Annotated in this window: 50 protein-coding genes and 1 pseudogene (1 of these 51 only partly in view); 33 read left to right on the top strand and 18 right to left on the bottom strand. The window is 72.1% G+C overall.

Annotated features, from left to right (window positions below; genetic code table 11):
* Nucleotides 1-605 carry the 5' portion of an SAM-dependent methyltransferase gene (locus HCK04_RS02730; RefSeq protein WP_142645290.1) on the bottom strand. It extends 211 nt beyond the left edge of the window, so the window shows 605 of its 816 coding nt (coding positions 1-605); the start codon lies at nt 603-605; its stop codon lies off the left edge, out of view.
* 235 nt (nt 606-840) lie between these two features.
* Here HCK04_RS02730 and HCK04_RS02725 point away from each other — a divergent pair, with 235 nt between their 5' ends.
* A complete protein-coding gene (locus HCK04_RS02725) occupies nt 841-1,746 on the top strand; it encodes a helix-turn-helix transcriptional regulator (RefSeq protein WP_142645289.1) in 906 nt (301 codons plus the stop codon).
* Between the two features lie 68 nt (nt 1,747-1,814).
* Here HCK04_RS02725 and polX read toward each other — a convergent pair whose 3' ends face one another.
* From polX to HCK04_RS02710, 3 genes are read right to left on the bottom strand one after another with little or no spacing between them, the layout of a single operon-like run.
* Entirely contained in the window at nt 1,815-3,500 is a 1,686-nt protein-coding gene (polX, locus tag HCK04_RS02720) for a DNA polymerase/3'-5' exonuclease PolX (protein WP_142645288.1), read from the bottom strand.
* A 5-nt stretch (nt 3,501-3,505) separates the two neighbouring features.
* Nucleotides 3,506-4,459 carry an alpha/beta hydrolase family protein gene (locus HCK04_RS02715; RefSeq protein WP_168065589.1) on the bottom strand — a complete coding sequence of 318 codons (954 nt, stop codon included), beginning with the start codon at nt 4,457-4,459 and terminating at the stop codon, nt 3,506-3,508.
* A 22-nt stretch (nt 4,460-4,481) separates the two neighbouring features.
* Entirely contained in the window at nt 4,482-5,054 is a 573-nt protein-coding gene (locus tag HCK04_RS02710; RefSeq protein ID WP_142645286.1) for an N-acetyltransferase, read from the bottom strand.
* A 439-nt stretch (nt 5,055-5,493) separates the two neighbouring features.
* Between HCK04_RS02710 and HCK04_RS02705 the strand changes: the two genes are divergently transcribed.
* On the top strand, nt 5,494-6,327 hold the full coding sequence (locus tag HCK04_RS02705; RefSeq protein ID WP_142645285.1) for an SAM-dependent methyltransferase: 834 nt from the start codon (nt 5,494-5,496) through the stop codon (nt 6,325-6,327).
* Between the two features lie 292 nt (nt 6,328-6,619).
* Here HCK04_RS02705 and HCK04_RS02700 read toward each other — a convergent pair whose 3' ends face one another.
* Nucleotides 6,620-8,125: an endo-1,4-beta-xylanase gene (locus tag HCK04_RS02700; protein ID WP_142645284.1), complete on the bottom strand. Its 1,506-nt coding sequence runs from the start codon at nt 8,123-8,125 to the stop codon at nt 6,620-6,622.
* A gap of 644 nt (nt 8,126-8,769) precedes the next feature.
* Here HCK04_RS02700 and HCK04_RS02695 point away from each other — a divergent pair.
* A complete protein-coding gene (locus HCK04_RS02695) occupies nt 8,770-10,068 on the top strand; it encodes a TIGR04013 family B12-binding domain/radical SAM domain-containing protein (protein ID WP_260617052.1) in 1,299 nt (432 codons plus the stop codon).
* Between the two features lie 76 nt (nt 10,069-10,144).
* Here HCK04_RS02695 and HCK04_RS02690 read toward each other — a convergent pair whose 3' ends face one another.
* A complete protein-coding gene (locus HCK04_RS02690) occupies nt 10,145-11,119 on the bottom strand; it encodes an aldo/keto reductase (protein ID WP_142645282.1) in 975 nt (324 codons plus the stop codon).
* Nucleotides 11,120-11,300: 181 nt separating this feature from the next.
* On the opposite strand from HCK04_RS02690, the gene HCK04_RS02685 reads away from it, so the two are divergent.
* From HCK04_RS02685 to HCK04_RS02675, 3 genes are read left to right on the top strand one after another with little or no spacing between them, the layout of a single operon-like run.
* Nucleotides 11,301-11,477 carry a HEAT repeat domain-containing protein gene (locus HCK04_RS02685; RefSeq protein ID WP_168065587.1) on the top strand — a complete coding sequence of 59 codons (177 nt, stop codon included), beginning with the start codon at nt 11,301-11,303 and terminating at the stop codon, nt 11,475-11,477.
* A gap of 27 nt (nt 11,478-11,504) precedes the next feature.
* Nucleotides 11,505-11,879 carry a signal peptidase I gene (locus HCK04_RS02680; RefSeq protein WP_205829802.1) on the top strand — a complete coding sequence of 125 codons (375 nt, stop codon included), beginning with the start codon at nt 11,505-11,507 and terminating at the stop codon, nt 11,877-11,879.
* 52 nt (nt 11,880-11,931) lie between these two features.
* A complete protein-coding gene (locus tag HCK04_RS02675) occupies nt 11,932-12,705 on the top strand; it encodes a thioesterase family protein (protein WP_168065585.1) in 774 nt (257 codons plus the stop codon).
* A gap of 12 nt (nt 12,706-12,717) precedes the next feature.
* On the opposite strand, the gene HCK04_RS02670 is transcribed toward HCK04_RS02675, so the two are convergent.
* Nucleotides 12,718-14,187, bottom strand: coding sequence for a PQQ-dependent sugar dehydrogenase (locus HCK04_RS02670; RefSeq protein ID WP_142645279.1), 1,470 nt, complete (start codon nt 14,185-14,187; stop codon nt 12,718-12,720).
* Nucleotides 14,188-14,512: 325 nt separating this feature from the next.
* On the bottom strand, nt 14,513-16,369 hold the full coding sequence (locus HCK04_RS40890) for a PQQ-dependent sugar dehydrogenase (RefSeq protein ID WP_205829770.1): 1,857 nt from the start codon (nt 16,367-16,369) through the stop codon (nt 14,513-14,515).
* Between the two features lie 241 nt (nt 16,370-16,610).
* Between HCK04_RS40890 and HCK04_RS02660 the strand changes: the two genes are divergently transcribed.
* Nucleotides 16,611-17,543, top strand: coding sequence for a GNAT family N-acetyltransferase (locus HCK04_RS02660; protein ID WP_260617051.1), 933 nt, complete (start codon nt 16,611-16,613; stop codon nt 17,541-17,543).
* A 69-nt stretch (nt 17,544-17,612) separates the two neighbouring features.
* Nucleotides 17,613-18,956 carry an NADP-specific glutamate dehydrogenase gene (gene gdhA / locus HCK04_RS02655; RefSeq protein WP_142645277.1) on the top strand — a complete coding sequence of 448 codons (1,344 nt, stop codon included), beginning with the start codon at nt 17,613-17,615 and terminating at the stop codon, nt 18,954-18,956.
* Between the two features lie 30 nt (nt 18,957-18,986).
* Here gdhA and HCK04_RS02650 read toward each other — a convergent pair whose 3' ends face one another.
* Nucleotides 18,987-20,294, bottom strand: coding sequence for an MFS transporter (locus HCK04_RS02650; protein WP_205829769.1), 1,308 nt, complete (start codon nt 20,292-20,294; stop codon nt 18,987-18,989).
* A 188-nt stretch (nt 20,295-20,482) separates the two neighbouring features.
* Between HCK04_RS02650 and HCK04_RS02645 the strand changes: the two genes are divergently transcribed.
* From HCK04_RS02645 to HCK04_RS02630, 4 genes are all read left to right on the top strand, one after another.
* Nucleotides 20,483-21,370 (top strand): helix-turn-helix transcriptional regulator, encoded by an 888-nt coding sequence (locus tag HCK04_RS02645; protein WP_260617050.1) that lies wholly within the window; start codon nt 20,483-20,485, stop codon nt 21,368-21,370.
* Between the two features lie 49 nt (nt 21,371-21,419).
* On the top strand, nt 21,420-21,782 hold the full coding sequence (locus HCK04_RS02640; RefSeq protein ID WP_142645276.1) for a DUF2203 domain-containing protein: 363 nt from the start codon (nt 21,420-21,422) through the stop codon (nt 21,780-21,782).
* A gap of 115 nt (nt 21,783-21,897) precedes the next feature.
* Nucleotides 21,898-22,287: a hypothetical protein gene (locus tag HCK04_RS02635; RefSeq protein WP_142645275.1), complete on the top strand. Its 390-nt coding sequence runs from the start codon at nt 21,898-21,900 to the stop codon at nt 22,285-22,287.
* Nucleotide 22,288: 1 nt separating this feature from the next.
* Entirely contained in the window at nt 22,289-22,900 is a 612-nt protein-coding gene (locus tag HCK04_RS02630) for a TetR family transcriptional regulator (RefSeq protein WP_142645274.1), read from the top strand.
* On the opposite strand, the gene HCK04_RS02625 is transcribed toward HCK04_RS02630, so the two are convergent.
* Nucleotides 22,897-23,772 (bottom strand): hypothetical protein, encoded by an 876-nt coding sequence (locus HCK04_RS02625; RefSeq protein ID WP_185948906.1) that lies wholly within the window; start codon nt 23,770-23,772, stop codon nt 22,897-22,899. The genes HCK04_RS02630 and HCK04_RS02625 overlap by 4 nt on opposite strands.
* A 211-nt stretch (nt 23,773-23,983) precedes the next feature.
* On the opposite strand from HCK04_RS02625, the gene HCK04_RS02620 reads away from it, so the two are divergent.
* Genes HCK04_RS02620 through HCK04_RS02570 form a run of 11 tightly spaced genes read left to right on the top strand, consistent with a single transcriptional unit; the run spans nt 23,984 to nt 35,522 of the window.
* Complete coding sequence (locus tag HCK04_RS02620; protein WP_142645273.1) at nt 23,984-25,027, top strand: LacI family DNA-binding transcriptional regulator; 1,044 nt, start codon at nt 23,984-23,986, stop codon at nt 25,025-25,027.
* Nucleotides 25,024-25,929, top strand: a complete 906-nt coding sequence (locus HCK04_RS02615; protein WP_142645272.1) for a sugar ABC transporter permease — start codon at nt 25,024-25,026, stop codon at nt 25,927-25,929. Before HCK04_RS02620 ends, HCK04_RS02615 begins: the two co-directional genes overlap by 4 nt.
* A 1-nt stretch (nt 25,930) precedes the next feature.
* A complete protein-coding gene (locus tag HCK04_RS02610) occupies nt 25,931-26,749 on the top strand; it encodes a carbohydrate ABC transporter permease (RefSeq protein WP_142645271.1) in 819 nt (272 codons plus the stop codon).
* 31 nt (nt 26,750-26,780) lie between these two features.
* Complete coding sequence (locus HCK04_RS02605; protein WP_142645270.1) at nt 26,781-28,094, top strand: sugar ABC transporter substrate-binding protein; 1,314 nt, start codon at nt 26,781-26,783, stop codon at nt 28,092-28,094.
* Nucleotides 28,091-29,053, top strand: a complete 963-nt coding sequence (locus HCK04_RS02600; RefSeq protein ID WP_142645269.1) for an ADP-ribosylglycohydrolase family protein — start codon at nt 28,091-28,093, stop codon at nt 29,051-29,053. The genes HCK04_RS02605 and HCK04_RS02600 overlap by 4 nt, the downstream gene beginning before the upstream one ends.
* Nucleotides 29,054-29,104: 51 nt before the next feature.
* Nucleotides 29,105-30,073: an ADP-ribosylglycohydrolase family protein gene (locus tag HCK04_RS02595; RefSeq protein WP_260617049.1), complete on the top strand. Its 969-nt coding sequence runs from the start codon at nt 29,105-29,107 to the stop codon at nt 30,071-30,073.
* Nucleotides 30,070-31,296 (top strand): ADP-ribosylglycohydrolase family protein, encoded by a 1,227-nt coding sequence (locus HCK04_RS02590; protein ID WP_240970896.1) that lies wholly within the window; start codon nt 30,070-30,072, stop codon nt 31,294-31,296. The genes HCK04_RS02595 and HCK04_RS02590 overlap by 4 nt, the downstream gene beginning before the upstream one ends.
* Nucleotides 31,293-32,657 carry an ADP-ribosylglycohydrolase family protein gene (locus HCK04_RS02585; RefSeq protein WP_142645267.1) on the top strand — a complete coding sequence of 455 codons (1,365 nt, stop codon included), beginning with the start codon at nt 31,293-31,295 and terminating at the stop codon, nt 32,655-32,657. The genes HCK04_RS02590 and HCK04_RS02585 overlap by 4 nt, the downstream gene beginning before the upstream one ends.
* Complete coding sequence (locus tag HCK04_RS02580) at nt 32,654-33,538, top strand: ribokinase (protein WP_142645266.1); 885 nt, start codon at nt 32,654-32,656, stop codon at nt 33,536-33,538. Before HCK04_RS02585 ends, HCK04_RS02580 begins: the two co-directional genes overlap by 4 nt.
* A complete protein-coding gene (locus HCK04_RS02575; RefSeq protein ID WP_142645265.1) occupies nt 33,535-34,698 on the top strand; it encodes a CoA transferase in 1,164 nt (387 codons plus the stop codon). The genes HCK04_RS02580 and HCK04_RS02575 overlap by 4 nt, the downstream gene beginning before the upstream one ends.
* The gene (locus HCK04_RS02570; protein ID WP_142645264.1) at nt 34,698-35,522 is read left to right on the top strand and encodes a CoA ester lyase; all 825 of its coding nucleotides are present in this window, start codon (nt 34,698-34,700) and stop codon (nt 35,520-35,522) included. Before HCK04_RS02575 ends, HCK04_RS02570 begins: the two co-directional genes overlap by 1 nt.
* Before the next feature lie 73 nt (nt 35,523-35,595).
* Here the strand turns inward: HCK04_RS02570 and HCK04_RS02565 are convergent, their stop codons facing one another.
* Entirely contained in the window at nt 35,596-37,752 is a 2,157-nt protein-coding gene (locus HCK04_RS02565) for a VWA domain-containing protein (RefSeq protein WP_142645263.1), read from the bottom strand.
* A 491-nt stretch (nt 37,753-38,243) separates the two neighbouring features.
* Nucleotides 38,244-38,972, bottom strand: a complete 729-nt coding sequence (locus tag HCK04_RS02560) for a class I SAM-dependent methyltransferase (RefSeq protein WP_142645262.1) — start codon at nt 38,970-38,972, stop codon at nt 38,244-38,246.
* Nucleotides 38,973-39,449: 477 nt separating this feature from the next.
* Between HCK04_RS02560 and HCK04_RS02555 the strand changes: the two genes are divergently transcribed.
* From HCK04_RS02555 to HCK04_RS02540, 4 genes are all read left to right on the top strand, one after another.
* Nucleotides 39,450-40,208, top strand: coding sequence for an ABC transporter permease (locus tag HCK04_RS02555; protein ID WP_260617048.1), 759 nt, complete (start codon nt 39,450-39,452; stop codon nt 40,206-40,208).
* 96 nt (nt 40,209-40,304) lie between these two features.
* Nucleotides 40,305-41,366 (top strand): ABC transporter substrate-binding protein, encoded by a 1,062-nt coding sequence (locus tag HCK04_RS02550; RefSeq protein ID WP_142645260.1) that lies wholly within the window; start codon nt 40,305-40,307, stop codon nt 41,364-41,366.
* The gene (locus HCK04_RS02545; RefSeq protein WP_142645259.1) at nt 41,350-42,165 is read left to right on the top strand and encodes an ABC transporter ATP-binding protein; all 816 of its coding nucleotides are present in this window, start codon (nt 41,350-41,352) and stop codon (nt 42,163-42,165) included. The genes HCK04_RS02550 and HCK04_RS02545 overlap by 17 nt, the downstream gene beginning before the upstream one ends.
* Before the next feature lie 30 nt (nt 42,166-42,195).
* On the top strand, nt 42,196-43,068 hold the full coding sequence (locus tag HCK04_RS02540; RefSeq protein ID WP_142645258.1) for a TauD/TfdA family dioxygenase: 873 nt from the start codon (nt 42,196-42,198) through the stop codon (nt 43,066-43,068).
* A 30-nt stretch (nt 43,069-43,098) separates the two neighbouring features.
* On the opposite strand, the gene HCK04_RS02535 is transcribed toward HCK04_RS02540, so the two are convergent.
* On the bottom strand, nt 43,099-45,951 hold the full coding sequence (locus HCK04_RS02535; protein ID WP_168065581.1) for a LuxR family transcriptional regulator: 2,853 nt from the start codon (nt 45,949-45,951) through the stop codon (nt 43,099-43,101).
* Nucleotides 45,952-47,122: 1,171 nt separating this feature from the next.
* Here HCK04_RS02535 and HCK04_RS41905 point away from each other — a divergent pair.
* Genes HCK04_RS41905 through HCK04_RS02525 form a run of 3 tightly spaced genes read left to right on the top strand, consistent with a single transcriptional unit; the run spans nt 47,123 to nt 49,469 of the window.
* Entirely contained in the window at nt 47,123-48,088 is a 966-nt protein-coding gene (locus tag HCK04_RS41905; RefSeq protein ID WP_222709762.1) for a HAMP domain-containing sensor histidine kinase, read from the top strand.
* Between the two features lie 2 nt (nt 48,089-48,090).
* Nucleotides 48,091-48,756, top strand: a complete 666-nt coding sequence (locus tag HCK04_RS41900) for a hypothetical protein (protein ID WP_240970894.1) — start codon at nt 48,091-48,093, stop codon at nt 48,754-48,756.
* Nucleotides 48,753-49,469 (top strand): HAMP domain-containing histidine kinase, encoded by a 717-nt coding sequence (locus tag HCK04_RS02525; RefSeq protein ID WP_260617046.1) that lies wholly within the window; start codon nt 48,753-48,755, stop codon nt 49,467-49,469. The genes HCK04_RS41900 and HCK04_RS02525 overlap by 4 nt, the downstream gene beginning before the upstream one ends.
* A gap of 67 nt (nt 49,470-49,536) precedes the next feature.
* Here HCK04_RS02525 and HCK04_RS02520 read toward each other — a convergent pair whose 3' ends face one another.
* Complete coding sequence (locus HCK04_RS02520) at nt 49,537-50,235, bottom strand: TetR/AcrR family transcriptional regulator (RefSeq protein WP_142645254.1); 699 nt, start codon at nt 50,233-50,235, stop codon at nt 49,537-49,539.
* 113 nt (nt 50,236-50,348) lie between these two features.
* Between HCK04_RS02520 and HCK04_RS02515 the strand changes: the two genes are divergently transcribed.
* On the top strand, nt 50,349-51,581 hold the full coding sequence (locus tag HCK04_RS02515) for a saccharopine dehydrogenase C-terminal domain-containing protein (RefSeq protein ID WP_142645253.1): 1,233 nt from the start codon (nt 50,349-50,351) through the stop codon (nt 51,579-51,581).
* On the opposite strand, the gene HCK04_RS02510 is transcribed toward HCK04_RS02515, so the two are convergent.
* The 4 genes from HCK04_RS02510 to HCK04_RS02495 form a co-directional block, all read right to left on the bottom strand.
* Nucleotides 51,582-52,391 (bottom strand): alpha/beta fold hydrolase, encoded by an 810-nt coding sequence (locus tag HCK04_RS02510; RefSeq protein WP_142645252.1) that lies wholly within the window; start codon nt 52,389-52,391, stop codon nt 51,582-51,584.
* Nucleotides 52,392-52,484: 93 nt separating this feature from the next.
* Nucleotides 52,485-54,260 (bottom strand): FtsX-like permease family protein, encoded by a 1,776-nt coding sequence (locus HCK04_RS02505; RefSeq protein ID WP_142645251.1) that lies wholly within the window; start codon nt 54,258-54,260, stop codon nt 52,485-52,487.
* Nucleotides 54,261-54,262: 2 nt separating this feature from the next.
* A complete protein-coding gene (locus HCK04_RS02500) occupies nt 54,263-54,976 on the bottom strand; it encodes an ABC transporter ATP-binding protein (RefSeq protein ID WP_240970916.1) in 714 nt (237 codons plus the stop codon).
* Between the two features lie 152 nt (nt 54,977-55,128).
* On the bottom strand, nt 55,129-55,665 hold the full coding sequence (locus tag HCK04_RS02495) for a PadR family transcriptional regulator (protein ID WP_142645249.1): 537 nt from the start codon (nt 55,663-55,665) through the stop codon (nt 55,129-55,131).
* Between the two features lie 248 nt (nt 55,666-55,913).
* Here HCK04_RS02495 and HCK04_RS41895 point away from each other — a divergent pair.
* Together HCK04_RS41895 and HCK04_RS02485 are read left to right on the top strand one after the other, a co-directional pair.
* Nucleotides 55,914-56,081: pseudogene (locus HCK04_RS41895) on the top strand (helix-turn-helix transcriptional regulator); the annotation flags it as partial.
* A gap of 619 nt (nt 56,082-56,700) precedes the next feature.
* Nucleotides 56,701-57,003 (top strand): hypothetical protein (locus tag HCK04_RS02485; protein WP_205829767.1); only part of this gene is annotated, 303 nt, incomplete at its 3' end.

Genomic DNA, 57,003 nt, shown 5'->3' with positions numbered 1-57,003 from the left:
GGGTCGGTGTCGGAGCCGTCGTAGAGCGCGAGATAACTGCCGGAGGGCAGGGCGTCCAGCAGCCGGCGCACGATGTCGCGCGCCTCGTCGTAGTCGGCGACCAGGCCGAGGATGCCCATCAGCATGAGCGCGGTCGGCCGCGTGAAGTCGAGCGTCCCGGCCGCCTCCCGCAGGATGCGGCCGGGGTCGCGCACGTCGGCCTCGATGTAGTCGGTCGCCCCCTCGGGGGTGCTGGTCAGCAGCGCCTCGGCGTGCACCAGCACGAGGGGGTCGTTGTCGACGTAGACGATCCGGGACTCCGGGGCCAGCCGCTGGGCGACCTCGTGGGTGTTGTCGACGGTGGGCAGGCCCGTGCCGATGTCGAGGAACTGGCGGATTCCCGCCTCGCGGGCGAGATATCCGACGGTGCGCACGAGCATCTGCCGGGACTGGCGGGTGATGTCCACCATGCCGGGGAAGACGGCGCGGATGCGTTCGCCCGCCTCCCTGTCGACCGGGTAGTGGTCCTTGCCCCCGAGGAAGTAGTTCCAGACGCGGGCCGAGTGCGGCACGCTGCTGTCGATCCTGCGGACGCCGGGGTCGTCGGCGGGAGGAGTGTCGCTCATGGGGACCTCGGAATGGTCGGGACGGGGAGACGACCGCACCCGCGTCGGTGATCTCCGCAGGGTGCCGACAGACGTGCGCCCATCCTTTCCGATCAAGCTCCGGCACGCAACCGCCCGGGGCGCGCCGAAAGCGCCATGACGGCCGCGTTCGCCCCGATAGCATCCCGTCCGGCGGCGGCGTACGGCCGGCGCGGCGAGGGCCATATCGGCGAGGTCCACATCGGGGAGGACAGGGATGATCTCGGCTCGGCCGGAGGACGCGACCCGTCCGGAGGGACGGCCGGTTCAGCCGCGGGGCGGGCCGACGGTGGTGCGCATGATGCTCGGCGCCCAGTTGCGCCGGCTCCGCGAGGCCAGGAACATCAGCCGCGAGCAGGCCGGGCGCGCCATTCGCGCCTCCACGTCGAAGATCTGCCGGCTGGAGCTGGGCCGCACCCCCTTCAAACGGCGCGACGTGACCGACCTGCTCACGCTGTACGGCGTCGTCGACAGCGGGGAACGGGAGACGATGCTGGCGCTCGCCGAGCAGGCCGGCACCCCCGGCTGGTGGCACCAGTACAACGACCTGCTGCCCGGCCGGTTCGAGGTCTACGTCGGGCTGGAGGAGGCGGCGGCCACCATCCGCACGTACGAGGTCCAGTTCGTTCACGACCTGCTGCAGACCGAGGACTACGCGCGCGCGGCGATCCGGCTGCGGCATCGCGGGGCGCCCGAGCCGGACGTCGAGCGCCGCGTCGGCCTGCGCATGCGGCGTCAGCGGCTCCTCGACCAGGCCGGCGGGCCCCGGCTGTGGTCGGTGGTGGACGAGTCGGCGCTGCGCCGTCCCCTGGGCGGGCGGGCCGTGCAGCGCCGCCAGATCGAGCACCTGATCGAGGCCGCCGCGCGCCCGGGCGTCACCCTGCAGGTCCTGCCCTTCCGGGCCGGGGGCCACCCCGCCGTGGGCGGCCCGTTCACCATCCTGCGGTTCGCCGAGCCCGACCTGCCCGACGTCGTCTACCTCGAACAGCTCAGCAGCGCCCTGTACCTAGACAAGCAGGAGGACGTGGACGACTACACCGCCGTGATGAACGACCTCAGCGTGCAGGCCGAGTCGGCCCGCGACACCGTGACGATGCTGCGCGGAATCCTCGCGGATCTGTGAGGGCCGGTATTCGTAAGGGCGGTATTCGTAAGGGCGGTATTCGCAAGGGCGGTATTCGTAAGGGCCGGTCAGGCCCTGCCGAGGTGGGCCAGCAGGCGGTCGAGCGGCCAGGTGTTCACCACGTCGTCCGGGGTCAGCCAGGCCCGCTGCGCGATGCCCACGCCGAACCTCTGGTGGGCCAGGTGCGGCACGGCGTGGGAGTCGCTGTCGATGGAGAACTTCACGCCGTGGTGGCGCGCGAGCCGTACGAGGTCGGAGGGCAGGTCGGCCCGGTCGGGGTAGGAGTCGATCTCCATGATCGTGCCGGTCCTCGCGGCGGCGCGGAACACCGCGTCCCAGTCCGCGTCCACCGGCGGCCGCTTGCCGATCTTGCGCGTCGTGGGGTGGCCGATGACGTGGACGTGCGGGTTCTCGCACGCCGCGACGAACCGGCGAGTCATCTCCTCGCGCGACTGGGTGAAGTGCGAGTGCACCGACGCGACGCAGACGTCGAACCCGGCGAGCACCTCGGCCGGCCAGTCCACCGAGCCGTCCGGGGCGATGTTCAGCTCGCTGCCGTGCAGCAATCGCATGTCCGGATATCTCGCCTGCAACTCGGCGATGCGGGCGCGCTGGGCGAGCGCCTTGTCGAGGGTCATCCGCTGCATGACCAGGTCGGGCGCGTGGTCGGTCACCGCGTAGTAGGAGTAGCCGCGCATCGCGGCCGCGGCCACCATGTCCTCCAGCGAGGCGATGCCGTCGGTGAGGTCGGTGTGGGTGTGCAGGTCGCCCCGCAGGTCGTGCAGCTCGACCAGCCGCGGCAGCTCGCCCCGCAGCGCGGCCGCCACCTCGCCGCCGTCCTCGCGCAGCGCCGGGTGCACCCACGCCATGCCGAGCGCCTGGTAGATCTCCTCCTCGGTCTCCGACGCGATGAGGCGGTCGCCGTCGAACAGGCCGTACTCCGACAGCTTCCAGCCCTTCTTGACCGCCATCTCCCGGATGGCGACGTTGTGCTCCTTGCTACCGGTGAAGTAGATCATCGCCGCGCCCCATGACTCGGCGGGGACGAGCCGCAGGTCCACCTGCAGGCCGCGGTCGGTCCTGACCGAGGTCTTGCGCTCGCCCTTCGCGACGATCTCGGTGACGTACGGCTGCCGCGCGAACAGCTCCATCAGGCCGGGGTCGCCGACGGCGAGGATGTCGATGTCGCCGATCGTCTCGCTCATCCGGCGCAGCGACCCGGCGAAGGCGATCCGGTCGGCCGGCAGCGAGGCGATGACCCGCTCCGCGAGGTCGGCCGCGATGCCGAGGTGGACGCGGTCGCCCGACCGCTCCATGTGCTCGATGCCCCGGAGCAGGTTCTCCTCGGTCTTGGCGCCGAAGCCGCGCACGCCCTTCAGGCGGCCGTCCCGGATCGCGTCGGCCAGCGCGGCGGGGGAGTCGATGCCGAGCTCCTGGAACAGGAACAGCGCCTTCTTCGGGCCGAGCGACGGGACGCGGGTCAGCTTGCGGACCCCCTCGGGCACCTTGCCCCGCAGGTCGTCGAGCTGGCGGAAGCTGCCGCGTGCGAGGAACTCCTCGACCTTCTTGGCGATCGCCTCGCCCACGCCCGGGATCGACCGGACGTCGGTCTCCGCGAGGTCCCCGGGGAATCCCGCGATCGACTTGGCCGCCTTCTGGTAGCTGCGCACCCGGAAGGCGTCCCCGCCGTTCAGCGCGAAAAGCTCGGCGTACTCCTGCAGCGCCGCGGCTGCCTCGTCATTGGCCCGTCCCATGCGTCTCAGCGTAGGCCGTCTCGGGGCAGGAGAAGCGGGAGCGCACGTTCGAACGAACGGATCCAATATGGCCAGGTGTGGGTGCCGTTTCCGTAGAAGTCGGTCGTCACCTTCACCCCGGCCTTCTCCGCGGCCCTGGCGAAGTTCCGGTTCTGCCGCATGATCGCGGCCTCGGTGCCGTCGACCGGCCCGTCCCCGTGGTCGAGCGGGCCGGGCTCGCCGTCGCCGGAGGACGCGTAGAGGCGCACGCCCTTGAGCCGCCCGGCCAGGTCGGCGGGATTGTGCTCCGGCCATTCGCTCGGGTCGCCCCACAGGTCCTCGGTGTCCACGCCGTTGCCTGCCATGAACGACCGATATCCGGAAACGTCGGCACGCGTGTCGAGCACCCCCGAGAACGACGCCGCCGCCTCGAACATGCCCGGATGCCGGGCCGCGTAGACGAACGCGCCGAGGCCGCCCATGGAGAAACCGGCGACCGCACGGCGCGTGCCCACGCCGTATCGCGGCTCGACCAGGCGCGGCACCTCGGTCATGTGGAAGGTCTCCCAGCCGGGGCCGTCGCGCCAGTCGGCGTACCAGCCCATCGGGCCGCCCTCGGGGACGATGACGACGGCGTCGAGGCGAGCGGTCAGCCGGGCGACCTCGCCCGTCCTGAGCCAGTCGAAGGCGCCGCCGGCGCAGCAGCCGTGCAGCAGGTAGAGCGCGCGCCAGCCGGTGGAGCCCGGTTTCCAGGCCGCGGGCTTCACCACCCACACCGAGCGCTCCCCGCCCGCGGCCGGGGAGTCGATCACGAGCCGGTCCGTACGCTCGTCCACGGCCTCCAGCGAGACGACCGTGGCCGTGGCCGTGGCCGTTGCCGCTGCCGGAGGACGGGCGGGCGGTGGCGCCGCGGACTCGGTGGTGCTCTGGCAGCCGGTCACGATGACGACGAGGACGAGCCACGCCACGAATGTCTTCACGAACAGGTGAGTGCCACACCGATCACCCGCCGTCAATGGTGGAGAAGGGCTTGGCGTAGACGAAGGGCCCACGCGGCGGCGGGACCGGCCGCTCGAACACCCGCACCTGGAAGAACTCGCCCCACGCCGGGTCCGGCGCCGTCACGCCGTACGCCTCCGCGGGTTCGAAGCCGAAGCGCGAGTAGTACGCGGGACTGCCGACCAGCCCGACCAGCGGCGCGCCGAGCGCCTCGGCCGCCCCGAGCGCGGCGTGCACGAGAGCGGAGCCGACGCCCCGCCGCTGGTGATCGGGGTGCACGGACAGCGGACCGAGCCCGAGCACGGGCACCGAGCCCACATGGGCCCTCGTGCAGACGACATGACCCGCGATCCCACCGTGTGACGCCGTTGACATCGTCGGCGCTGTCGCCGGTGCGACGAGCGACAGCTCCGGCAGCCAGCCGGAGTCGGTGCGCAGCGCGTCGAGCAACGTCACCTCCATCGGCAGCCCGCCGGGGTGGCCGGAGTTGCGGGCCGCTTCGTAGGGCGCGAAGGCGGCGGCGACGACCGCGCGGACGGCCTCGGCGTCGCCGGGGTTCTCCCGTCGGATCAGCATCCGCTCAGCGTCCCGCCCGCCCGCGCGACTCCGCAACGTATTAACGGGCGGGTCCGGCAGCCGGGCGCGAACGGGCCGAGTGGTGATGCCGGCGGGAATGCCGGGCGGACAGCGCGGTTTCGTCCTGTCGGCGCGAATTGCCCGCAAAAGCGGGCATAGGCAATGCCGCCCGCACGCCACTCATATTTGTCCTATACGTGCAAATTGTCGCAAGTTTTGATCTGGCGAGGGCGTGGCCGGCTGTGGACCGTTGCGATTGCGCGGTGATCGGCTGTCCGGCTTGACCTGAATCGCGGTAGACGAATACCGTCTCTACGAAACTTGCATTAAATATTTGGAAAGTTTCGATGGCGGTTCGCGGGCAGTGACCACCGTCTCGTCGTGGCCGTCCGGCCGCCCATGGTCCTCCTGCCGTGAGAGAGCACAGAAAGGATCATAGATGCCACAGCCGACGGACCCCGAGCCGGTCGCCAGGCCCGTCCCGCGAATCAACACCAAGGTCCCGCATCCGGCCCGGATATACGACTATCTGCTGGGCGGCAAGGACAACTACGCGGCGGACCGCGAGGCGGCCGAACACCTTCTGAAGGTTTCCCCGGGCACTCGCGAGGGCGTCCGCGCCCACCGCGCCTTCCTCCGCCGGGGAGTGCGTCATCTCGCCGCCGAGGCCGGCATGACACAGTTCCTCGACATCGGCACGGGCATCCCCACGCAGGGCAACACCCACGAGATCGCGCAGCAGGCCAACCCCGAGGCCCGGGTGGCGTACGTGGACAACGACCCCATCGTCCTGGTGCACGGCCGCGCCCTGCTGACCGGAGGCCCCACGGGGAAGACGTCGGTGATCGAGGCCGACATGCGGCAGCCGGAGACGATCCTGTCCCACCCGGAGGTCCGGGCCGTGATCGACTTCGACCGTCCGGTGGCCGTCATCCTGGCGGGCGTCCTGCACTTCATCACCGACGAGGAGGACCCGTACGGCCTGGTCGAGGCGTTCAAGGCGGCCGTGCCGCCGGGCAGCCGCCTGCTGCTGTCGCACATCACGCTCGACTTCGCGCCGCAGGTGCGCGAGGAGGAGTTCACCAAGCCCTACGACAACAGCACCGCGCCCATGGTGCCGCGTACGCGTGACGAGGTGCTGCGGTTCTTCGAGGGCTGGAAGGTGGAGGATCCGGGCCTGGTCGAGGTGGTGCGCTGGCGGCCGGACGAGTCCCAGGAGCGGATCCCCGGTGGTCACGCCTGGGCCTACGGCGCCCTCGCGGTCAAGCCCTGATCACGGGCGGCCCTGATCCCGGGCGGCTCTGATCCCGGGTGACCTGATCCTGGGTGACCTGATCCTGGGTGAGAGGAAACGTTCGGGAACACACATGGCCTCCGGTGCGGCGCGCGCACCGGAGGCCATTCCCTGTGAGTGGGGTGCCAGGGGCCGACGGACTCGCGTCGGCGAGTCCGGGCCGGCGGGCCCGGTGCCGCGGCGGCCTGTCGTGGCCGCCGCGGCCGTGGTCCCGGCTCCGGTCATCGCGCCTGACACGGGCGATGAGCCGGCCTGGCCGGACCCGTCATGCCTACTGCGTGAAGGTCCACTTCTGGTTGTTGCCGCCCCAGCAGGAGTACAGCTGGATCTGGGTGCCGTTGCCGGTGCCCTGTCCGACGGCGTCCAGGCACAGCCCGGACTGGACGCCCTGGATGGAGCCGTCGGAGTTGAGGCGCCACTTCTGGTTGTCGCCGCCCCAGCAGGAGTAGATCTGGACCTTGACGCCGTTGCCGGTGCCCGCGGCGTCAAGACACTTGTTGCCGTAGACCCGGAGCTCCTGCGAGGAGGTGTAGGTCCACTGCTGGTTGCTGCCGCCGTGGCAGTCCCAGATCTGGAGCTGGACGCCATCGTTGGTGCTGGCGTTCGGCACGTCGAGGCAGCGGCCGGACGCGACGCCCCTGATCTGCCCGTTGCCGCCGCCACCAGGGGTCGGCGAGGTGCCCGGGCTGGGCGAGGTGCCGGGGCTCGGCGAGGTGCCGGGGCTGGGCGAGGTGGTCGGCGTGGCGGAGTTGAGAGCGTTCAGGACCGAGTTGTACGCGGCCTTCTTGTTGCCGTTGCTGTCGAACAGCAGCGGGCTGGTGTTCGCGCCGAGCCACGAGTCGCTGTCACGCACGCCCCACACCGTGATGCCGATGCAGCGGGGGACGGCCAGGCAGTCGTTGACGACGTTGGCGTAGGTCTGGGCCGAGCCGCCCTGGATGTCCAGCTCGGTGATGGCCACGTCCACGCCGAGGGCGGCGAACTGGGAGATGGTGGTGCGGTAGTTGCTGTTGTACGGGCTCTGGCCGTTGAAGTGCGACTGCAGGCCGACACAGTCGATGGGCACGCCACGCGACTTGAAGTCGCGGACCATGTTGTAGACGCCCTGCGTCTTGGCCCAGGTCCAGTTGTCGATGTTGTAGTCGTTGTAGCAGAGCTTGGCGGACGGGTCGGCCGCCCGGGCGGTGCGGAAGGCGACCTCGATCCAGTCGTTGCCGGTGCGCTGCAGGTTGGAGTCGCGGCGGCCGCCGTTGTTGTCGTCGTAGGCCTCGTTGACCACGTCCCAGTAGGGGATCTTGCCCTTGTAGTGGGCCATCACGCCGTTGATGTGGTTGATCATCGCCTGGCGCAGCGCGCTGCCGCTGAGGGACTGCATCCAGCCCGGCTGCTGGGAGTGCCAGGCCAGCGTGTGCCCGCGCACCTGCTTGCCGTTCTGCGTCGCCCAGTTGTAGATCCGGTCGGCGTTGGTGAAGTTGAACTGACCCTGGTTCGGCTCAGTCGCGTCGATCTTCATCTCGTTCTCGGCCGTGATCATGTTGAACTCGCGGTTCGCGATGTTCGTGTAGTTCCCGTCGCCGAGCTTGCCGCTGGCGATGGCGGTGCCGAAGTAGCGGCCGCTCTGCGCGGCCGCCGCGGCCAGCGTGCTCTCCGCCGCGCCGGCGGGAGCCGGCACCGACACCGCCACCGCGGCCGCGGCCGCGGTGAGTACGCCGACAGCGCCGGCGACCAGAGCCCGGCGCAGCCGGGTTCCGGGCGGCGGCACGATGTTTTCGCCCATGTCTGAGCCTCCATAGATCACCTGGGGGAACGCGAGGGGTTCCCGTGAGACCGACGCCGCGCCTCGTCGCTCGAGGGCGCACACCACCGGGGCGTCGTGATCGGCGGCCCCCTGCCGTGCACCACCACTTGGGGCCGGGGACCGCCTCGGAGGATCAGTGTGGAAACCTCGCCGAAACTTGTCAAGGCTTTACCAGAAACTTTCGGACGACCTGCTCATTCCTGGGGTGCGGAATCGGTTAAGCGGTCGGCATCTATGCTTTGAAAGTTTCGGCAGCCTGGTGTGCCGGCCGGGGAGGTTAGATGAAAGTTTCACGACCGGCCTTTCGCCGGTCTCCCGGGTCGCCGCGACAACGCCCAGTTGGGCCGCGCCCGGATCCCGGTGGTGACGCGGCCCGGTATCAAGACCCTTGACAAGGGTTCTCCGTCTCGTATTGGCTCCGCCCCACACCACCTCCACGCACCCTGATGGAGAGGAGAGCCGATCGGAAGAGTCATTGTGAGCGCCCATGGTCACCGGCGACGCGGCCTTCCGCCGCCGGCCCGGTCGTCCGCCGAAAGCCGGAGATGCTCGGCCGGCGCGCGAGTATCGCGCTCGGCGATCACCGGTGCGGGAGAACGGGACGATGGCACTACCCTGCCAGGGTGAGCGTGGAAGTGTCCGTGGTGGTCCGCTATCGCAAGGCCGTGACGTACGGCGTCAACGCGCTGCTCGGCGCGCTCGAAACGGCGAAGGCCGAGTGCGACCTGAGGCTCGGGACCACTCCCGAGGAGACCGCGGAGCACATCGCGGCCAGCCGCGCGGACCGCGTCCTGGTCCTGTGGTCGTTCTACTCGCCGGACGCCGAGGCGATGGCGGCCGAGCTGGCCACCATGCGGGCACTCGCCGACGACCCCCGCGTCCTGCACATCGCCGGAGGGGTGCACGCCACCGCCGAGCCGCAGCAGGTCATCGACGCCGGCTGGGACCTCGCCGCGATCGGCGAGGGGGAGCCGACGATCGTCGCGCTGGTCGAGGCGCTGCGCGCGGACCGGCCGCTCACCGGCGTGCCCGGGCTGGCGGTGCGCGACGGCGACGGTGTGGCGCTGCGCACGCCACCGGCCCCGCAGTTACCGCTGGACGCCTTCCCGTCCTTCCCCGACCGGCGCCGCCACTTCGGGCCCATCGAGATCACGAGGGGCTGCGCCTACACGTGCCGTTTCTGTCAGACGCCCTTCATGTTCGGCGGCAGGTTCCGGCACCGCAGCGTGGACAGCGTGCGCGAGCACGTCCGCCGGATGGCCGCCCACGGCCTGCGGGACGTCCGTTTCATCACCCCTACCTCACTCTCGTACGGCACGCAGGGGCCGGAGCCGGCGCTGGACGCCGTGGAGGAACTGCTGGCGGGCGTGAAAGAGGAGCTGCCGGCGAACGGGCGGGTGTTCTTCGGCAGTTTCCCCTCGGAGATCCGTCCCGAGCACGTGACGCCGGAGGCGATGCGGCTGCTCAAGCGTTACGTGGCCAACGACAACATCATCATCGGCGCGCAGTCGGGCTCCGACCGCGTGCTGGCCGCGGCAGGTCGCGGTCATGGCAGTGCGCCGGTGCGCGACGCCGTACGGATCGCCGTGGAACACGGCTTCCGCCCGAACGTCGACTTCATCTTCGGGCTGCCCGGCGAGTCGCCGGAGGACCAGGACGCGTCGCTGCGGCTCGCCGCCGACCTCGCCGATCTCGGGGCGCGCATCCACACCCACACGTTCATGCCGCTGCCCGGCACGCCGTGGCGGGACGCCGAGCCCGCGTTCATCCCGCTGGCGACGATGCGTGAGCTGGACCGGCTCGCGCAGCGCGGCGACGCGTACGGGCACTGGCGCAAGCAGGCCGAGCACGCGGCGCGGCTGGCCGAGACGGCCAAGGCCTACCCGCGCCGGGCCCGGCGCCGCCGCACGACCGGCGGCTGAGGAGACCCCGGACCCCCGCCCGCCGGGCCGTTGCCGGGCCCCGGCGAGAGGAGGCCTCGATCGGGGGGTCGCATGGTCAGAACCGCTGCGGCCGGGCCTGGTACGGCTCCTCGAGGAAGGCGATCTCCTCGTCGGTGAGCTTCAGCTCGACCGCGGCGAGGGCGTCGTCCACGTGGTGCTCCTTGGTCGCGCCGACGATCGGAGCGGTGACACCCGGGCGGCTGAGCAGCCACGCGAGGGAGAGGGGCGCGGGGGAGACGCCCCGCTCCTCGGCGGTGCGCGCCACCCGCTCCAGGATCGCCTCGTCGGCGGGACCGCCGTACAGCTGCTCCTGCCTGGCGCCGTCGCCGACCTGCCGCACGGTGTCGGCCTTCCTGCCCGCGCGGGCGAGCAGGCCGCGCGCGAGCGGGCTCCACGGGATGAGGCCCACGCCCTGGTCGACGCACTGCGGGATCATCTCCCGCTCCTCCTCGCGGTGCAGCAGGTTGTAGTGGTTCTGCATCGAGACGAACCGGGTCCAGCCGTGCGTGTCCGCGGTGTGCTGGGCCTTGGCGAACTGCCACGCCCACATGCTGGAGGCGCCGATGTAGCGGGCCTTGCCGGCCTTAACGATGTCGTGGAGCGCCTCCATGGTCTCCTCGATCGGCGTCTCGGCGTCCCAGCGGTGGATCTGGTACAGGTCCACGTAGTCGGTGCCGAGGCGGGCGAGGGAGGCGTCGATGGCCGACATGACGTGCTTGCGGGACAGGCCGTAGTCGTTGCGGCCCTCGCCCATCGGGAAGTAGACCTTGGTGGCCAGCACATAGTCGTCGCGGCGAGCGAAGATCTTGCGCAGCAGCCGCCCGGTGACCTCCTCGCTGACGCCTCCCGAGTAGACGTCGGCGGTGTCGAAGAAGGTCACGCCGCCTTCGGCCGCCTTGCGCACGATGGGCTCGGCCTGCTCCTCGTCCAGGGCCCAGCCGCCCAGCTTGGCCGGGTCGCCGTAGCTCATCATGCCGAGACAGATCCGGCTGACCTTCATGCCGGTGGTGCCAAGTCGTCGATACTCCATGACAGCACCCTATTTGTCCCATCATCGCCCCTGGCGGGACGGGGTGCCCGCCGGACGCCTGGATCGGAGCGTCACCAGCGCAGCGCGGTGCAGTCGACCGGCCGGGGCGAGAGCCGCCGGGCCCGGGTGGTCAGGTCGCGCATCCGGCGGGCGAACTCGCCGGCGGCCGGCCCCTCGTCCCGTGGTACGCGAGCAATGCTGCAGGCTGCTCGACCATCTGCTCGTCGAAGAGGCGCTGGACGAGTTGACCGCCATGCTCGACGACCCGTCGTCCGCCGTACGCAAGAAGGCAGGGTGGTACGCCCCCGGCGGGCCGATTCACCGCAGGACCGCGCCCAGGCCCGTCCGCGGGTCGTGAACGGCTCCGCTAGCGTGCGGGGCTGTGATGGAGAACGTGTACGTGGGGAACGCGCATCTGGACGGGCCCGCCGACCGCGGGTGGCTGCTGGGGCATTTCAAGCCCGTGGGCGATGTGCGGCACAGCGACGAGGTCGAGATCAAGTGGTGTGCGCATCCCCAGGGTGACCGGCGGGCGGAATGGGTCACCGGCGAGCGGCGCACCGCGCTCCTCGTGCTGATCAGCGGGCGTTTCCGCGTCGAGCTGCCCGGGCGGAGCGTGGTGCTGGAGAAACAGGGCGACTACGTGGTGTGGGGCCACGGGGTGGATCACTCCTGGTATGCCGAGGAGGAGTCGGTGGTGCTCACCGTCCGGTGGCCGTCGATCCCGGGATACGCGGTCTCGGGCGCGGGTTCCGAGTAGGACGACTCCGCGGCTGATGGGGCCTGTGGAGCCGTCTCTAGAATCTCGTTCCATGGCGATGTACGTCCCCCTCGGCCAGGGCCGGTATCAGGCGACGGAGCACACCCAGGGACCGTGGGATCCGCGGCAGCAGCACATGGGCCCCGTCACCGCGCTGCTGGTGCACGAGCTCGACCGCCTTCCGGGCCGTTTCCCCGGCCTTCCCCTGGCCCGGCTGGCGGTGGACGTGTTCGCCCCTGTCCCGGTCGCGGAAGTGGAGGTGCGCGCCGAAGTGATCAGGGACGGCAGGCGCGTGCAGTGCCTCGGCGCGTCCGTCACATCCGGCGGGCGTGAGCTGGTCAGGGCGACCGCGTGGCGCATCAGGGAGGCCGAGAGCCCGGCGAACGGTGCCGCACCGCCGCCCGCGCCGGTCCCGCCACCGGCCCAGGCCGACACGGAGTCGTGGATCGCGCGGGGCTTCGGGTATGGCAGGGCCACGGACTGGCGGTTCGTCAAGGGGTCCCCGGACGAGGCCGGGCCCGCGGTCGCGTGGGGCAGGGCGCGGGTGCCGCTCGTCGACGGTGCGGAGATCACGCCGTTGGAACGGCTCGCGATGTTCGCCGACAGCGGCAACGGCATCAGCGGTGTCCTGGACTTCGACGCCTACCTTTTCGCCAACGTGGACCTCGCCATCTCGCTCTTCCGCGCACCGGAGGGGGAGTGGATCTGCCTGGACGCGGCCACGACGATCGGTCCGCGTGGCCGCGGCCTCACCCGCACCACACTGTTCGACCAGTCCGGTGAGGTCGGCACGGCCACGCAGACGCTGTTCGTCGGGCCACGCTGACTCGGGCGGGCGTCACGACGCCGTGCAGGTGACGGGCGCCGGGGTTCCGTTGGCGCCGCCTGTCCAGCTTCCGGTGAAGCCGGCCGTCGTGGCCGCGCCCGGTTCGAGGGAGCCGTTCCAGGACTCGTTGGTGACGGTCACCGTGGATCCCGACTGCGTGTAGCGGCCGCCCCACAGCTGGGTGATGCTCTGGCCGTTGGGGAAGGTGAAGGTGACCGTCCAGGAGGAGATGGGCACGCTTCCGGAATTGCGCACCGTCAGCCCGCCCTGGAAGCCGCCCGGCCACTGGTTGGAGATCTCGTACGCCGCGGAGCACGCGCGCCTACCTGCCGCCGGCGAGGCGCTGGGCGAGACCGTGGGGCTGGGCGAGACCGTGGGGCCGGGTGACGCCGAGGGGCTGGGCGACGACCCGCCCGCGGGCGGCACGCGGATGATGCGGTCGTCGTCGCCGGTGGGGGCACCTCTGCCGTCGCGGTTGCTCGTCGCCACCCAGAGCCAGCCGTCCGGGCCCACGGCCGCGATCCGCAGCCGTCCGTACGTCCCCTGGAACTCGGCCGCCGCGTTGCCCGTCCTGCTGCCGGCGCCGACCGGCAGGGTCCACAACCGCTTGCCGCCCAGGGCCGCGGCGAACAGCGTGCCGTTGGCGTACGCGAGACCGCTCGGGGAGGACTCGGAGGTGCTCCAGGTCTGGATGGGATTGGTGAAGCGCGAGTCGCTGCACACACCCTCGCAGGTCGGCCAGCCGTAGTTGCGGCCCGGCTGGATGTAGTTGATCTCGTCCCAGGTGTTCTGGCCGAACTCCGTGGCGTACAGCCGGCCGTTCTCGTCCCAGGCGATGCCCTGGACGTTGCGGTGGCCGTAGCTGTAAACGCGGGAACCGGAGATCGGGTTGTCCGCAGGGACCGTGCCGTCGGGGCGCATCCGCAGGATCTTGCCGCCCGGGCTGTTGAGGTTCTGGGCGTTGGCGGAGGTGCCGGCGTCTCCCGTGGTCACGTACAGCATGCCGTCCGGGCCGAAGGCGATGCGCCCGCCGTTGTGGAACTGGGCGTGGGGGATGCCGGAGAGGATCACCTGCTGGGTCTGCGGGGCGTTGAGGCGGAACCGGACCACCCGGTTGTCGGACGCGGAGCTGAAGTAGGCGTAGACCCACTGGTCCTGGGCGTAGGTGGGGGAGACCGCGATGCCGAGCAGGCCGCCCTCACCCTGCGGCGCAACGTTCGGGACGGTGACCACCCGCGTCGGGGCCGATCCGGGACGCACCTGGGCGATGGTGGCGGTGTCGCGTTCGGAGACGAGGGCGCTGCCGTCCGGCAGGAAGGCGATGCCCCAGGGGACCTGAAGTCCGGTCGTGGCGACCTGCGCGCGAGTGAAGTCGAACCCGCCGGTCGCCGCGCTCGTGGGGAGCGGCTGGGTCACGACGAGTGCGGCGGCGGTGACGGCGCTGAGGGTGGTCGCGACTGCCGCGGCGAGACGCTTGGGCATCAGGGCTCCAGGTCAGACGTCGGGATCCGGCTCGTGCCCCATCGAACGCGGCGCCTGGGCCCGGTGCAATCACCGTGCGACGAACGGGGCGATCGTTTGCACGTCACGATCCCGCCGTTTCCCCATGACCAGCGTCTTGTGCGTGTGCCACGCATCGGCACGGCGGTCAGGGCCAGGAAAATTTCACGGATCACGAAAGTTTTCCGGCAGCCTCTGCCGCCCACGGCGACCGTGTGCGCGTGTGCGGACCCGTTCGGGCCCGCACACGCGGCTCGTCAGCGCTCGTCTCGTCAGCGCTTGTCTCATCGGGGAGCACGGACAGGGGTCAGGTGGGCGTGCAGGTGACCTCCGGCGCCTCGACGTTGCCATTGGTCCAGCCGATCGCGAACGTCGTCGTCACCGCCGCTCCCGGCATGAGCAGGCCGGTCGAGGCGAAGATCGCCGGGCCTCCCGGCGGAATGCGGCCGTTCGCCGCCAGCACGTAGGTCAGGCCGTTGGGGACCGTGAAGGTGACAATCCACGAGGAGATGGGCAGCGTTCCCGTGTTCCGCACCGTCAGCTCGCCCCAGGGGGGCCTCGCCCACGAGGGGATGAAACGGACGGTCGCCTCGCACGAGCGTGTGCCCGGGGCACTGGGCGACGGCGACGGGCTCGGAGATGGTGAAGGAGACGGCGAGGGACTGGGAGACGGAGAAGGACTGGGAGACGGGGAAGGCGATGGTGAGGGGCTGGGCGTCGGAGAGGGGCATGGTGAGGCACTCGGCGACGGGGTCGGGGTCGGGGAAGGGCTCGGGGAAGGGCTCGGAGAGTCCGATGGTGACGGTGACGGGCTGGACGACGCGGACGCGCTCGGCGACGGGGACGCGCTCGGCGACGGGGACGCCGAGGGGCTGGGAGTCGGCGACGGGCTGGGGGACTCCACCGGCGAAGGAGCAGGCGAGGGGCACGGCCCGCCGGCACCGCCGCCACCGCCTGCACCGCCGGACGGCGAGGGCGACGGGGCCCCCGACGGCGAGGGCGACGGTGACAGCGGGGGCCCGCCCGAGGGCGATGGTGACAGCGGGGGCCCGCCCGAGGGCGACGGGCTCGACGGTGGCCACGCGTCGCCGACGGGCGGGATCCGGATGATCCGGTCGTCGCTGGAGACAGGGGTCCCGCCGCTGTCGTAGTTGCTCGTCGTCACCCAGAGCCAGCCGTCCGGGCCGAGGGCCACGGTGCGCAGCCGCCCGAACCATCCCTGCAGCTCGACCACCGGGGTGCCCACGATGCTGCCGCCCGCGACCGGCACCGCCCACAGCCGCGTGCCGCGCAGGGCCGCGGCGAAGAGCATCCCGTTGGCGTACGCGAGGCCGCTGGGCGACGCCTCGGCCGGGTGCCAGGTCACGAGCGGTTCGCGCACGCGCGGGTCGCCGCAGACGCCCTCGCAGACCGGCCAGCCGTAGTTGCCTCCCGGGACGATGGCGTTGATCTCGTCCCAGGCGTCCGCACCGAACTCGGTGGCGTACATCCGGCCGCCGGTGTCCCAGGCGAGGCCCTGCACGTTGCGGTGGCCGTAGCTGTAGACGGGCGAGCCGGAGAACGGGTTGTCCGGTGGGATCGAGCCGTCGGGCCTTATACGCAGGATCTTTCCGGCCAGGTTCCCCGAGCTCTGCGCATAGCCGGGGATTCCGGCGTCGCCGGTGGAGACGTACAGCATGCCGTCGGGGCCGAACGCGATCCGCCCGCCGTTGCCGGTCAGGCCGCGGGGAATGCCGGCGAGGACGACCTGCTGTGCGCTGGGGTTGCTCCAGTGGAACCGGACCACGCGGTTGTCGGAGGAGGTGGAGAAGTAAACGTAGACCGTCTGGTCCTGGACGAAGGCAGGGGACAGGGCGATGCCGAGAAGGCCGCCGTCGCCCGCCGGGTACACGTTCGGGATGATGGTCGCCAGGGCGGGGGTGGATCCCGGAGACACCCGCCAGATCCGCGCCGTGGTGCGTTCGGTCACGAGGGCGGTGCGGTCCGGCAGGAAGGCCAGGCCCCACGGGGACCGCAGCCCCGTGACGGCGACCTGCGGCCTGGTGAAGTCGAATCCGCCGGTGACCGCGGCGCCCGCGGGGGCAGGCCGGGTCACGACGAGCGCGGCGGCGGCGGTCATGGCGCAGAGGACGGCCGCGAGTGCCGCGGACAGACGCTTGGGCATCACGTGCTCCCGGGGGAGGGGACGGGGTCCGCATGTCGCTCGTCAACCAGCGAAAGCGTTCGCCGCGCCCCTGGCAATCGCCCGGCGTAGGCCCGCGCGCGGACCCACGCGCCGGCCTGCGCGTTCGTCCGCCGCCGGGGCCCGGGCGAGGAAACTTTCAGGCTTCGCGGCGGTTGGTCTGCCAGGCGTCCCCAATTCAGCGGCAAGCCGGTCACAAGTCCCGATGCGTACAAAAGGCGGCGTGAACGACTACGAGATCCGGCGGCCGGCGGCCGCCGACGCGGCGGCCATCCACGAACTGGTCGCCGAGCACGACATCGACGTGACCGGGAAGCCCGACCGGACACTCGACGACGTCGCCGACACCCTCGGCGAGCTCGACCTGGAGCACGACAGCTGGGTGGTCCGTTCGGGCGGGCGGCTCCTCGGCTGGGGTCACGCGCGGCGCAAGGGCACGAGCGACAACGTGGACGTCGAGGTGCAGGCGCGCGAGCCCGGCGCGGCCGCCCTGGTGTGGGACCTGGTGCTCGGGCGGGCCGGCGACCTCGCCCGCGAGGCCGGGCACGACCACGCCGTCGTGGACGTCAGCGTCCTCGAGCAGGACACGGCCATGCGCGAGATGGCCAAGGAGCGCGGCTTCGCGCCCGCGACGGGCTTCCTGCGGATGCGCGCCGACCATGCGGGTGTGCGGCCCCTGTTCCTGCCGGGGGTCACGGTCGAGACCGGCTCGCCCGACGACGAGGGGGTGCTGCGCGCCGCGCACGCCGTCCAGCAGGAGGGCTTCGCCGAGCACTTCGGCTTCGTGCCGAAGGCGTTCGAGGAATGGGCCGACGAGATGGAGGCGTCCAGCGCGAACGACTGGACGCAGCTCTTGCTGGCCCGGGTCCACGGCGAGCCGGCGGCCATGCTGCTCGGCACGAACCACTTCGTGTCCGACGAGAACTGCGGCTACGTCCGCACTCTGGCGGTGCGGCCCGCCTTCCGCGGGCGTGGTCTCGGCCGGCTGCTGCTCACGCGTGCCTTCGAGGCCGACGAGCGGCGCGGGCGGGTGGGCACGATCCTGCACGTCGACGGTGGCAACACCACTCCCGCGCTCGGCCTCTATCGGTCGGCCGGCATGCGCCCGGTGCTCGTCATCGACGTCTGGCGGGCCCTTGTCCGTCCCGGATCTTGAGACCATGTTGCTCACAACTATGAGGGGCCTAGTGTGAAATAGGGAGGAATCGGATAGCAAGGAGAGTTGATGCTGCACGAGAGGCTCGAGGGCGTCTATGACAACGTCCTGCGCCGAAACCCCGGTGAGACCGAGTTCCATCAGGCGGTGCGCGAGGTGCTGGAGAGCATCGGCCCGGTGCTCGGCAAGCACCCCGAGTATGCGGAGCAGAAGATCATCGAGCGGATCTTCGAGCTGGAGCGCCAGATCATCTTCCGGGTGCCCTGGGAGGACGATCGGGGCGAGGTGCACATCAACCGCGGCTTCCGGGTCGAGTTCAACAGCGCGCTCGGGCCCTACAAGGGCGGCCTGCGCTTCCACCCCTCCGTCTATCTCGGCATCATCAAGTTCCTGGCGGTCGAGCAGATCTTCAAGAACAGCCTGACCGGCCTGCCGATCGGCGCGGGCAAGGGCGGCTCGGACTTCGACCCGAAGGGCCGTTCCGACCGGGAGATCATGCGCTTCTGCCAGAGCTTCATGACCGAGCTCTATCGGCACCTGGGCGAGAACACCGACGTGCCTGCGGGGGACATCGGCGTCGGGGGACGGGAGATCGGCTACCTGTTCGGCCAGTACAAGCGCATCACCAACCGGTACGAGTCGGGCGTGATCACCGGCAAGGGCCTGGCGTACGGCGGCGCCCAGGTGCGCACCGAGGCCACCGGCTACGGCTGCGCGTTCTTCGTGGAGGAGATGCTCAAGGCCCGGGGCACGTCGTTCGACGGCAAGCGGACGGTCGTCTCGGGCGCGGGCAACGTCGCCGTCTACGCCATCGAGAAGGTGAGCGAGCTGGGCGGCGTCGTCGTGGCCTGCTCCGACTCCTCCGGCTATGTGGTGGACGAGAAGGGCATCGACCTCGACCTCCTCAAGCAGGTCAAGGAGGTCGAGCGGCGCCGCCTCAGCGCGTACGCCGAGCGCCGCGGCGGCGAGGCGGCGTACGTCGCCGGGCGCAGCGTGTGGGAGGTGCCCTGCGAGGTGGCGCTGCCGTCGGCGACGCAGAACGAGATCACCCGCAAGGACGCCGAGACGCTCGTGCGGGGCGGATGCGTCGCGGTCGGCGAGGGCGCCAACATGCCGACCACGCCCGAGGGCATCCGGGTGTTCCAGGAGGCCGGGGTGGCCTTCGGCCCCGGCAAGGCCGCCAACGCGGGCGGCGTGGCCACCAGCGCCCTTGAGATGCAGCAGAACGCCAGCCGCGACTCGTGGACGTTCGAGTTCTCCGAGCGGCGGCTCCAGGAGATCATGGGCGACATCCACGCCCGCTGCCTGGAGACCGCCGACGCGTACGGCATGCCGGGCGACTACGTGGCCGGTGCGAACATCGACGGCTTCCGGAGGGTCGCGGACGCGATGCTCGCCCTCGGCCTCATCTGAATCTGAGCTTTGGATGTGTCCGCCGGGTGGTCATCCCCGGTCGCGGTGCAGGAGGGGCAGCGCGCACCCGCCCGCGGCCAGGCAGACCGCGGCCAGCCACAGCGAGGTCACCGTGGCGGCGTGCGCCGACGGGGCGAGGCTGAGGAACAGCGTGCCGAAGACGGCCACGCCGACGACCTGGCCGAGCTGGAGCATCATCGCCATCAGGCCGCTGGCGTCGGCCGCGTCGGCGGGCGCGACCCGGGCCAGCGCCACCGCCATGAGCGGGCTGAACGCGCCCGCCATGCCGGCCCCGATGGCCGCGAAGCCGATCTCCAGCAGCGGCTCGCCGTGGCCGCCGCCGGACAGCGCCGCCGCCAGGGCCAGCTCGCCCGCGGCGGCGACGACGGCGGACGCGACGATCACCGGCCGGTGCAGGCGGGCCGGCAGCCGCTTCCAGTTGAGGCTGGTCAGCGCGAAGGCGCCGGCGGCGGGGATGAACAGGCAGCCCGACCGCAGGGCGCTGTCGCCGAGACCGCCCTGGAGGTGGAGGGCCATGGCGAACAGCCAGCCGCCGTAGGCCGCCATCACGAGGAAGATGCCGGACGCGGCGGCGGCCACCCCGGGGGCGCGCAGCAGGCGGCCGGGGACGAGCGGATGCGCCGCGCGCCGCTCCACGACCAGGAACGCGCAGAACGCGAGAACCGATAGGCCCATCGCGATCCACCCCCACAGCGGCCAGTGCTCCTCGTGCCCGAGCACGAGCGGCACGACCAGCAGGCAGACGGCGAGCGACAGGGTGACCAGGCCGGGCACGTCGAGGCCCTGCTCCCGCCGCACGTGCGCGGCGGGCAGCGTCCGGGCGCCGACGGCGAGCAGCGCGAGCCCGATCGGCACGTTGACGAGGAAGACCGGCCGCCAGGCCGTGCCGAACAGGTCCGCGGTCACCAGCAGCCCGCCGAGCACCTGCCCGACGACCGCGCCGGTCGAGATGACCGTGGCGTAGACGCCGAGCGCCCGCCCCCGTGAGGCGCCGTCGAAGGTGACCTGGATCAGGCTGAGCACCTGGGGCACCATCAGGGCGGCTCCCGCGCCCTGCACGAGCCGGAAGGCGATCAGCACGCCGGTCGACGGGGCGAGCCCGCACATCAGCGACGCCGCCGTGAACACGGCGAGCCCGGTGAGGAACAGCCGCCGATAGCCGATCAGGCCCCCGAGGCGCGCCCCGGTGATCAGCAGCATGGCGTACACCACGGTGTATCCGGAGATGACGAGTTGCAGCCCGGAGCCGGTCGCCCCGAGGTCGGTGCGCATCGTGGGCGCGGCGACGTTGACGATGCTGACGTCGAGGACGGCCATGAACTGCCCCGCCAGGATGACGCCGAGCAGCAGGGCGGGCGATGTTCGCCGGCGCGGCCGGCGCGCGGGTGGTCACAGTTGTCATGGCGGCAACGATGCCGCCGCCGCGATACCGGTAACGAGAGCCTGCGGATACTGGTACTGACACCACCTGGCAACGCGGTCGCCCGCCCGCGAGGATGGGGAAGGTGACGACGGGGATGCGCACCAGGAACAGCAGGCGTGAGGAGCTCGCGGCCTTCCTGCGGAGCAGGCGCGAGCGGATCAGGCCCGAGGACGTCGGACTGCCGCCCGGCCTGCGCCGCCGTACGCCGGGCCTGCGGCGGGAGGAGGTCGCCCAGCTCGCGGGCGTGGGCGTGACCTGGTACACGTGGCTGGAGCAGGGCCGCCCCATCAACGCGTCCGTGCAGGTGCTCGACGCCGTCGCCCGCACCCTGCGGCTCGACGCGGCGGAACGGGAGCACCTCTACCGGCTGGCGGACCTGCCGGAGATCGCCGATCCGGCGGGCGACGGGGAGGGCCTCGACGCCGAGGTGCACACGATCCTGCGTCAGCTCGACCCGCTGCCCGCGTGCGTCTACAACGGGCGTTACGACCTGCTCGCCTGGAACGCCGCGTACGGCACGCTCTTCGCGTCGGTGGCCGAGCAGCCGCGGCTCGAACGCAACGTCCTGTGGCGGGTGTTCACCCTGCCCGCCTGCTGCTGCCCGCTGGTGAACAAGGACGAGGAGCTCCCGCAGATGGTCGCCACGCTGCGGGCCGCGTTCGGCCGCCACCTGGGAGATCCGGCCTGGACGGGTTTCGTCGCCCGGCTGTCGGCGGCCAGCCCGGAGTTCGCCCGGATGTGGGCGATGCACGAGGTGGCCAGGCCGGGCGTCCGGGTGAAGATGTTCAAACACTCGTCGGTGGGCCTGATCCGCCTCACGTCCACGAGCATGGCGCTGGCGGCGCCGCCGGAGACCCGCGTCGTGGTCTACACGCCGATGGACGAGCAGAGCAGGCAGCGGATCGACTGGCTGGCGGCCCACCCGGAGGTCGCCCACTGCGCGCTGCATGGGACGCCCGCCCGCGGGTGACGCCGCCGCCTGCGAGCCAGGCAGGGGGTGATGCGGTAGCGTCCGGAGGGTGGCGAGGATCTTCACGGTCGACGAGGCCAGGTCGCTGATGCCGGCGGTGCTGGAGCACGCCCGCGCGTTCGTCGCCGTACGCGCCGATCTGGCCGAGCTCACCCACGACCTGCGGCACGCGGGCACCTCACCCCTCGGCGGCCTGCCGGAGGCCAAGGGCCTGGAGGCGCGGATGGACGAGATCCTGACCTGGTTCGACGCCGAGGGCATCGAGATCAAGGGCGTCGCCCCGCTGCTCGTCGACTTCCCCGCCGTGCTCGGTGAGGTGTCCGTACGGCTGTGCTGGCTGGAGGGGGAGATCGCCCTCGGCTGGTATCACCGCAGCGACCTCGGCTTCCCCGGCCGCCGCCCGCTTCCCTGACCTCGCCGCCGCTCCGGTCGCGACGAAGGCCGGTGCCCGGATCAGTCTTCTCCTGCGCCTCTGAAAGCATGCCGGGTCTTGCGCCCTCGTTATCCATGCGAATAATTTTATCCGCATGGATAACAAACTGGGCTGGCCCGCCGTGCGGACGCTCTTCGTCGCCGTCCTCGTCATCTCGATCGCGACACTCGGCGTGGCCGCCGTTATCGGCGGCGACTGGGTGGTCTGGCTCCGCGGAGCGGCCGTGGCCGCGGCGTCCGTCTGGCTCGTCGCCCTGACGGGTCAGGCCGCGCGTGGCAAGAGAACCGCGTACGTACGCATCCGCTACGTCAGCATCGCCGCGCCCATCGGCATCGTGCTCATCCTGCTCGCGCCCGACAGCGGCTATCCGGTGTGGATGAAGGCGGAGCAGGGCGTGGTCGGCGTCCTGGTCGCCGCCGTCGCACTGATCGTCAACCGGCGTACGGTGCGCGAGGCGTATCCGAAGGATGGCAAGCTGAGGTGACATGAGAAGCCCTGGGACCCGTCAGGCGGCCACCGAGGCGCGCAGAGCTCAGATCGCCTCGGCCGCGATCGCCGTGCTCGCCGAGCGCGGCTACGCGGAGACCACGTTCGAGGCCATCTGCGAGCACGCCGGGCTCAGCAGCAAGAGACTGATCACCTACCACTTCTCCAGCAAGGACCGGCTGTTCGAGGCCGTCGTCCAGCAGGTCGTCGCCGACGCCGCGGCCTTCATGCGGCCGGCGATACAGGCCGCGCACGGAGCCCGTGCTCAACTGGAGGCGTTCATCAGGTCGAACCTCGCCTTCGTCGCCCGCAACCCCGGGCACGTGCGCGCGGTGCAGCAGATCGCCTTCAACAAGGCCCCTGTCGGAGTCGGGGAGAGGGATGCCGCGATCGCCAGGCTCGTGGCCCTGTTCGAGGACGGGCAGCGTACGGGGGCCTTCCGGAGCTTCGACTGCACGGTGATGGGAGCGGCGCTGCGCGCGTCCATCGACGCGATGGCCGAACGGGTCGTCGAGGGCGCCGATCCCGGCGTCTGCGCGGACGAGCTCGCCGAGCTGTTCGACCGTGCGACCCGCGCCGAGGAGTCCGCCGGCGCGGGCGACGGGGGTTAGTCCGACAGGTCGTCGAAGCCGTCGAAACCGCCGAAGGCGGCGCCGTACCGCACGCACACCATGCGGGCCACGGACTCGTGCGCGCCGAGGGGCTCGGCGCACCCGGCGCCGATCGAGTCGGCGGCCGCCGTGATCCGGTCGAGGTCGGTCTCGGGACCGATGACGTACGGCACCATGGCGAGCCGGTTGGCGCCGATGTTGCGCAGGCGCTCGGCGGCGTCGCGCACGCTCGGCTGGCCGTCCAGCGCGGCGGGGACGACGGGCAGCGTCAGGCGGGCGGCCAGCAGGACGGCCGTCGCGTCCGCGCCGCGGGCGGCCTCGTCGCCTCCGGCGGTCGCGACGATGATCCCGTCGACCGGCGAGGAGACGTTGAACAGGCGCATCCGGTCGGCGCGGGCCAGGCCCGCCTCGGCCAGGCGCACGTGCAGGGCCTCGGCCAGCAGCGGATGCGGGCCGAGCGGCTCGGTGATCCGCACCGCGGCCTCGCTCTGCGTCACGGCGTCCCGTACGGCGCGCAGCACGCGCGGATGGGGCCCGGTGACGAGCGGGACGACCACCGCGGCCGGTCCGTCCGCCGGTCGCTGGGCGGCGATGGACGCGAACTCCTTGGTGAGGTCGGCGCCGCCGTCGGCCAGCGAGACGATACGAAGGTCGATCTGCGGGTTGTCGATCCTGACGATGGAGGCGACCTCCATGGCCACGTCACCGCCCGGGCCCACCGGATCGCCGGCCTTGCCCGGCACCGCCAGGACCAGGGCAGGCGCGTCAGGCGGCAGGTCGGCGGGGAGGGGCCGTCTGTGGCGGCCGCCCCCAAACCGCGGAGAGCGCTCTCTGGTGGGGAGCTTCGGCGGGTCCTCGTGACCTTCGTTCACATCGGCGGATTCTAGGGCGAATCTGGTCGAAGAGCAGAACCAACGCGCGGCTTGTTGCGGCTTGGTGATCTAGATGGTTTACACGTTCGTTACTTGACGCTCTCCAGAGGACCCGGTTTGATATGGACTCATCCGGCCGTAAACGTTTACAGATCGCTGTGCGTTACCGGCCAGTAAACGATTACAGGACATTCTCCCAAGTGAGGTTCCGTTGACCGAGGGTCCCACGATCACCACGATCGCGCAACGCGCCGGTGTGTCGATCGCCTCGGTGTCACGTGTGCTTAACGGGCTGCCCACGCGCGAGGACACCGTGCGGCGCGTCATGCGCGCGGCCGACGAACTCGGCTACGTGCCCAACTCGGTCGCCCGCTCGCTCCGCAACCGCCGCACCGACCAGATCGCCTTCGCGATGGCCGACATCGGCAACCCGGTCTACGTGGCGATGGTGCGCGAGATCCAGCCGCTGCTGAAGGCGGCCGGCTACCGGCTCCTGATCCACTCCACCGACGGCGAGACCGACGACGAGCTCGACGTGCTGCGCGGCCTGCGCGAGCGCTACGTCGACGGCCTCATCATCAGCCCGCTGCGCGGCGTCACCCAGGAGCACGTCGAGGCCATCGTCGCCGCGCGCGCCCCCGTCGTCGTCATCGGCGCGCTGCCGGACGACATGCCGGAGGGCGCGCTGGTCGACAACGTGCGCACCGACTCCAGGACCGGTGTGCGGCTCGCGCTCGACCACCTGCACACCATCGGCAGGCGGCGCATCGGCTTCCTCAACGGCCCGCTCGACACCGTTCCCGGCGCCGCCCGCGCCGCCGCCTACCGGGAGGCGCTGGAGGCGCTCGGCCTGCCGTACGACGAGGACCTCGTCGAGGTGGGCGACTTCTACCGCGACAGCGGGGCGCGCGCCGCGCGGGCGCTGCTGTCGCGCGTGCCCGGCGTGGACGCGCTGATGTGCGCCAACGACCTCATCGCGCTCGGCGCGCTCGACGTGCTGCGCGAGCAGGGCAGGGACGTCCCCGGCGACGTGGCGGTGGTCGGCATGGACGACACCGACCTCGCCTCGGTGACCTGGCCGACGCTGACCAGCGTCTCGCTCGGGTCGGCCGAGCGCGGCCGGGCGGCGGCCGGGCTGCTGCTCGACCGGCTGCAGAACGGCCCGCGCGGGCCGCGGGTGGCGGTCGTGCGGCCGAGCCTCACCATCCGGGGCTCCACCACTGTTTCGCAGGCGTCGCCGGGAGGTGCCCGATGACCGCGGTCGCCGAGCGGCCGTACGGCCGCGCCGGAGGCGGGCCACGACGTGGGCTCCTGTCGGGGAGCGGGCTCACACTGCTGCTCCCCGCGCTCGTGCCGGTGCTGCTGTTCAGCGTGGGCCCGCTGGTCTACGGCATCCTGCTGGCCTTCACCGACGCGCGGTCCGGCCGCAACACCGTGACCTCGTTCGTGGGCCTGGAGAACTTCGCCGAGCTGCTGTCGGACGGCGACTTCTGGGAGTCGTTCCGGATCGGCATGGTCTGGGGCGTGTCGGTGACCGTGCTGCAGTTCCTCGCCTCGCTGGGGCTCGCGCTGCTGCTGAACCAGGACCTCCGCCTGCGCGGCGTCGCCCGGGTGCTGGCGGTCGTGCCGTGGGCGATGCCGCCCGTGGTGGTCGGCCTGATGTGGCGGCTCGTCTACCATCCGGACGCGGGCCTGCTCAACGGCCTGTTCGGCTCGAACGTCGACTGGCTGCACGACTTCTCCCTCGCGCTGCCCGCCGTCATCGTCGTGGGGGTCTGGACCGGCATGCCGCAGACCACGGTCGTGCTGCTCGCCGGCCTGCAGAACGTGCCCAGAGAGCTCTACGAGGCGGTCAGCGTCGACGGCGCGGGCACCTGGCGGCGGTTCTGGAACGTCACGCTGCCGCAGCTGCGGCCCGTGATCGTGGCCATCACCTCACTCGACTTCGTGTGGAACATCAACCAGTTCAGCCTGGTCTACGTGCTCACCCAGGGCGGGCCGGGCGGGCGGACGAGGCTGCCCATGCTGTTCGCGTACGAGGAGGCGTTCCGATACGGCTTCTTCGGCTACGCCGCGACGCTCGGCGTGGCGATCACGATCGTCGTGCTGGCCGTGCTCGGCCTGTACCTGTGGCGGCAGGCACGGGAGGGAGCCTGACATGACCCGCGCGCTGAAGTATCTCGCCCTGCTGGGATATGTCGCCTTCCTGTCGTTCCCGCTGCTGTGGCTGCTGTCCACGGCACTGAAGACGCCGCAGGAGATGGCCGCCCTCGATCCCACGTGGATCCCGCGCCGGCCCACGCTGGCCAACTTCGCCGACGCCTTCGCGGAGCAGGACCTGGTCGGCGCGGGGCTGCGCAGCCTCGTCGTCGCCGTCGCCACCGCGCTGATCACGGTGGCGCTCGCGCTGCCCGCGGCGTACGCGCTGGCCCGCTTCCGCGGTGTGGCCGGCAAGATCGCGATCGGCTGGGTGCTGGTCAGCCAGGTCTTCCCGGTCGTTCTGATCATCATCCCGCTGTTCATGGTGCTGCGGCGGCTGGAGCTGGTGAACACCCTCGCCGGGCTCACGGTCGTGCACGTCACGTTCGTCATGCCGTTCGCGCTGTGGATGCTGCGCGGATACGTGCGGGCGGTGCCGCGCGAGCTGGAGGAGGCCGCGTCGGTGGACGGCGCGGGGCGGCTGCGCGCGCTGGCCGCCGTCGTCGCGCCGCTGCTGGCCCCCGGTGTCGTCGCGACGCTGTTGTTCAGCTTCATCTCGTCCTGGAACGAGTTCATGTTCGCCCTCGTGATCCTCAAGGATCCCGAGGTGGAAACCCTTCCGCTGACGCTGGTGCGCTTCGTCGGCCCGGAAGGTGTCGCCCGGCTCGGCCCTCTGGCGGCGGCGTCGCTGCTCGCGACCGTGCCGAGCCTCGTCTTCTTCGCGATCATCCAGCGGCGCCTGCGGTCCGGCCTGATGGCCGGGGCCGTCAAGGGCTGATCCGCATGGCGACCCTTATAAGGAGGTCTCAATGAAGAGATTGGGTGCCGCGCTGGCCGTGGCGGCGGTCGCGCTCGCGGCGGCCGCGTGCGGAAGCGGCGGCGACGGCGGGGACGGCGGCGGTGCCGCGTCCGGGGAGCCGGTGAAGCTGCGCTTCCTCAGCCTGGCCTGGCAGAAGGAGTCGATCGAAGCCAACAAGGAGATCGTCGCCGACTGGAACAAGGCCAACCCGAACATCCAGGTCGAGTACGTCCAGGGGAGCTGGGACAACGTCAACGACCAGCTCGTGACGTCGTTCGAGGCCGGCGACCCGCCGGACGTCATCCACGACGACTCCCCGGCGCTGTCGAGCTTCGCCTCGCGGGGCTTCCTGCTCGACCTCACCGGCAAGATCCCCGCCGAGCTGCAGAGCGACATCCCGCAGGCCGCGTGGGACACGGTCACCTTCTCCGACGGCAAGAGCGGCCAGGGCGTGTACGGCGTGCCGTTCCTGCAGGAGTCGCAGGTGCTCATCGCCAACAAGAAGCTGCTCGACGACGCCGGTGTGCGCATCCCCACCCCGGACTCGCCGTGGACGTGGGACGAGTTCGCCGACGTGTCGAAGAAGCTCACCAAGAAGGGCACGTACGGCGTGGCCTGGCCGATGAAGTCGCCGGTCAACAAGGTGCTCAACCTGGCGCTCAACTTCGGCGGCACGTTCTTCGACACCCAGGACGGCAAGACCACGGTGAAGGTCGGGCCGCAGGAGCGCGAGGTGCTCCAGCGCATCCACGACCAGCTCTACACCGACAAGTCGGCCGACCCGTCGGCGCTGGGCATGGGCACCGCCGACCCGCTGCCGGGCTTCTTCGCCGGCAAGTACGCCATCGTCCCGGCCGGGGTTTACCTGCGCCAGCAGGTCGCCGAGCAGGCACCGGACGGGTTCCAGTGGGTCACGCTGCCGCCGCTTAAGGGTCAGACCTCCCAGCAGGGCGCGGTCTCGCAGACGCTGTCGGTCGCGGCCGACAGCAAGCACCCCGACGAGGCGGTGAAGTTCATCGCGTACTTCCTCAACGGCCCGAACCAGGCGAAGCTGGCCAAGGGCGACTGGCTGCTGCCCACCAGCACGAGCGCCGCGAAGATCTCGGCGCTCACCACGGAGGAGAACGGGTGGGACGTCGCCACCGCCTCGGCCAAGGACCTCGTCGTCGCGCCGTTCCTCAAGGTGAACGGGTTCGACGAGTGGAAGAGCAAGGTGGCCACGCCGGCGATGCAGGAGTACTTCGCCGACAAGATCAGCCTCGACGAGCTGGCCAAGCGGCTCGTCGAGGAGGGGAACAAGGTGCTGGAGCGGTACAGCCGTTGACCTCCGTACGTGACCGCGCCCGGGGTTGTCTGCTCGGCCTCGCCGCCGGCGACGCCCTGGGCGCCCCCGCGGAGAACCTCTCTCCGGAACAGATCGCCGCGCGGTGGGGCGTGCTCACCGAGATCGAGCGCGGCGGCACCGACGACACCGAATACACGATCTTCGCCGCCACCGTGCTCCTGCGCCACGGTCACGCGCTCACCTCAGCGGACGTGGCGCGGGCCTGGCGCGAGGAGATCGTCGCGCGGCTCGACGGGCCGATGCGCGGCGCCGGGTTCTCCGAGCTCGGCACGGTCGAGGCCCTGCGCCGCGGCCTTGAGCCGCCGCTGACCGGCCGGTGGCACGCCCACGGCTGGTCCGACGGCCTGGCCATGCGGGCCGCGCCGTACGGGATCTTCGCGGCGGGCGACCCGGACGAGGCGGCGCGGCTGGCGGAGACCGACGGGCGGGTGAGCCACACCGGCGAGGGGATCCTCGGCGGCCGGGCGGTGGCCGCGGCGGTCGCGGTCGCGATGACCGGCGCCCCGCCCGAGGAGGTGGCCGGGGCGGCGCTGCGGGCGGTGCCGGAGGACTCCTGGACGGCACGCAGCCTGCGCGCCGCGCTCGACGTCGCCGCCCGCACGCCCCGCCCCCTCCTGGCCCGCACGCTCCACGACACGGTCGTGGTCAAGCACTACCCGTGGACCGACCTGGCGCCCGAGGCGGTCGCCCTCGCGTTCGCCGCCTACGTGGCGGGCGGCGGGGAGATCGAGGCGTCGGTCGTTACGGCCGCCAACCTCGGCAGGGACGCCGACACCACCGCCGCCGTCGCAGGCGCTCTCTCCGGGGCGGGCCGCGGTGAGGCGGCGGTGCCCGCCCGCTGGGCCGAGCGCATCGGCCCGGTGGCGGGCCGCTGCCTGCCCGTGGTCGCCGGGCGGGACATCCGCGACGTCGCCGACGAGATCGTGAAAGGAATGTAGGACCACATGCCATCGGGGGACAGGCGGGACGGGCCGCCCAGGCTCGACCGCGTGCGGGGGGCCGTCATCGGCCTCGCCGCCGGCGACGCGGCCGGATGGCCGGCCGCCCGGCACCGGTCCGCGCTGCTGGCCGGCTGGAGCAGGCGGCTGCACCGGGAGCTCGACGCGTTCGCCGAGGAACACCAGGTCACCACGCTGCCGGTGCCGTTCGCGCTGAACCAGCCGGTGGCGCCGCTGGCGGCGGGCCCGTCGGACGACGCCGAGTGGCTGGCCTGGACGGCCCTGACCATCCGGGAGGACCGGGCCGAGGCGTTCGGCCGCCTGGCGGGCCGCGACGACGTCCGGGCGCGCATCTCCGTGTGGGCGGCGCTCGACAACCTCGCGGCGGGCAAGTGCCCGCCCGCCAGCGGCCACGACAACCCCCACCACTTCGACGACGCCGCCGCCGTGCGGGCCGTCGCCTTCGGCGCGGCCGGGCTCGATCCGCTGGAGGACGCGCGCGTCACCAACGCGGAGGACGGCGTGCTCGGCGCGGTCGCGATGGCCCGCGCGGTCGCGGCGCTGACGGACGGCGCCCCGATGGGCGAGGCGGTGGAGGCGGCGCTCGGCGCGCTGCCGCCGGACACGGCGATCGGGCACGCGGCGCGCGAGGCCCTCGCGGCGGCGCGGGCGGCGGGCTCGCCCTTCGCCGCGGTGCCGGCGCTGGACGCCGCCGTGCTCGACCACGTCTACAGCTACGGCGTCGCCGCCGCGCAGACCGTGCCGGTCGCGCTGGCCCTCGCCGACGTCGCCTCCTGCGGGCCGCCGCAGGAGGCGTTCGGCGCGGGCGTCTCGGCGGCGGCCTGCCTCGCCCCGGTCGCCGACTCCGCGCCCGCGCTCACCGGCGCGCTGCTCGGCTGCGCCGCGGGGCACGACGCGCTGCCCGCCGCCTGGCGCGAGCGGGCCCGCGTCCTGGCCGGCTGCTGCCTGCCGGAGCTCGCGGGAACCGACCTGCTGGACATCGCCGGGCGGCTCGCATGACGCCCGGCCACATCACGCGTACGGACAAGGGGGAAGACCGGATGACGCCGCAGGAGGACCTGCCGGATGACGACCTGCTGGCCGATCGCGCCGTGGGGTGTGTGGCGGGCGCCGCGGTGGGCGACGCGCTCGGCGGAGCCACCGAGGGGTGGACGCCCGAGCAGATCCAGGAGCGCTACGGAGGCCGGGTGCGCGGCGTCGTCCCCCCCTTCAACGAGGACTGGCGCAACGCCCGCCCCATCGCGCCCTATCACAAGGGGGACGGCCACGTCACCGACGACACGTTGATGACGCACGCCCTCATCCGGGTGTACGAGCGGGTCGGCGGTCACCTGGACGCCTACGCCGCCGCCGAGCACCTGGTGCCCGAGATGATGGGGGAGAAGCGGTGGATCCCCGAGCTGGAGGCCGAGGCGCTGCCGCTCCACCGGGTGTTCCTCGCCGAGAAGTGGCTCGTGCTGCGGCTGCACTACGGCCACGCCGACCCCCGCGAGGCCGGGGTCGGCAACATCGTCAACTGCGGCGCGGCGATGTACATGGCGCCGGTCGGCGTCGTCAACGCGGGCGACCCCGACGGCGCGTACGCCGAGGCGATCGACCTGGCCGGGGCGCACCAGTCGAGCTACGGCCGTGAGGCGGCGGGCGTGCTGGCGGCGGCGGTCGCCGAGGCGATGCGGCCGGGCGCGACGCCCGACTCGGTCGTCGCGACCTGCCTGCGGCTCGCCCGCGACGGCACCCGGGCCGCCATCGACGCGGTCTGCTCGGCCGCCCGGGGCCTCGGCCACTGGGAGGGCTCCTTCGAGGCCCTGCGCGCGGCGATCCGCCCGTACGACACGGTGGCCGACACCTACCGCGACCAGGGCCTCGGGGCGCGGCGGCCGAGCCGGCTGCACAGCATCGAGGAACTGCCGCTCGCGCTCGCGTTCCTGGTGATGGCCAAGGGCGACTACCGCGAGACGGTGCTCGGCGGCGTCAACTACGGCCGCGACGCCGACTCCATCGCCTCGATGGGCGGGGCCGTCGCCGGGGCGCTCGGCGGGCGGGCCGCCGTCCCCGCCGACTGGCTGGAGCAGGTGGCGACGGCCAGCCGTACGGACCTGGTCGGGCCGGGGCGGGCGATCGCGGCCGTCGCGCGGCGGGTGCACCGGGCCGACCGGGAGCGCCGCCGCGCGCACGAGGCCGCCTTCGACGCCCTGCTCGCGCCGCGGGGAGACGCGCGATGATCCGGCTGACGTGGGTGCAGCCGGAGGACCTCGTGGGCCACGAGCTGAGGCAGGCGGACGAGGACGGCCGGGGAACGCTCCCGGAGGTGGCGGCCGTGCGCGAGCGCTGGCACGCCGCCGGCGGGCACGACGCGCCGCCGAGGGCGGGGGCCTCCGCCGAGCCCGCCCCCGAGGCGCTGCGCGCCCTGGCCGGGGAGCTGCTCGACACGCTCGCGGCGATCCCCTCGCCGCTGCCCGAGCCCTCGGAGCTCGGAGAGATCGTCGCGAGCTGCCCGGACTGGCCCGCCTCCGGCACGCGGACGCGCCCCGAGCCCGGGCGGGTTCTGGGCGCCTGGTGGGGGAGGGCGGCCGGCTGCCTGCTGGGCAAGCCGGTGGAGAAGATCCCCCGCGAGGGGATCAGGGCCATCGCCGAGGCGACCGGCAACTGGCCGATCCGCGGCTGGTTCACCGCGAAGGGGCTGCCGCCGGAGATCGCGGAGCGGTGGCCGTGGAACCGCCGCAGCGCGGCCACCAGCCTCGCCGAGAACATCGACGGCGTGCCCGAGGACGACGACCTCAACTACGCGCTGCTCGCGCTCACCGTGCTGGAACGGCACGGACGGGACTTCACGACCGAGGACGTCGCGAAGACCTGGCTCGACGCGCTGCCCGCCGGGCGGGTCTTCACCGCCGAGCGGGCGGCCTACCGCAACCTGCTCGCGGGTCTCGAAGTCCCCGCGACCGCCGTCCACCGCAACCCGTTCCGCGAGTGGATCGGCGCGTTGATCAGGGCCGACGTGTACGGCTGGGCCAACCCGGGCGATCCGGCGACGGCCGCGGCGCAGGCGTGGCGGGACGCCCGGCTCAGCCACACGGCCAACGGGATCTACGGCGCGATGTTCGCCGCCGCCATGTGCGCGCAGGCGCTCGTGGCCGCCGGAATGGACGAGGTGATCGAGGCCGGGCTCTCGGTCGTGCCGCCCGGCTCGCGCCTGGCCGGGGCCGTACGGCAGGCCGTCGCGGACGCCGCGGCCGAGCCGGACTTCGAGCGGGTCGTCGACCGGCTCTACGCGCGGCACGGCGACCTCCACTGGGTCCACACTGTTAACAACGCGGCGCTGCTGGCGGCGGCGCTCGTTCATGGCGCAGTGCACGGTGCGGGCGACTTCGGCGCGACCGTCGGCGCGGCCGTGGCCGGAGGCTGGGACACCGACTCGGCCGCCGCCACCGCCGGATCGATCGCCGGGGCGCTGGCGGGCGGCGTCCCCGAGCGGTGGATCACCAGGGACCGGCTGGCCAGCAGCCTGCCCGGCTTCGACGGCGTCTCGATCGAGTCGCTCGCCGCCCGCACGCTCGCGCTCTGTGAGGGGGAACGACGATGATCTCGGTGTTCGGCAGCGCCAACATGGACCTGGTGGCGTACGTCGCCCAGGCCCCCAAGCCGGGTGAGACCGTCACGGGCCGGGAGTTCCGCACGATTCCCGGCGGCAAGGGAGCCAACCAGGCGATCGCCGCGGCCCGCGCGGGCGCCGACGTGGCCTTCTTCGGAGCCGTGGGGGACGACGCGTTCGGGCCGGGGCTGCGGGCCGCGCTCGCCGAGGCGGGCGTGGACACCACCGGGCTGCGGGTCGTGCCCGGCCCGTCGGGCGTCGCCCACATCGTCGTGCAGGACGGCGGCGACAACTCGATCATCGTGGTGCCCGGCGCGAACGGCGCGGTCACCGGGCCGGACGGGCGGGACGCGGAGGTCATCGCCCGGTCCGACGCGCTGCTTCTGCAACTGGAGCTGCCGATGGACGCCGTGGTCGCCGCGGCCCACGTGCCCGGCGCGGAGGTGATCCTGACCCCGGCCCCGGCCGTGCCGCTGCCCGCCGAGCTGCTGGAGGCCGTCGACCTCATCGTGCCCAACGAGCACGAGGCGGCGGCCCTCACCGGCCGCGACGACCCCGGCGACGCGCTGGAGGCGCTGCTCGGCCTCGTCCCCGAGGCCGTCGTCACCCTGGGCGCCCGGGGCGCCCTGTACGGCTCGCGCGAGGGCGTCCGCCTGCACGAGCCCGCCGTACCGGTGCGGGCGGTGGACACGACGGCGGCGGGCGACACCTTCGCGGCGGCGCTGGCCGTCGCCAGGACCGAGGGGGCCGATCCGGCGCGGGCGCTGCGCTTCGCCTCGGCCGCCGCGGCGCTGTCGGTGCAGCGGGAGGGCGCCAGCACCTCCATGCCCCACCGCCACGAGATCGACCACCTGATGGAGGAGGGACTGTGACCGGGCCGCTCGACGGCGTGCGCGTCATCGACGCCGCGACGCTGTTCGCCGGGCCGACCGCCGCGATGCTGCTCGGCGACTACGGCGCGGACGTCATCAAGATCGAGCACCCGCGCAGGCCGGACCCGTCGCGCGGGCACGGCCCCGGGGGGCTGTGGTGGAAGATGCTCGGCCGCAACAAGCGGACGATGACCCTCGACCTGTCCACCACTGAGGGGCAGGACCTGCTGGTCCGGCTCGTCGAGGACGCCGACGTGCTCATCGAGAACTTCCGCCCCGGCACGCTGGAGCGCTGGAACCTGTCCTGGGACCGGCTCAGCAAGGCCAACCCCGATCTGGTGCTCGCCAGGGTCACCGGCTTCGGCCAGTTCGGCCCGTACGCCAGACGGCCCGGCTTCGGCACCCTCGCCGAGGCGATGAGCGGGTTCGCCGCGATGACGGGGGAACCGGACGGGCCGCCCACGCTGCCGCCGTTCGGGCTCGCGGACGGCATCTGCGCGCTGGCCACCGCGTTCGCCGTGATGACTGCCCTGCGGTCGGGGCGCGGGCAGGTCGTCGACCTGTCGATCATCGAGCCGATCCTGACCGTGCTCGGCGCCCAGCCCACCATCTACGACCGGCTCGGCGTCGTGCCCCCGCGCACCGGCAACCGCTCGGTCAACAACGCTCCGCGCAACACCTACCGCTGCCGCGACGGCTCGTGGGTCGCGGTCTCGACCTCGGCGCAGAGCATCGCGGAACGCGTGATGCGCCTGGTCGGCCGGCCCGACCTGGTGGACGAGCCGTGGTTCGCCACCGGCGCGGGCCGGGTGGCGCACGTCGGCGAGCTCGACGCGGCCGTCGCGGCCTGGGTCGGCGAGCGGACCCGGGAGGAGGTGCTGCGGGCGTTCGAGGAGGCCGAGGCCGCCGTGGCGCCCATCTACGACGTGCGCGACGTGCTGGCCGACCCGCAGCTGACCGCGCTCGACGCGGTGACGACCGTGGAGGACCCCGAGCTGGGCCCGCTGCGGATGCAGAACGTGATGTTCCGGATGTCGGAGACACCGGGACACATCCGGTGGACCGGCCGCCCGCACGGCGCCGACACCGATGAGATCCTGCGCGGCCTCGGCCTGACCGATGCGCAGATCGAGGCACTGCGGGCCAAGGGAGTGGTGTGATGGACGCTCCTGGTGTCCCGGCCGCGCCCCTGACATGGTTGTACGTGCCCGCCGACCGCCCCGACCGGATCGGCAAGGCCCTGGGCGGCGAGGCCGATATGGTGATCGTCGACCTGGAGGACGCGGTCGCCCCCGAGAACAAGGACGCCGCCCGCGCCGGGGTCGCCGCCCTGCTGGCCACGCCGCGGCCGCGCGTGGAGATCCGGGTCAACGACGTCCGCACACCGTACGGCCAGGCCGACCTGCACGCGCTCGGAACGCTGCTGCGCGGCAGCGGCGGCCTGCGCGTCCCCAAGGTGGAGTCGGCCGACGAGGTCCGCCGGATCGCCGACGCGGTGCCGGGCGTGCCGCTGCGGCTGATCATCGAGTCGGCCCTCGGGCTGGAGCGCGCCTTCGAGATCGCCACCGCTTCACCGGCCGTCGCCGGGATCGGCCTCGGCGAGGCCGATCTGCGCGCCGACCTCGGTGTGACCGACGAGGCGGGCCTGGCCTGGGCGCGGTCCCGCATCGTGGTCGCGGCCCGCGCGGCGGGGCTGCCGGCCCCGGCCCAGTCCGTTTATGCGAACGTCCGCGACCTCGACGGCCTGGCCGCGTCCTGCGCCTCGGGCCGGGCCATGGGATTTCGCGGCAGGGCGGCCATCCACCCCGTCCAGCTTCCGGTGATCGCGGCGGCCTACCACCCGACGGAGGAGGAGATCGCGGCCGCCCTGGAGGTCGTCTCCGCCGCCGACCAGGGCGCGGTGGCCCTCGCCGACGGCCGCTTCGTGGACGAGGCCGTCGTCCGGCAGGCCCGCCGCGTCCTCGCCGACGCCGGCGGGCACTGAGACTCGTGCCGAATCGGCCGGGGCCGGGCGGAGTCACGGCGCTCCGCCCGGCCCCGGGGTCGGTCGGCTCAGGTCACGGGCAGTTGCCGATGTCGCTCTCGGCGGAGGCCAGGACCACGTTGGTCTTGGCCAGGCCGAGGGCGTTGACGGTGACGTGAACCGCGTTGACGGTCAGGCCCTTGTCGGGCGTGGTGAACGGGATTTGCTCGTTGAGGACCAGCTTCACCACGCCGACGTTGATCGTGGTGTTGGGCGCGATGTTCGTCGGCGCCGAGATGACCACCGTGTTGCCGACCTTGAGGGAGGCGATCGTGGTGGTCCCGCTCGATCCGGAGCAGGTGGTGGTGGAGCTGGACTTGATGGCCCCGATGGTGATCACGGGGATGCCGGTGATCCCGATGGAGGTGTCGTCGATGGAGGCGGTGGCCTCCGACTTGCCGGGGAACTCGGTGGTGACGACCTTGGCGCACAGGGCGTGCGCGCTGATCAGCCCGCTGAGGGTGGCGGTGCAGGGGACCGAGGTGCTGCCGGACGACGTGGTGGAGACGGGGCCGGTGTCCGGGGTGCGTGCGATGTTGACCAGTTGCAGGCCGGCCAGGGAGGCGCCGGCGGTCAGGCCGTAGGCCCGTCCGGTCAGCCGCTGCGGCGTGACCTTGACCTCCTCGTCGCTGCACGGCGAGGTGACGGAGTTGTTGTTGGCGTCGCCGCTGTAGGTGGCGGTCCACCGGTAGGTGCCGGCCGCGCCGATGGTCACGTCGCCGGACGCGGCGGTGCCGCTGCCGGACAGGTCGCCGGTGCGGGTGGCGATCGGCGTCTTGCAGTCGGTGTCGCCGGGCGCGTACAGCTGGAATTCGACGGTGCCGGTGGGGTGGAACCCGCCGGAGACCGTGGCGGTGTCGGAGACGGCGCCGCCGGCCGGGACCGACCCCGACGGCGTGGTGGCGATGCCCGGGGTGGCCTTGACGACCTCGACCTCCTCACCGCATTCGGAGGTGACCGGGGTGTTGGCGTCGTCGCCGCTGTAGGAGGCCACCCACCGGTAGGTGCCCACGCCGCCCGCCGGGATGTCGCCGGACGTCGCCGTGCCGCTGTCCGACACCGATCCGGTGCGGGTGGCGATGGGCGTCTCGCACTCGGTGTCGCCGGGTCCGAACAGCTCGAACTTGACGGTGCCCGTCGGGTGGTGGCCGCCGGACAGGGTCGCGGTGTCCGAGACGTTTCCGCCCGCGGGCGTCTCGCCCGACGGCGTCGTGGTGATCTTCGGGGTCGCCTTCGGGACGTGCTCGGTGATCGTTTCGGTGAACCCGGGCGACAGGACGTCGTTGACCAGGAAGTCCACCTTGCAGGTGAGGGTGCTTCCCGGCGCGGCTCCGTCGCCGACGGTGACCTTCTCGGAGAACGCGGCATCCTCGCCGCTGGTCACCGTACGGCTGTCCGGGGTCAGGGAGACCGACAGGTTCGGGTCGCAGTCGCGCAGCTTGTGGGTGACCGTGACCGGCAGGTTGTGCAGGGCCGACAGGATGGTGTCGCTGACCTCCGAGGGGTTGAGGCCGGAGAACAGCTGTCCGTCGGTGGCGTCGGTGATCGCGGCCGCCTGCCCGCTCGAGTTCAGCCCGGCCAGGTCGAAGGCGAGCACGGTGATGTCGGCCGCTTTCAGGGCGCTGATCGCGTCGGCCAGCGAGTGGCCGCCGCTGGGGTCGTGGCTGGGGGCGTCTCCGATCAGCAACACGATCCGGGTGCTGTCCGGCCGGAAGGAGAGCGCTCCCGTGGCGACCTGGTACAGGGCGTTGATGCCGTCTTCGGGGAAGTCGCCTCCGCCCGACGCGGACAGCGAATTGATGCCGGCGGTGACATCGGCCGGGTCGCCGGTGAGATTCTGCGCCACCCGAAATGGAGTCGAGTCCGCCGCGTCCTTGTATTCGGCGACCGCGAACTGGGCGTCCGGCTGTGCCGAGGCGACATTGGAGAAAATGGCGTTCGCGTTGGTCCGCACGTTGGATATGACCCCGCCCATGCTGCCTGTCGTGTCGATCAGGAAAGCGATATCCGGCTTGGGCGGGACGACCGGAGTGGAGACGGTTTTGTCGATCGTCTTCGATTCGCCGCGGGCCAGGTCGAGCGTCACGTCCGCGGGGGTGACCCCGGGCGCGGCGTACGCCGTCCCCACCCCGGCGACCAGCGTCGCAGCGGCCGCGGCCGCGCACACGGCGGCCCGTAATCGTCGCGTCATTATCACGGTGTCGTTCCTTCTGGTGTGGCGTTATGTCATGGGGAATTCGGCTGCCGGCGCGAGTTGATGCCGAATTCCATGAGTTGACGACCTCGCTGATCTGTTCGGCGCTGATCAGCGAGGGGGTGTGGCCACGGACATATGGTGACCGGTCAATGAATAGATGTAAATAGACCCGCTTACGGCAAGTTCCCAGTTGGCCACAATCGGCCACTCTGTGCCGGTGGGAGGCCCTCTGTGCGGGGCGATTCGTCCCGGATTTTTATTCGGATATGCCCGATGAATTGAGTAATGTGTAGTTTGTGACTGCAGAAAAGTGCGGCCGTTTCCACCATTTATCGGCGGGCCCTGCGGCGCTTCGGGTTGTAACGCCCCCGGCGCGCGCCGCTTCAGGTCTGGCGCCGCTTCACGTTGTGCGCTGCTTCACGTTGTGCGCTGCTTCAGGTCGTGCGCTGCTTCAGGTCGTGCGCTGCTTCACGTTGTGCGCTGCTTCAGGTCGTGCGCTGCGCCACGAACACGAACTCGCGGCCCGGGCGGTCGGGGGCGTCCCGCACGTCCAGCACGCGGTAGCCGTTCGCGGCCAGGCTCGTCTCCACCTCGTCCCGGTCGCGGAACCGGAGGGTCGAGTGCGACGTGATCACCTCGCCGTCGGCCAGGAAGGTGTAGGTGTAGCGGAACGACACCAGCGGCAGGCTCACGTCGGTGACGTCGAGGCGCTGCTCCACGGGCCCGGTCTCCGGAAGGTCGAGGACGACCGGACCGGCGCCGGCGGCCCAGTCCTCCCATGCCCGGCGTCCGGGCCGCCTGGTCTCGAACACGAGATATCCCCGCGGGCGGAGCGCGCCGTGGACGCCCCGCAGCGTCCGCGTCCAGTCGTCGTCGGTGAGGAAGACCTGCGCCACGTTGCCCGTCATCACCGCGAGGTCGGCGTCGAACGCCGGGACCGTGGTGGCGTCGCCATGGATCCAGGTGATCCTTCCGGCCCGGTCCTTCGACCTGGCGATCCGCAGCGACGCCTCGGCGGGATCGACGCCCATGACCGTGCGTCCGCTGTCCGCCAGCAGGACCGCCAGGGATCCCGTGCCGCAGCCGACGTCGAGCACGCGCTCCGCGCCCAGCTCGCCGGCGACGGCGAGATAGACGTCGAGATCGTCGCGGTCTCCGTCGAACGCGTCGTAAACGGCGGCCAGACGTGGGTGAGCGAAGATCGGGTCAGGCACCCGGCGACCCTACTCCACCCCGTGAGCCGGCAGCGCGGCGCCACCGTGCGGTGATTGCCATCACCCTACAAATTTGGTAGGAAATATCTGTGTTTACGGCATCGTGGTTGGTCCGGCGTCGGCACGTCGACCTGTGCCGTCTGAACGGCTCGGCCTGTCGCTCCTGAACCGTGCTCCCCGTCCGGTCCCCCGTACGGGCCCCGTCCGGCGTGGTCACCCTCACCGGACGCCCCCCCATCCGTCGCCGCGCCGTGCCCGCCTCGCCTCCCGGCGGTGCGGCGCCCTCCACACGGAGCGACCACTGTGACGTCATCCCCCTCAAGAGCCCCCTCCAGATCCCCCTCGGCGGCTCCCCGTTCGCTCCTTCCCGGCGAGGGAGCGCCCGGCGAGGCAGCGCCTGTCGAAGGGGCGCCTGTCGAAGGGGCGCCCGCCGTCTCCGGTCCGGGCCGGCGAGGGCGCAGCGCCCGCCGGATCGGCGTGCGGGTGCTGTCGCTGCTCGCACTGCTCGCGTTGTGGCAGCTGGCGGCGGTCGCGGCGGGCAATCCGTCGTTCGTCCCCGCGCCCCGGGCGGTGTGGGACCAGCTCGTCCTGCTGTCCACGACGCACGACGGCGTCCGCGGCTACAGCGGTCACCTGCTCGTCGAGCATCTGGCGATCAGCCTGCGCCGCATCCTCATCGGCTCGGCGCTCGGCGTGGGGGCCGGGCTCGCCCTCGGCGTCGTCCTGGGCACCGTGCCGTGGATCCGCCTCGTGGCCGAGCCGGCCGTGACGTTCGTACGGGCACTGCCTCCGCTGGCGTACTTCAGCCTGCTGATCATCTGGTTCGGCATCGACGAGACGCCCAAGCTGTGGCTGCTCGCCATCGCCGCGCTCCCGCCGGTCGCCGTGGCCACCGCCGCGGCCGTCCACGGCGCGCCGACCGGCCTGGTGGAGGCGGCCCGGGCGCTGGGCGCGTCACGACGGGACGTGATCAAGGACGTGGTGCTGCCGGCCGCGCTGCCGGAGATCTTCACCGGTGTCCGGCTGGCCGTCGGGGTCGCGTACTCCTCGGTCGTCGCGGCGGAGACCGTCAACGGCGTGCCGGGCATCGGGGGGATGGTCCGCGACGCCCAGCGCTACCTGCAGACCGACGTCGTGGTGCTCGGGCTGCTCGCGATCGGCCTGTCCGGGCTGCTGATCGACGGCCTGTTGCGCGTCGCGGAGAACCGGCTCATCCCCTGGCGCGGCCGCGTCTGAGCCCCTGTCCGGCACCGTCGATCTCCCTCCAACCGCACTCCCTTCCACCGCCTCCCTTCCACCGCCTCCCTCCCACCGCAGAAGGAACCCTCCGCCATGTCACGACCACGCCTCACGCGCCTGCTCTCCGTCGCCCTGGCCGCCGCGACGGCCGCCGTCCTCGCCGCGTGCGGTGACGGCGCGGCCTCCGGCACGAGCGGAGGCGGCGGCGACGCGGCGGACCGCACCATCCGCATCGCCTATCAGGCGTTCCCCAGCGGGGACCTCATCGTGAAGAACAAGGGGTGGCTGGAGCAGGCGCTGCCCGGCTACACCGTCAAGTGGACCAAGTTCGACTCCGGCGCGAGCATCAACACGGCCTTCGTGGCCAAGAGCGTGGACATCGCGGCCATCGGGTCGAGCCCGGTCGCGCGCGGGCTGTCCGCGCCGCTCAACATCCCCTACCAGGTGGCGTTCGTGCTCGACGTGGCCGGTGACAACGAGGCGCTGGTCGCCCGCGACGGCACCGGCATCTCGTCCGTGGAGGGCCTGCGCGGCAGGAAGGTGGCGACGCCGTTCGCCTCGACGTCCCACTACAGCCTGCTCGCCGCGCTCGACAAGGCCGGGGTGCGGGAGTCCGAGGTGAACATCGTCGACCTGGAGCCGCAGGACATCCTGGCGTCCTGGACCCGCGGCGATATCGACGCCGCCTACGTCTGGCTGCCCACGCTCGACGAGATCAAGAAGACCGGCAAGACGATCATCAGCAGCCGGGAGCTGGCGACGGCGGGCAAGCCGACCCTCGACCTGGGCGTGGTGTCCACCGCGTTCGTCCAGGCGCACCCCGACGTGGTGGACGCCTGGCGCAAGGCCGAGGCCAGGGCGCTCGACCTGATCGCGGACGACCCCGACGCCGCGGCCCAGGCGGTGGGCGCGGAGCTCAACATCGGCAAGGACGCGGCCAAGGAGCAGCTCAGCCAGGGCGTCTTCCTCAGGCCGGCCGACCTGTCCTCGCCGGAGTGGCTCGGCACGCCGGACAAGGTCGGCGGCCTGGCGCAGAACCTGGTGAGCGCGGCGCAGTTCCTCAAGGACCAGCAGAAGATCGACGCGGTGCCCGACCTCGCCACGGTTGAACGGGCGATCTACACCAAGGGGCTTCCCGATGTCCTCGCGCCCTGAGGCGGCCGCCGCCCCGGCCGGGACGGGCGAGGAGGCCGCCGCCGTCCACCTGCACGAGGTCGAACACGTCTACGGCGGCCCGGGAGGTCCGGTCGCCGCCCTGGGGCCGATCTCCCTGACCATCCCTCCCGGCGCCTTCCTCGTGCTCGTCGGGGCGTCCGGATGCGGCAAGAGCACGCTGCTGCGCCTCGTCGCGGGCTTCGAGCGGCCGACCTCCGGCACCGTACGGACCGGTGGCGCCGAGCCGGTCCCGGGCGCAGGCGCCGGGATCGTCTTCCAGCAGCCCCGCCTGTTTCCGTGGAAGACCGTGGGCGGCAACGTCGAGCTGGCCCTGCGCTACGCCGGAGTGCCCCGTGCGGAACGTGCCCGCCGGGTGCCCGAACTGCTGGAACGGGTCGGCCTGCACGACGTGGCCGACCGGAGGATCTGGCAGATCTCCGGGGGGCAGCAGCAGCGCGTGGCGATCGCCAGGGCGCTCGCGGGCGACGACCCGCTGCTGCTGCTCGACGAGCCGTTCGCCGCCCTGGACGCGCTCACCCGCGAGCGCCTGCAGGAGGACCTGCGCCGGGTGAGCGCGCAGACCGGCCGGACGTCGGTGTTCGTCACCCACAGCGTCGAGGAGGCCGTTTTCCTCGGCAGCCGCGTCGTCGTGCTCACCCGCCGGCCGGGCCGGATCGCGCTGGACCTTGACGTCACCCTTCCGCGCACCGGGGTGGAACCGGACGAACTACGCGCCCTTCCCGAGTACGCCGCGCTCCGCGCCGAGGTCGGCCACGCCGTACGCGCCGCGGCCGCGTGAAAGCGCCACACCAACGAGGAGGACAGTGAGATGACCACACCGACCGCCGAACGGCTGACCCTGCGGCCTCTCGGACCCCACTTCGGCGCGGAGGTCGAGGGACTGGACCTGGCGACCGCCACCGACGAGGAACTGGCCGCGGTGCGTGCCGCCCTGGTCGATCGGAAGGTGCTCTTCTTCCGCGATCAGCGCCTGGACGACGACGGGCAGGTGGCTCTCGGCCGCCGTCTCGGCGAGCTGACCGCCTCCCACCCGGTGGTCGGAGGCGTCGACGAGGCGCATCCGGAGATCTACGCGCTCGACAGCGCCGACAACGGCTTCGCCGACGTCTGGCACACCGACGTCACGTTCATGCCCCGTCCGCCGCTCGGCTCCATCCTGCGCGCCGTGGTCCTCCCGCCCACCGGCGGCGACACGAGCTGGGCCGACGCCCAGCTCGCGTACGACTCCCTGTCGGAACCCGTCAAGGAACTGGCCGACCGGCTCACCGCGGTCCACGACGGCAACCGCGAGTTCGGTTACTACCTGGCCCAGCGCCGCGGCGGCAAGGGCAACGTCTGGGACGGCGAGCTCGTCACCCGGCTGGAGCCGGTGGAGCACCCCGTGGTACGCGTCCACCCCGAGACCGGCCGCAAGGGGATCTTCGTCAACCCCGGGTTCACGTCCCACATCGTCGGCCTGTCCGAGGCGGAGAGCCGGGCCGTTCTCGACCTGCTGTACGCCCACCTCACCAAGCCCGAGCACATCGTGCGCCACCGCTGGAGGATCGGCGACGTCGCCATGTGGGACAACCGGAGCACCGCCCACTACGCCAACCGCGACTACGGCGACGCGCACCGCGTGATGCACCGCATCACCCTCCGCGGCGACCGCCCCTTCGGACCCGGCCGTACGGACGGGTGACCGGGCGGGGGGAGCGGGCGGGGACGCGGGCTACGCGTCGTGGTCCGGGTGCTCCTCGGCGAAGATGCGGGCGAGCTCGGCCCGGGACGCGATGTCGAGCTTGGCGAAGATCCGGCGAAGATGGGCCGAGACCGTATGCGGAGACAGGAACATCCGGGCGGCGGCCTGACGGTTGGTCAACCCCTGGGCGATCAGCTCCGCCACCGCGCGTTCGGTGTCGGTGAGGCTGTTCCAGCCGAACTCCTGCTGGTGCGACTGGACCCAGTGACGGCGCCGGACGCCCAGCGCCCGCAGGCGCGCCCGCACGCGGGCCGCGCCCCGGAGGGCGCCGATCCGCTGGTAGCCGTCGTGCGCCTGGTCGAGGCTGTTGATGGCCCGCTCGCGGTCGGCGGAGGCGCCGGTCTTCATGAGCAGGACTCCGAGGTCCTCGGCGGCCGAGGCGCGCTCCCACGTTTGCGGGTGGTTGGCGGCGGCGAAGGCGAGGTCGGCGGGGTCGGCGTGCAGAAGACCGCGAGCGTGCGCGGCCGCGGCGGCGAAGATGGGATAGCCGGGGTTCCTCCGTGCGAGGTGGTCGGCCGTGTCGACGATGGTCTGCGCGTACGCCCGGTTTCTCGTGTCCAGCGCCAGCCGGGTCATGAAGACGGCCGCGAGGGGGGCCGTCATGAGCGTGCGTCGTTGCTGGTCGGTGTCGGTGTAGGTGCCGCGGAGAATGTCCGTGGCCCGATCGAGATCGCCCTGGCTCTCGGCGATCACGGCCTCCACCCACCTTTCCCAGGCCGATCCGAAGAGCATCCCGGCGGTGCCGGGCTCGCACGCGTACCTCTTGATGTACCGGACCGCGGCGTTTATGTCGCCGCGCCGTACGGCGATGTACGCGAGGATCGACAGCCCCACGCGGATGAACCCGTGCGTGCCCATCTCGTCCGCGATCGTCATTCCGGCCTCGGCCTCTGCGACGGCGTCGTCGAGGCGGGCGGCGGCCAGTTTGACGCGGGCGCGGAAGAGCGAGGGCTGCGCGGCCAGCACGGTGACGCCGAGGGTCTCGATCTCCTCCTCGGCCGCCCGGATGGCCAGGTCGGCCGCGTCGAACTGACACAGGCACCGGTGAAGATGACCCAGCAGCAGCCGGGTGTACGGTCGCTGGACGGCCTCCACGGCGCCGCGGTTGCCGATCCGCAGGGCCTCGTCCAGATGCCTGAACGAGTCGTCGACCCGGCCGTCGATCATGGCGCATCGGGAGAGCATCAGCAGGGCGCCCACCACCGCCGTGTCGGAATGCCCGTCCCGGTCGGAGAGGACGGCCTCGGCCCGCCGTTGTCCCTCCGCGACGTCGTTCAGGGTGATGAGCCCCCAGAAGACCGTCCACTCGGCGACGTCGCGAAGGTCACGGGAGATGTCCTCCTCGCGGAGCAGCCCCTCGGCCTGGGACACGGCGTCGGCCGGATGGCCGCTCAGCAGCAGGATGTACGCCAGCGCGCAGCGCAGGCGATGCGCCAGCGCGGAGGGAGCCCTGGCGAGCGCGCGGCGGGCGAGGTCGGCGGCCTCGCCCAGCCGCCCGATGGCCGTCAGGGCGTCGACCACGACGGTGGCCCGGCTCACCCATTCGGGATCGGCGGCATCGGTCAGCTCCAGCGCCCGGGTGGCGAGATCGGCGGCGGCATGCGGCGAGGACCGCAGCACCTCCCGCGCCGCCTGGTCCAGCGCGAGCAGAGCGCACACGTCACCGGGGCCGGCGCTGTGGATGAGGTGCGCGGCGGCGGGAACGGCCGATCCGCCGCGTTTGAGCAGCATCTCTCCCGCCTCGCGGTGCAGGGCCTGCCGGACGGCGGTCGACAGGCCCTCCGTCGCCGCCTCCCACAGGAGGTCGTGCCGGAAGGCCAGCTCGTGCCCGGCGGATCCGACGATGCCCGCCGACATCGCCTCCTCCAGCATGGGCAGCAGATCGCCCGTCGATTCGCCGAGCATCTCGGCCAGGTCCGTCACGGAGAACGAACGGCCCAGGATTCCGGCGACCTGGAGCATGTGCCTGGTCGGCTGGGACAGCTCCTCCAGGCGTTCCCGGGTGACCGCCCGAGCCGACGGCAGCCGCGCCGACGCCAGCCGCACGCGGCCGTCGGCGGTCCGGAACCCGCCCTCGCGCTCGAGCTTCTCGATGAGGTGGACGAGCAGGAAGGGATTGGCGTCCGCTATGCCGGCCAGGGTCAGCACGTCCGGATCGGGCTCCGCCCCGAGGACGTCGGCGACCACCTCGGCCACCGCCGTGTCGTCCAGGGCCCCCAGCCGGACCCGCGCCGCGCCCTCGCGCTCCAGCGCGTTGAACACGCGGTCGAGCCAGGGGATGTCGCCGCCGCCGGTCGTACGGGCCAGCATCCAGACGAGCGGGGAGGAGGCGAAGTCCAGGGTCAGCGACCGCACCGCCAGCATGGTCATGTGGTCGGTCCACTGCAGGTCGTCCAGGGTGAGCAGCACGGGCCCGTGGGCCACCAGCGCCTCCAGCGGTTCCTGCAGCTGCTCGAGCAACTGCAGCCGCCGGTCGGCCGGGCCGGACACGCCGCCGCCGTCGCCGGTGGGAAGGAAGATCTCCCCGAGCGCCGAGGTCAGCGGGGCCAGCGGCATCAACTGCGTCAGCTCGTCCGCGACGCCGCGGACCACCCGGAATCCCCACCTGCCCGCGGTGATGGCGGCCACGTCGAGCAGGCGGCTCTTGCCGACGCCCGGCTGGCCCTCGACCAGCAGAACGCCGCCCCCGCCCACACGTGCCGCCCGGAGCCGGTCGGCGACGAGATCCCACTCCCGGGCACGGCCGCGCCACCCGGGCCAGGACGTCTCCCGGGAACTGGGCCTATACCTCGTATCCAGGACATTCCGGGATAACTTACCCATGAAGCCATAAGACACCCGGCGTACAGGACGTCGCAACAGGCCCATGCGGTTCGCCGTCATCGGGGGCCGGACGCGGCCGAATGGTAGATCTCAGCGCGGTGAGCAGGCGCGTAACCCTACACACATGTGCGATACGAAGAAGCCCGTCCGCGGTTCAGGATCGTATCGGTCGGCTCGCTCTCGCCTATGAGCCGACGCGCAAGCACTTCCTCGACTGAGCGGTACCGAAGAATCATGTGCAGCGGACGACACGCCACGCCCCCCGGCCCTCTCAGGAGCCTGGCATCCCTCGAATTCCTATTTCGAAAGGGTGGCGATGGTGGACCTGAAGAACGATGATTTCCTGATACTGCTGTGGCTGCTGTTCACGCTCTTCACGCTGCTCGCGTGGATGGCCGCCGCAAAGGTCTTCGCGCACGTGCTGACCGGCCGGTCTTCGATGGTCGCCTGGCCCGCGCATGAGACGGGCGACGGTGCGAACCGCGCGAACGCCTCTCGCGCGGAGAACGGCGAACACGGATCCCGGAGGCGGGCTCCCCGCCGCCCCCCGACAGCCGACCGGCAGCAGCACCGGCTCTCCGCGGCCGGCGCCGCAGGCCACGCCTCCGCCGAGCACGCGCACGAGACCTCCGGTCACGCCGGAGCGTCGTCACCCGGCCCGGCGAACCGCGGGAACGACCACCGGCGTCCGGACCGGCGGCCGGACCTGTGGAGGCGCTGGGCGCCCCGCACGATCCGAGGGCAGATGACCGTGCTGGCCACCGCTATGACGCTCCTCACCCTCCTTCCCGTGGGAGGGGGGATGTACGTTCTGGCCAGAGCCAGGACCGTCCCACGGCGGTGTGATCCGTGCGCGACCGCTCTGTCCCACACCGTGGGCCGCTCGCCGGTGTCAGGGAGCGCGGTGCCAGGGAGCACGGTGCCAGGGAGCGCGGTGCCAGGGGGCACGGTGTCAGGGGGCACGGTGTCAGATGTGGTGGCACGGGGCGCCGGCGGCGCCGGCCGGGTCCCCCGCCTGGTCATGGCAGGCTCCATGGGGTCCTCGTCCGCCGCACGGGGGACGCTGTCCCGGACCTCTGCGGGGAGCCCCGGACCACTCACGGGTGCCCCGCGGCCCACGCCGACGTGCACCGCTGTCTTTCCCGCCGATGCCTTTCCCTCCGCGCTCCGGGTGGTCGTCGAGGCGGGGCAGTCGCTGCTGGGCCTCGCGCGGCCCCGTCTCCCGTTGCTCGTGTCGCTGGAGACCACCGAGCTGATCGCCCTGAACGCCTGGATCGCCTGGAAGGTGAGCGGACGGCTGCTACGCCCCCTGGACGGGGTGAGCGCCGAACTGTCCCGGATCGACTTCGCCCACCTGGGCGCGGGCATCTCGGTGCCGAGGAGCGCGCAGGAGATCACCCGGTTGAGCCGGACGATCAACCAGGCTCTGGGGCGGGTGCAGCGGGCCAAGGAGGAACTCGAGGACGTCGCGCGCCGCCAGCGGCAGTTCGCGTCGGACGTCGCCCACGAGCTGCGCACGCCCATCGCCGGGCTGCGGGTGCAGCTCGAAGCGGCGCAGCAGGATCCCGCAGGGGTGCCGTTGCCGGAGCTGCTCGAGACGACGCTGGTCCAGGTGGACCGGCTCGAGACGGTCACCGACGACATCCTGTGCCTCGCTCGCCTGCCCAACTGCGCACCCGCCGAGTGGCGGCAGGTCGATCTCGCGGCCCTGGTCAAGGCCGAGCTCGCGCAGCGTACGGATCGGCGCCCGGTGCGCCTTCGCATCACCCACGGGGCCATCGTCACCGCCGTGCCGAGCCAGATCGGCCGGCTGCTCACCAACCTGCTGAACAACGCGCAGCGCCACACCCGGCGCGTGGTGTGCGTCGAGGTACGGGTCGATCCCGCCGCGGTCGAAATCGCGGTCAGCGACGACGGGCCGGGGATTCCCGAGGCCGACCGTGAGCGGGTGTTCCAGCGTTTCACCCGGTTGGACGACGCCCGTAGGCTCGACAGCCTCGGCACCGGGCTGGGCCTGGCCATCGCCCGCGACATCGCCAAGGCACATCAGGGGACCCTCAGCGTCGAAGAAAGCACAGCCGGCGGGGCGCGATTCGTCCTGCGGCTGCCGCGAGTCCGGCAGCCCGAAACGGGGTGATCATGAAGTTAGAGAACTGTTCGATCCGGGCGCGTCTGGCGGTGTTCGTCAGTATCGTGGTCAGCCTGCTCTGCATCGTGTTCTCCATCGTCTTGTTGTTCGCCCTCAACAAGATGGCCACCGAGAACCTCACCAAAGAGGTGACGGCGGTCGGCGAGCTGACCGCGTACGACGTCGACCACGGTCACATCAACAATCCGCTGCCGCCGATCTCGGCGAACCTGATCCGGCCCGTCCAGGTGGTCAATCCGCAGGGACAAGTGGTCGCCGCGACCCGCGATTTGCAGAACCGGCCGCTCATGGCGCATTTCACGCCGGTAAGCCCCAGGCGGGTGGCGAGCGCCGTGGTCTGCAATTCCGTCTTTCCATCCGGCGGATGCCATGTCGTCGTCGCGCAACAGGTGTATCGCGACGGCGAATGGACCGTGTACAGCGCCGCGCCGGCGCTGCCGTTCTTCGTCTATCCGGGCATGGTGGCCCTGTTGATCGCGGGAACGGTCCTTTTCACCGGGGCGGTCGCGTACGGGGCGCGGCACACCGTCGCCAGCTCGCTCAGACCCGTGGACGCCTCCGGGCCCAGCTCGACCACATCCAGAGCACCAACCCGGGCCGCCGGGTCCCCGTCCCCAAGGTCAAGGACGAGATCTACCGGCTGGCCCGGAGCGTGAACGAGACGCTGGACCGGCTGGAGCACACGCTCGAACAGCAGCGGCGCTTCTGCGCCGACGCGTCCCACGAGCTCCGCACCCCGATCACCGCCATCCGCGTCCAGCTGGAGGACGCCCTCCTGGCGGCCGAGGACGTCGACCTGAGAACGCTGTGCGAGGACGTCCTGCCGAGCGTGGAGCGTCTCCAGGCGATCACCACCGGCCTGCTGACGCTCACCCGGTTCGACGCCGGCGTCCCGAACGCAAGGCACCCGGTCGATCTCTCCGAGCTCGTCGCCCTGGAGCTGAAGAGCCACCAGGGCGACAGGAGGGTCGTTCTCCAGGTGACGCCCGGAGTGATCGTCAACGGCGACCGGCTGCAGTTGCGGCAGCTGATCTGCAACCTGATCCAGAACGCCCAGCGCTACGCGTCGTCCACCGTCACGGTCACGCTCCGGCGAGAGAACGGCGGCCCGCGCTTCGCGAAGGGCGTCGCGGAGCTGGAGATCCTCGACGACGGCGCCGGGATCGCCATCGACCATCGCGAGATGGTGTTCCAGCGCTTCGCGCGGCTCGACAGCGCGCGCAGCAGGGACGCCGGGGGAATCGGCCTGGGCCTCCCCATCGCCCGGCTGATCGCCGAACGCCATGACGGCACGCTGACCATCGCGGACAGCGCGCAAGGCGCCCGTTTCCTGGTCCGCCTTCCCCTGGACTCCCAGGTCGGCGGCTGACGGTGTGGGCCTCTCGGGGACCTGCCGGTGGGCGCAAGGCGAGCACGGCGGGCCCGGCCATCCGACGTCATCTGTGGCTCTCGTGCGCGGCGCTGGCGAGCAGCATGTCGAGCGCGGCGGGGTAGGCGCTGTCGTTCATGTCGGCCACCAGCAGGGGCGCCACCGCCGCGATGTTGGGATGGGTGGCGGGGGACAGGCGGGCGTAGGTCGCCTGCCACATCTCCTCGTCCGCCCGGCGGGCCCGCTCCGGCAGCGCGAGGGACGCCGCGTCAAGCGCGGCGAAGGCCAGCGTCATGTCGATGAACGCGTGGTAGACCCGGACCGCCGCACGGTCGGGGAAACCGGCGCCGCGCAGCAGCCCGAGGATCGCCTCGTCCGCCGCGATCTCGTGCGACTTGCCGCTGATGCGGCTGGCGGTCAGCACCGCGGCCTGGGGGTGTTCGAGGTAGGCCGCGTGGATGCGCAGGCCCAGCTCGCGAAGGTCGGCGCGCCAGTCGCCGGTGGCCTGCCAGCCGTCCATGGCCCGGCCGATGAGCATGTCGCCGATGGCCAGGGTCAGGTCGTCGATGCCGGCGAAGTAGCGGTAGAGCGTGCTCGGGTCGGCGCCCAGGGCGACGCCGAGCCGCCGTACGGACAGTCCGGCGGAGCCGTGCTCGCGCAGCATGCGCAGGGCGGTGCGCACGATCAGGTCCTCGGAGAGGACGACTCCGTTCTTCGTCGGGCGGCGCCGCCGGCGCGCCGACTCGGAAACCACCGGCTTGGGCATGATGCTCCCTTCCTCGGTGGCCACCTTATGCCAACACCATTGACGTTCGATGCGGGGGTGACGTTGGATCGTGGGCACCAAAGGGGTCTTTGTCCTTAAAAGGGAGCTTTGTCATGCGTGTTCTGCTCGTCGGCGCCGGTGGCGTCGGTACGGCGATCACCCGGATCGCGGCCCGCCGGTCCTTCTTCGAGCACATGGTCGTCGCCGACTACGACCTGTCCCGTGCGGAGGCGGCCGTCGCCGCGCTGGGGGAGGCGGGCGCCCGGTTCACCGCCCGGCGGGTGGACGCGGGAGACGAGTCCGCGGTGGCGGCGCTGCTGGCCGAGCACCGCTGCGACGTCCTGCTCAACGCCACCGACCCGCGGTTCGTGATGCCGCTGTTCCGGACGGCGCTGTCTGCCGGGGCGCACTACCTCGACATGGCGATGTCGCTGTCACGGCCGCACCCGGAGCGTCCGTACGAGGCGTGCGGGGTCAAGCTGGGGGACGCCCAGTTCGAGATGGCGGCCGAATGGGAGAAGGCGGGCAGGCTGGCCCTGGTCGGCATCGGGGTGGAGCCGGGGCTGTCGGACGTCTTCGCCCGATACGCCGCCGACGAGCTGTTCGACCACATCGAGGAGATCGGCGTACGCGACGGCGCGAACCTCACCGTCGAGGGGTACGACTTCGCGCCCTCGTTCAGTATCTGGACCACCATCGAGGAGTGCCTCAACCCGCCGGTCGTCTACGAGGCAGGCCGGGGCTGGTTCACCACCCCGCCGTTCAGCGAGCCGGAGGTGTTCGACTTTCCCGAGGGCATCGGCCCGGTCGAGTGCGTCAACGTCGAGCACGAAGAGGTCCTGCTCATGCCCCGCTGGATCGACGCCGAGCGGGTGACCTTCAAATACGGCCTGGGCGAGCGGTTCATCGACACGCTGCGGACCCTTCATCTGGTGGGGCTCGACCGCACCGAGCCCGTCCGCGTCGTCGCCGAGGGCGGCGCCGTCGTCGAGGTGTCCCCGCGCGACGTGGTCGCCGCGTGCCTGCCCGACCCGGCGAGCCTGGGAGACCGCATGCACGGCAAGACGTGCGCCGGCACCTGGGTCAAGGGCACCAAGGACGGCGGCCCGCGCGAGGTCTACCTCTACCACGTGGTCGACAACCAGTGGTCCATGCGTGAGTACGGCTCCCAGGCGGTGGTGTGGCAGACCGCGGTCAACCCGGTCGTCGCCCTCGAACTGATGGCCGGCGGCGTCTGGTCCGGCGCCGGTGTCCTCGGCCCCGAAGCCCTGCCGCCCAGGCCGTTCCTCGACCTGCTCACGGCGTACGGCACCCCGTGGGGCATGCGGGAGCAGCAGGCGGCGTGATCAGCCGCCGAGGTGCCGGTCGAGGAAATCGCGGATGGTCTCGGCGAGTTCGAGGCGGTGGTCGGAGAGGGCGTGATCGGTGTCGAACACGTGGTGCTCCAGGCGCGGCACGGGATAAGCGGTGTAGGCGGCCACCACGGGATCGTGGTGGCGCGCGGCGGGGGTGATGGTGTCGCGCCCGGCCGTGCCGATGAGCAGGACCGGCCGGTCCGCGAGCTTCGGGGTGAGCGAGGACAGGCGCCACGCCTCGCCCGCCGCGATCATCTCGTCCACGAGCGCGGCGCCGCTGGTGCCCTTCAGAGGAAGCAGGTCGTCGCCGAACCCCTCGACGTACGCCGCCCGCAGCGCCGCGTCCTCCCGGCAGGCGGCCGCGACGGAGCCGAAGTCGAACGCCGACACCGACGCGACGGCGCGGACGCCCGGGTCGCCCGCCGCGGTCGTCAGCGCGGCGAAGCCGCCGAAGCTGTGCCCCGCCAGTGCCAGCCGGTCCGGATCGAGGCGGTGCGCGGCGGCGAAACCCGGCTCGCGTACGGCGGCCACGACGCGGGCGGCGTCCTCAAGCGAGGTGGTCCACGACCAGGACCCGCCGACGCCCCAGGACCCGCGGTAGTGGAAGACGAGGGCGGCGTATCCGGCACGGCGCAGGTGCTGGGCCAGGTCGAAGTTGCGCTCGTGCCCGGGGAAGCCGTGCAGCAGCACGACGACCGGATGCGGTCCCGGCCCGGCCGGGAGATGCAGGACGCCCAGCAGGGTCTCGCCGTCGCTGTCGAACGTCACATTGGCGTTGGCCGCCGGGATCTCGGGGGTCATCCGTCCTCGCTTAGATCGAACCGATCGGTACTATCTAAGGCTAGCGGATATACCCGCGGTGCCCGCCGGGCGGGCCGGGCGGGCCGGGGGCCGTCACGCGGTCTCCATGGTGAGGACGCGCCCCGCGGGCTCGCGGGTGTGGATCCACGCGGGCAGCGCGGTCAACGCCGCGACCGCCAGCAGGATGGCGAGCACGGCGGTCAGCAACCAGGACCCCGGGGGAGTGACCGACGTGGCGAAGAACCAGTACAGGCCGAGCCCGGCCGGAACGCCCGCCGCCACCCCGGGCACGGCGGGCAGGAGCTGCGTGACGCAGTGCGCCGCGACGATCTGGCCCGGGGTGGTGCCGAGCGTACGGGTGATGGTCAGGGCGCGCCGGGCCTGCACGGCGGTGCCCCAGCTGAGGAGCACGGTGTTGAGCGTGGACAGCGCCACCAGCGCGAAGGTGACGGCGAGCAGCACCTGGCCGGTCTGGTCGGTCCGCACTTCGAGGGGGCCGAACCGCCTGACGGCGGGGGTCGCGTCGAGCTCGGCGTGGAAGGTGAGCAGCGCGGTGACCATGACGGTCGTGGCGGCCGTGCCGGCGGAGGCCAGGACGGCGCGGCCGGGCCGGCGGGCCAGGAGCCGTACGCCGAGCAGCAGCGAGGTGGGCAGGTAGGCCGTCACGGCGTTCAGGCGCGGACGGCGCGTGAGCGTGTGGGCCGGGTCGGCCAGGTTCTGGACGGTGCTGCCCCGGGCGGCGCGTACGGCGGGGCCGAGCGCACCGGTCACGGCGACCACGACGGCGAGGAAGACCGCGGCGAAGACGGTGACGGAGTCCGGAGGCCCGGCGGTGTCGAGCAGCCCGGCGCTGGGATCGATCAGGTGGGGCGCGGCCAGCGTCCCGGCGGCGAGGCCGAGCGCGGTGGACAGGAAGGTCAGCAGCAGGTGCGGCGCCAGCAGGATGGCGGTGACCGTGCCGGGGCCGGCGCCGACGGCCTTGAGCAGTGCGGCACGCCGGGTGTCGCGGGCGGCGCGTGCGGTGGCGAGCGCGGCGAGGGTGACGAGCGCGGCCGCGGCGAGCAGCCAGCCGCCCACGACCAGGGCCGGCTGCATGTTCCTGATCATGACCGAGTCCGTGCGGAGGACGGTCTGCCAGTTGTGGGTGTTCACCCAGGAGTCGCCCCTGCGGTCGTCGGTGAACACGGTGCGGCTCCACCGGCCGGGATCCGCGGGGTCGGTCAGCTTCAGATGGATCAGGTGGACACCGGCGGTGTGGCCCGCCGCCGCGCGGGCGTCGGCGGTGGTGAGCCAGATCCTGCCGCCGTAGTCGGACGGCCCGGGCCCCTGGGCCCAGTCGCTCCACGGATACACGGGGGTGGACGCGCTGATCGCGATCCCGACGACCGGATAGCCGCGTCCGCGGATGGTGACGTGGTCGCCGACGCGCACACCGAGCGCCTGCGCGAAGCCGCGCTCGATCACCGCGCCGCCGGGACGCACCCAGGTGCCGGCGGTCACCAGCGGCCGGTCCAGGGCGGACGGTTCGCCGTTCCGTCCCTCGACCGAGGAGCGCGCGCTCCGGCCGTGCGCCCGGATCATGGTGTCGAACGCGAAGATCGGCTCGGCCTGCGCGGCCACGCCGGGCGTGTCCGCGAGGCGCCCTGCCAGGCCGGACGGGTCCCTGTCGGTCGTGATGGCGGTGATGTCGGGACCGGCGGTGGCCGCGCGGGTCTTCAGGTACGCCGTGGCCAGGGCGGTGCGGGCCGTCAGCCCCAGGGTCAGGGAGGCGATGGCGAGGGTGACGGCGACCAGGAACACGAGGGCCTCGATGGGGTGGCGGCGCACGTCGTGCAGGATCAGGCGCCAGGTCAGCAGCAGGTGTCCCATGCTCAGTCCTCCCAGCGCAGCAGCGCGCCGAGCCCCGTGCCGCCTGACCCCGTGCCTTGGTGGCTGTGCCGCATGCCGCGGCCGTCGCCGTCCAGGCGGGTGTCGTCCGCCAGCGTCCCGTCCCGCATGGAGATCACGCGGTCGGCGGTGGCGGCGACGCGCTCGTCATGGGTGACCATGACCAGGGTCTGACCGGCGGCGCGCAGCTCGTCGAAGAGCCGGAGAATGTCATGGGTCGCGGCGCTGTCGAGGTTGCCGGTGGGCTCGTCTGCGAGGACGACCAGCGGATCGTTGGCCAGGGCACGGGCGACGGCGACCCGCTGCCGCTGCCCCCCGGACAGCTCGGACGGCAGATGCCGGGCGCGGCCGGCGAGCCCGACCTGCTGCAGCAGTTCCTCGGCGCGGCGGCGGGCGGCCCGCGGCGAGGCGCCGGCGAGCAGCGCGGGCAGCTCGACGTTCTGCGCCGCGCTCAGCTCGTACATCAGGTGATAGGCCTGGAAGACGAACCCCACCGATCGGCGCCGCAGCCGGGCCAGCGCCCGTTCGCTCAGGTGGTCGATGCGCATGCCGCCCAGCCACACCTCGCCCTCGGTGGGCCGGTCGAGCCCGCCGAGGAGCTGGAGCAACGTGGACTTGCCGCAGCCGCTGGGCCCGGTCACGGCGAGCGTCTGCCCGGCGGGAACATCGAGGTCGACCCCGTCGACGGCCCACACCATGCTCTCGTCCTGCCCGTACACGCGGGTCAGGCCGACCGCCCGCAGTGCCGGTCCCGGGGCCTCGGCGGGCCGCCGGCCGGCCGGTCCCGGGCGCGGGCTGTCGCACGTGTCACTCCGCGACGACCGGCCCCTGACCCTTGGCACGACTGTTCTCATCCGTTTCCTCCGCCCTCCCCGCGCCGGGCGGACCAGGTCCGCTCGCACGCCTCCAACCAGCGCAGGTCGGCCTGCAATCGGAGCGCGATGCCCTCCAGAAGCAGCCCGGCCTCCGAATCCGTGTCGTGAGCGAGGGCGGCGCGCTGGGCCTCGGCGAGGCTGCGCATCAGCTCCCGCCGCCGCGCGTCCACGAGCGCGACCGGGTCGGCCAGACCCGACTCCGCGGCGGCCACCAGCTTCAGATGGAACTCCGTCACGTCCGTTCTGGGCCCGGTGCTCTCGGCCATCCACGCGGCCACCCGCTCCTGCCCGGCCGCGGTCAGCGCGTACACCTTGCGCCGCGGGCCGCGCACCGGCGCGTCCTCGCGGTCCTGGACGACCAGGCCCGCCTTCTCCAGCCGCGTGAGCGTCACATAGATCTGCCCCGCGTTGAGCGTGTCTCCCAGCGGTCCGAGCGCGGCCGCCAGCCGTTGACGCAGGTCGTACCCGTGCGACGGCTCCTTGGCCAGCAGCGCCAGCACCACGTCCTGCACGGGCCACCCTCCTCTACGACCCCTCAATAGATAGCGGTTAGCCAAAAGAGCGTCAACCGGTCCCGTACGTTCCGCACCTCGTCCGCGGGACTACGGGACCCTTGACGAGGGGATGCAGCTCGCGGCCCTCGTCGCCGCCGGTCTCGCCTACGCCGCGCCGCCGGGGCGACCTGCTGCGCTCGGTCGAGGATCGCGCCCGCGCCGCCGGGCTCGACGTCACGAGCGTGGGAAACTGTCCACGATCCCCGCTTGTCGCGTTCGGCCTGTCCAACGGCGAGATCGCCGAGCACCTGGTCATCAGCCCGCCGACCGCCAAGACCCATGTCGCCAGGGCCATCGCCAAGCTGGACGTCCGCGACCGGGTGCAGCTCGTCATCCTGGCCTACGAGAGCGGCCTGGTCCGGCCCGGCGGGTGAGAAGTCAGCGGTCAGCGCGTCGTGACCACAGGCTCGACGTTGCAGCACCGGGTCAGGAAGGCGTGACCACGGAATCCGACGCTGCGCTCCCCGGGCCGAAAATCCTGACCGGAGACCGATACCGCAGTGCCAGCCGTCCCGACCCTCCCGCGCCCGACTCTCCGGCCAGGCGTCCCGGCCCGTCCGCGACCCGGCTGCCCGGCCAGGCGTCCCGGCCCGTCCGCGACCCGGCTGCCCGGCCAGGCGTCCCGGCCCGTCCGCGACCCGGCTGCCCGGCCAGGCGTCTCGACCCGTCCGCGACCCGGCTGCCCGGCCAGGCGTCCCGGCCCGTCGCAGCGGCGTACTTCGCCGCAACCCGCGCCTCCCCACCCGCCCGCGACCCGACTGCCCGGCACAGTGCTCCCGCACGACCGCGACGTCCTCCGCGCACAGCGCCCCCGACGTCGCGTGTGGGGAGATCGCCGAGCGCCCGGCCGTCTGCCCGCCGACCGCCAAGACCCACGTCAGGACCGTTGCTGTTCCCGACCTGTGATTCCAAGAGATTGCTAGTTGATCTTGAACTAGCCCCAAGGGCGCGAGAGAATTAATACAAGTTTTCGAATCACTCGATGGAGGTGCCATGGATCTGTTCGATATCGATCCTGAGCGCCTTAGTCATTCGAACGATGTCGACGGTGAGTGGTGGGACGGCTGGTGGGATCGCCTGATCGCCAATTCCCCACTGTGGTCGTCCGACGGCTCGTCCGCCCGCGAGCCCTTCCCGATCATCAAGTTTGGGCCCCGGCAGCACGCAGACGCGCCCGGCACCGATAGCGCGGACGCTCCAGGCACGGACGCCCCAGGCACGCATACCGACAAGGCAGATAGCGACGGCGCGGAGTCCACGGGTAGGGCTGCCGCCGGTGCGGATGCCGCTGGCATA

Origin of the sequence: Microbispora sp. CL1-1, assembly GCF_012034195.1 — a bacterium.
Classification (GTDB): domain Bacteria; phylum Actinomycetota; class Actinomycetes; order Streptosporangiales; family Streptosporangiaceae; genus Microbispora.
This window is presented reverse-complemented; position numbering and strand designations above follow the sequence as displayed.

Coding starts and splice junctions, on each gene's coding strand:
- HCK04_RS02670 (WP_142645279.1), bottom strand. CDS start 14,187: ATGCCCAAGCGTCTCGCCGCGGCAGTCGCGACCACCCTCAGCGCCGTC.
- HCK04_RS02520 (WP_142645254.1), bottom strand. CDS start 50,235: ATGCCCAAGCCGGTGGTTTCCGAGTCGGCGCGCCGGCGGCGCCGCCCG.
- HCK04_RS02630 (WP_142645274.1), top strand. CDS start 22,289: ATGAGAAGCCCTGGGACCCGTCAGGCGGCCACCGAGGCGCGCAGAGCT.
- HCK04_RS02565 (WP_142645263.1), bottom strand. CDS start 37,752: ATGACGCGACGATTACGGGCCGCCGTGTGCGCGGCCGCGGCCGCTGCG.
- HCK04_RS02710 (WP_142645286.1), bottom strand. CDS start 5,054: ATGCTGATCCGACGGGAGAACCCCGGCGACGCCGAGGCCGTCCGCGCG.
- HCK04_RS02590 (WP_240970896.1), top strand. CDS start 30,070: ATGACGCCCGGCCACATCACGCGTACGGACAAGGGGGAAGACCGGATG.
- HCK04_RS02605 (WP_142645270.1), top strand. CDS start 26,781: ATGAAGAGATTGGGTGCCGCGCTGGCCGTGGCGGCGGTCGCGCTCGCG.
- HCK04_RS02700 (WP_142645284.1), bottom strand. CDS start 8,125: ATGGGCGAAAACATCGTGCCGCCGCCCGGAACCCGGCTGCGCCGGGCT.
- HCK04_RS02705 (WP_142645285.1), top strand. CDS start 5,494: ATGCCACAGCCGACGGACCCCGAGCCGGTCGCCAGGCCCGTCCCGCGA.
- HCK04_RS02610 (WP_142645271.1), top strand. CDS start 25,931: ATGACCCGCGCGCTGAAGTATCTCGCCCTGCTGGGATATGTCGCCTTC.
- HCK04_RS02725 (WP_142645289.1), top strand. CDS start 841: ATGATCTCGGCTCGGCCGGAGGACGCGACCCGTCCGGAGGGACGGCCG.
- HCK04_RS02515 (WP_142645253.1), top strand. CDS start 50,349: ATGCGTGTTCTGCTCGTCGGCGCCGGTGGCGTCGGTACGGCGATCACC.
- HCK04_RS02540 (WP_142645258.1), top strand. CDS start 42,196: ATGACCACACCGACCGCCGAACGGCTGACCCTGCGGCCTCTCGGACCC.
- gdhA (WP_142645277.1), top strand. CDS start 17,613: ATGCTGCACGAGAGGCTCGAGGGCGTCTATGACAACGTCCTGCGCCGA.
- HCK04_RS02650 (WP_205829769.1), bottom strand. CDS start 20,294: ATGGCCGTCCTCGACGTCAGCATCGTCAACGTCGCCGCGCCCACGATG.
- HCK04_RS40890 (WP_205829770.1), bottom strand. CDS start 16,369: ATGCCCAAGCGTCTGTCCGCGGCACTCGCGGCCGTCCTCTGCGCCATG.
- HCK04_RS02550 (WP_142645260.1), top strand. CDS start 40,305: ATGTCACGACCACGCCTCACGCGCCTGCTCTCCGTCGCCCTGGCCGCC.
- HCK04_RS02510 (WP_142645252.1), bottom strand. CDS start 52,391: ATGACCCCCGAGATCCCGGCGGCCAACGCCAATGTGACGTTCGACAGC.
- HCK04_RS02535 (WP_168065581.1), bottom strand. CDS start 45,951: ATGGGTAAGTTATCCCGGAATGTCCTGGATACGAGGTATAGGCCCAGT.
- HCK04_RS02635 (WP_142645275.1), top strand. CDS start 21,898: ATGGATAACAAACTGGGCTGGCCCGCCGTGCGGACGCTCTTCGTCGCC.
- polX (WP_142645288.1), bottom strand. CDS start 3,500: ATGGGACGGGCCAATGACGAGGCAGCCGCGGCGCTGCAGGAGTACGCC.
- HCK04_RS02690 (WP_142645282.1), bottom strand. CDS start 11,119: ATGGAGTATCGACGACTTGGCACCACCGGCATGAAGGTCAGCCGGATC.
- HCK04_RS02680 (WP_205829802.1), top strand. CDS start 11,505: ATGGAGAACGTGTACGTGGGGAACGCGCATCTGGACGGGCCCGCCGAC.
- HCK04_RS02570 (WP_142645264.1), top strand. CDS start 34,698: ATGGACGCTCCTGGTGTCCCGGCCGCGCCCCTGACATGGTTGTACGTG.
- HCK04_RS02545 (WP_142645259.1), top strand. CDS start 41,350: ATGTCCTCGCGCCCTGAGGCGGCCGCCGCCCCGGCCGGGACGGGCGAG.
- HCK04_RS02580 (WP_142645266.1), top strand. CDS start 32,654: ATGATCTCGGTGTTCGGCAGCGCCAACATGGACCTGGTGGCGTACGTC.
- HCK04_RS02675 (WP_168065585.1), top strand. CDS start 11,932: ATGGCGATGTACGTCCCCCTCGGCCAGGGCCGGTATCAGGCGACGGAG.
- HCK04_RS41900 (WP_240970894.1), top strand. CDS start 48,091: ATGAAGTTAGAGAACTGTTCGATCCGGGCGCGTCTGGCGGTGTTCGTC.
- HCK04_RS02615 (WP_142645272.1), top strand. CDS start 25,024: ATGACCGCGGTCGCCGAGCGGCCGTACGGCCGCGCCGGAGGCGGGCCA.
- HCK04_RS02585 (WP_142645267.1), top strand. CDS start 31,293: ATGATCCGGCTGACGTGGGTGCAGCCGGAGGACCTCGTGGGCCACGAG.
- HCK04_RS02500 (WP_240970916.1), bottom strand. CDS start 54,976: ATGGTGTGGGCCGTCGACGGGGTCGACCTCGATGTTCCCGCCGGGCAG.
- HCK04_RS02505 (WP_142645251.1), bottom strand. CDS start 54,260: ATGGGACACCTGCTGCTGACCTGGCGCCTGATCCTGCACGACGTGCGC.